This is a genomic window from Dyadobacter frigoris (genome assembly GCF_005280585.1).
GTDB classification, from domain to species: domain Bacteria; phylum Bacteroidota; class Bacteroidia; order Cytophagales; family Spirosomataceae; genus Dyadobacter; species Dyadobacter frigoris.
This window is the reverse complement of record NZ_SZVO01000008.1, coordinates 1-57671: the sequence shown is the minus strand read 5'-3', so window position 1 is coordinate 57671 and position 57671 is coordinate 1. Positions and strand designations below refer to the sequence as shown.

General features: G+C 39.6%; 51 protein-coding genes (1 of these 51 running past the window's edge). 32 read left to right on the top strand and 19 right to left on the bottom strand.

The features are described from left to right. Positions 1-82, bottom strand: the beginning of a protein-coding gene (locus tag FDK13_RS17460; RefSeq protein WP_137341300.1) for a hypothetical protein. 242 nt of this gene lie to the left of the window's left edge; 82 of the gene's 324 nt are visible here — the first part of the coding sequence; the start codon lies at positions 80-82; its stop codon lies beyond the left edge, outside the window. 336 nt (positions 83-418) lie between these two features. After that, positions 419-970, bottom strand: coding sequence for a 2'-5' RNA ligase family protein (locus FDK13_RS17455; RefSeq protein ID WP_137341299.1), 552 nt, complete (start codon positions 968-970; stop codon positions 419-421). A 167-nt stretch (positions 971-1137) separates the two neighbouring features. Between FDK13_RS17455 and FDK13_RS17450 the strand changes: the two genes are divergently transcribed. Both FDK13_RS17450 and FDK13_RS17445 read left to right on the top strand, forming a co-directional pair. After that, positions 1138-1839 (top strand): hypothetical protein, encoded by a 702-nt coding sequence (locus FDK13_RS17450; RefSeq protein ID WP_137341298.1) that lies wholly within the window; start codon positions 1138-1140, stop codon positions 1837-1839. Between the two features lie 21 nt (positions 1840-1860). Then, the gene (locus FDK13_RS17445; protein WP_137341297.1) at positions 1861-2583 is read left to right on the top strand and encodes a hypothetical protein; all 723 of its coding nucleotides are present in this window, start codon (positions 1861-1863) and stop codon (positions 2581-2583) included. Between the two features lie 113 nt (positions 2584-2696). On the opposite strand, the gene FDK13_RS17440 is transcribed toward FDK13_RS17445, so the two are convergent. Continuing rightward, on the bottom strand, positions 2697-3014 hold the full coding sequence (locus FDK13_RS17440; protein WP_137341296.1) for a hypothetical protein: 318 nt from the start codon (positions 3012-3014) through the stop codon (positions 2697-2699). Between the two features lie 214 nt (positions 3015-3228). Beyond that, positions 3229-7374, bottom strand: coding sequence for a hybrid sensor histidine kinase/response regulator (locus FDK13_RS17435; protein ID WP_137341295.1), 4146 nt, complete (start codon positions 7372-7374; stop codon positions 3229-3231). Positions 7375-7750: 376 nt separating this feature from the next. Between FDK13_RS17435 and FDK13_RS17430 the strand changes: the two genes are divergently transcribed. The 5 genes from FDK13_RS17430 to FDK13_RS17410 all read left to right on the top strand — a co-directional run bounded on the left by FDK13_RS17430 (position 7751) and on the right by FDK13_RS17410 (position 13700). Continuing rightward, the gene (locus FDK13_RS17430; protein ID WP_137341294.1) at positions 7751-10339 is read left to right on the top strand and encodes a TonB-dependent receptor; all 2589 of its coding nucleotides are present in this window, start codon (positions 7751-7753) and stop codon (positions 10337-10339) included. Between the two features lie 39 nt (positions 10340-10378). After that, positions 10379-10693, top strand: a complete 315-nt coding sequence (locus tag FDK13_RS17425; RefSeq protein WP_137341293.1) for a cysteine hydrolase family protein — start codon at positions 10379-10381, stop codon at positions 10691-10693. A 219-nt stretch (positions 10694-10912) separates the two neighbouring features. Further along, the gene (locus FDK13_RS17420) at positions 10913-12334 is read left to right on the top strand and encodes a Gfo/Idh/MocA family protein (RefSeq protein WP_137341292.1); all 1422 of its coding nucleotides are present in this window, start codon (positions 10913-10915) and stop codon (positions 12332-12334) included. A gap of 44 nt (positions 12335-12378) precedes the next feature. Continuing rightward, on the top strand, positions 12379-13125 hold the full coding sequence (locus tag FDK13_RS17415; protein ID WP_137341291.1) for a glucosamine-6-phosphate deaminase: 747 nt from the start codon (positions 12379-12381) through the stop codon (positions 13123-13125). Between the two features lie 62 nt (positions 13126-13187). After that, positions 13188-13700, top strand: coding sequence for a hypothetical protein (locus tag FDK13_RS17410; protein WP_137341290.1), 513 nt, complete (start codon positions 13188-13190; stop codon positions 13698-13700). 62 nt (positions 13701-13762) lie between these two features. On the opposite strand, the gene FDK13_RS35455 is transcribed toward FDK13_RS17410, so the two are convergent. Further along, positions 13763-13936 carry a hypothetical protein gene (locus FDK13_RS35455; RefSeq protein WP_170982830.1) on the bottom strand — a complete coding sequence of 58 codons (174 nt, stop codon included), beginning with the start codon at positions 13934-13936 and terminating at the stop codon, positions 13763-13765. 86 nt (positions 13937-14022) lie between these two features. Here FDK13_RS35455 and FDK13_RS17405 point away from each other — a divergent pair, with 86 nt between their 5' ends. Next, complete coding sequence (locus tag FDK13_RS17405) at positions 14023-15465, top strand: M20 family peptidase (RefSeq protein WP_137341289.1); 1443 nt, start codon at positions 14023-14025, stop codon at positions 15463-15465. Positions 15466-15504: 39 nt separating this feature from the next. Here FDK13_RS17405 and FDK13_RS17400 read toward each other — a convergent pair whose 3' ends face one another. Then, positions 15505-16482 (bottom strand): DUF3078 domain-containing protein, encoded by a 978-nt coding sequence (locus tag FDK13_RS17400; RefSeq protein ID WP_137341288.1) that lies wholly within the window; start codon positions 16480-16482, stop codon positions 15505-15507. 257 nt (positions 16483-16739) lie between these two features. Here FDK13_RS17400 and FDK13_RS17395 point away from each other — a divergent pair, with 257 nt between their 5' ends. The 4 genes from FDK13_RS17395 to FDK13_RS17380 all read left to right on the top strand — a co-directional run bounded on the left by FDK13_RS17395 (position 16740) and on the right by FDK13_RS17380 (position 19549). Next, positions 16740-17573 carry an ATP-binding cassette domain-containing protein gene (locus tag FDK13_RS17395; RefSeq protein WP_137341287.1) on the top strand — a complete coding sequence of 278 codons (834 nt, stop codon included), beginning with the start codon at positions 16740-16742 and terminating at the stop codon, positions 17571-17573. Positions 17574-17679: 106 nt separating this feature from the next. Beyond that, complete coding sequence (locus tag FDK13_RS17390) at positions 17680-18468, top strand: hypothetical protein (RefSeq protein ID WP_137341286.1); 789 nt, start codon at positions 17680-17682, stop codon at positions 18466-18468. 11 nt (positions 18469-18479) lie between these two features. Then, positions 18480-18860 (top strand): GntR family transcriptional regulator, encoded by a 381-nt coding sequence (locus FDK13_RS17385; protein ID WP_137341285.1) that lies wholly within the window; start codon positions 18480-18482, stop codon positions 18858-18860. Between the two features lie 11 nt (positions 18861-18871). Continuing rightward, complete coding sequence (locus FDK13_RS17380) at positions 18872-19549, top strand: hypothetical protein (protein WP_137341284.1); 678 nt, start codon at positions 18872-18874, stop codon at positions 19547-19549. Positions 19550-19726: 177 nt separating this feature from the next. Here the strand turns inward: FDK13_RS17380 and FDK13_RS17375 are convergent, their stop codons facing one another. Further along, the gene (locus tag FDK13_RS17375) at positions 19727-20056 is read right to left on the bottom strand and encodes a hypothetical protein (protein WP_229216085.1); all 330 of its coding nucleotides are present in this window, start codon (positions 20054-20056) and stop codon (positions 19727-19729) included. Positions 20057-20565: 509 nt separating this feature from the next. On the opposite strand from FDK13_RS17375, the gene FDK13_RS17370 reads away from it, so the two are divergent. Further along, the gene (locus FDK13_RS17370) at positions 20566-21261 is read left to right on the top strand and encodes a carbohydrate-binding family 9-like protein (protein ID WP_229216084.1); all 696 of its coding nucleotides are present in this window, start codon (positions 20566-20568) and stop codon (positions 21259-21261) included. 63 nt (positions 21262-21324) lie between these two features. After that, positions 21325-23175 (top strand): hypothetical protein, encoded by a 1851-nt coding sequence (locus FDK13_RS17365; RefSeq protein ID WP_229216083.1) that lies wholly within the window; start codon positions 21325-21327, stop codon positions 23173-23175. A gap of 84 nt (positions 23176-23259) precedes the next feature. Here FDK13_RS17365 and FDK13_RS17360 read toward each other — a convergent pair whose 3' ends face one another. From FDK13_RS17360 to FDK13_RS17340, 5 genes are all read right to left on the bottom strand, one after another. Further along, a complete protein-coding gene (locus FDK13_RS17360) occupies positions 23260-25725 on the bottom strand; it encodes a bifunctional glycoside hydrolase family 9 protein/polysaccharide deacetylase (RefSeq protein WP_137341282.1) in 2466 nt (821 codons plus the stop codon). A 267-nt stretch (positions 25726-25992) separates the two neighbouring features. After that, positions 25993-26229, bottom strand: coding sequence for a hypothetical protein (locus tag FDK13_RS17355; protein ID WP_137341281.1), 237 nt, complete (start codon positions 26227-26229; stop codon positions 25993-25995). Between the two features lie 264 nt (positions 26230-26493). Next, positions 26494-27168 (bottom strand): ribose-5-phosphate isomerase RpiA, encoded by a 675-nt coding sequence (rpiA, locus tag FDK13_RS17350; protein ID WP_137341280.1) that lies wholly within the window; start codon positions 27166-27168, stop codon positions 26494-26496. 89 nt (positions 27169-27257) lie between these two features. Then, positions 27258-27593 carry a hypothetical protein gene (locus FDK13_RS17345; RefSeq protein ID WP_137341279.1) on the bottom strand — a complete coding sequence of 112 codons (336 nt, stop codon included), beginning with the start codon at positions 27591-27593 and terminating at the stop codon, positions 27258-27260. Between the two features lie 95 nt (positions 27594-27688). Then, positions 27689-31054, bottom strand: coding sequence for a chemotaxis protein CheB (locus tag FDK13_RS17340; RefSeq protein ID WP_170982829.1), 3366 nt, complete (start codon positions 31052-31054; stop codon positions 27689-27691). Between the two features lie 275 nt (positions 31055-31329). On the opposite strand from FDK13_RS17340, the gene FDK13_RS17335 reads away from it, so the two are divergent. The 3 genes from FDK13_RS17335 (at position 31330) to FDK13_RS17325 (ending at position 34691) form a co-directional block, all read left to right on the top strand. Further along, positions 31330-31737, top strand: coding sequence for a response regulator (locus FDK13_RS17335; RefSeq protein ID WP_137341277.1), 408 nt, complete (start codon positions 31330-31332; stop codon positions 31735-31737). Between the two features lie 119 nt (positions 31738-31856). Then, on the top strand, positions 31857-32735 hold the full coding sequence (locus FDK13_RS17330; RefSeq protein WP_170982828.1) for a response regulator: 879 nt from the start codon (positions 31857-31859) through the stop codon (positions 32733-32735). Positions 32736-33605: 870 nt separating this feature from the next. Beyond that, on the top strand, positions 33606-34691 hold the full coding sequence (locus tag FDK13_RS17325; protein ID WP_137341275.1) for an alpha/beta hydrolase family protein: 1086 nt from the start codon (positions 33606-33608) through the stop codon (positions 34689-34691). On the opposite strand, the gene FDK13_RS17320 is transcribed toward FDK13_RS17325, so the two are convergent. Continuing rightward, positions 34686-34886, bottom strand: coding sequence for a VOC family protein (locus FDK13_RS17320; RefSeq protein ID WP_137341274.1), 201 nt, complete (start codon positions 34884-34886; stop codon positions 34686-34688). The two genes, FDK13_RS17325 and FDK13_RS17320, sit on opposite strands and share 6 nt — an antisense overlap. 416 nt (positions 34887-35302) lie before the next feature. Then, the gene (locus FDK13_RS17315; RefSeq protein ID WP_137341273.1) at positions 35303-36871 is read right to left on the bottom strand and encodes a serine hydrolase; all 1569 of its coding nucleotides are present in this window, start codon (positions 36869-36871) and stop codon (positions 35303-35305) included. 255 nt (positions 36872-37126) lie between these two features. Between FDK13_RS17315 and FDK13_RS17310 the strand changes: the two genes are divergently transcribed. From FDK13_RS17310 to FDK13_RS17280, 7 genes are all read left to right on the top strand, one after another. After that, entirely contained in the window at positions 37127-37594 is a 468-nt protein-coding gene (locus FDK13_RS17310) for a hypothetical protein (RefSeq protein WP_137341272.1), read from the top strand. Positions 37595-37882: 288 nt separating this feature from the next. Further along, complete coding sequence (locus FDK13_RS17305; protein WP_137341271.1) at positions 37883-38641, top strand: ThuA domain-containing protein; 759 nt, start codon at positions 37883-37885, stop codon at positions 38639-38641. A 189-nt stretch (positions 38642-38830) separates the two neighbouring features. Further along, entirely contained in the window at positions 38831-39706 is an 876-nt protein-coding gene (locus FDK13_RS17300) for an alpha/beta hydrolase (RefSeq protein WP_137341270.1), read from the top strand. A gap of 319 nt (positions 39707-40025) precedes the next feature. Beyond that, a complete protein-coding gene (katG, locus tag FDK13_RS17295; RefSeq protein WP_137341269.1) occupies positions 40026-42302 on the top strand; it encodes a catalase/peroxidase HPI in 2277 nt (758 codons plus the stop codon). A gap of 506 nt (positions 42303-42808) precedes the next feature. After that, complete coding sequence (locus FDK13_RS17290) at positions 42809-43405, top strand: short chain dehydrogenase (protein WP_137341268.1); 597 nt, start codon at positions 42809-42811, stop codon at positions 43403-43405. A gap of 522 nt (positions 43406-43927) precedes the next feature. Further along, positions 43928-44836: a helix-turn-helix domain-containing protein gene (locus FDK13_RS17285; protein ID WP_137341267.1), complete on the top strand. Its 909-nt coding sequence runs from the start codon at positions 43928-43930 to the stop codon at positions 44834-44836. 90 nt (positions 44837-44926) lie between these two features. Beyond that, on the top strand, positions 44927-45673 hold the full coding sequence (locus FDK13_RS17280; protein ID WP_137341266.1) for an SDR family NAD(P)-dependent oxidoreductase: 747 nt from the start codon (positions 44927-44929) through the stop codon (positions 45671-45673). 469 nt (positions 45674-46142) lie between these two features. Here FDK13_RS17280 and FDK13_RS17275 read toward each other — a convergent pair whose 3' ends face one another. Further along, positions 46143-46439, bottom strand: coding sequence for a hypothetical protein (locus FDK13_RS17275; protein ID WP_137341265.1), 297 nt, complete (start codon positions 46437-46439; stop codon positions 46143-46145). A gap of 337 nt (positions 46440-46776) precedes the next feature. On the opposite strand from FDK13_RS17275, the gene FDK13_RS17270 reads away from it, so the two are divergent. The 3 genes from FDK13_RS17270 (at position 46777) to FDK13_RS35450 (ending at position 49541) form a co-directional block, all read left to right on the top strand. Continuing rightward, positions 46777-47340, top strand: a complete 564-nt coding sequence (locus FDK13_RS17270) for a transposase (protein WP_137341264.1) — start codon at positions 46777-46779, stop codon at positions 47338-47340. A 521-nt stretch (positions 47341-47861) separates the two neighbouring features. Further along, complete coding sequence (locus FDK13_RS17265; RefSeq protein WP_137341263.1) at positions 47862-49253, top strand: hypothetical protein; 1392 nt, start codon at positions 47862-47864, stop codon at positions 49251-49253. Between the two features lie 114 nt (positions 49254-49367). Then, a complete protein-coding gene (locus FDK13_RS35450) occupies positions 49368-49541 on the top strand; it encodes a hypothetical protein (protein WP_170982827.1) in 174 nt (57 codons plus the stop codon). A 467-nt stretch (positions 49542-50008) separates the two neighbouring features. On the opposite strand, the gene FDK13_RS17260 is transcribed toward FDK13_RS35450, so the two are convergent. Beyond that, positions 50009-50755: an NUDIX hydrolase gene (locus FDK13_RS17260; RefSeq protein WP_137341262.1), complete on the bottom strand. Its 747-nt coding sequence runs from the start codon at positions 50753-50755 to the stop codon at positions 50009-50011. 141 nt (positions 50756-50896) lie between these two features. Here FDK13_RS17260 and FDK13_RS17255 point away from each other — a divergent pair, with 141 nt between their 5' ends. Continuing rightward, entirely contained in the window at positions 50897-52537 is a 1641-nt protein-coding gene (locus FDK13_RS17255; protein ID WP_137341261.1) for a carboxylesterase/lipase family protein, read from the top strand. Between the two features lie 216 nt (positions 52538-52753). Here the strand turns inward: FDK13_RS17255 and FDK13_RS36645 are convergent, their stop codons facing one another. Both FDK13_RS36645 and FDK13_RS35440 read right to left on the bottom strand, forming a co-directional pair. Then, positions 52754-53317, bottom strand: coding sequence for a TlpA family protein disulfide reductase (locus tag FDK13_RS36645; protein WP_374756103.1), 564 nt, complete (start codon positions 53315-53317; stop codon positions 52754-52756). Continuing rightward, positions 53235-53522, bottom strand: a complete 288-nt coding sequence (locus FDK13_RS35440; protein WP_170982825.1) for a hypothetical protein — start codon at positions 53520-53522, stop codon at positions 53235-53237. Before FDK13_RS35440 ends, FDK13_RS36645 begins: the two co-directional genes overlap by 83 nt. Before the next feature lie 1414 nt (positions 53523-54936). On the opposite strand from FDK13_RS35440, the gene FDK13_RS17245 reads away from it, so the two are divergent. From FDK13_RS17245 to FDK13_RS17235, 3 genes are all read left to right on the top strand, one after another. Further along, positions 54937-55707 (top strand): alpha/beta hydrolase, encoded by a 771-nt coding sequence (locus FDK13_RS17245; RefSeq protein WP_137341259.1) that lies wholly within the window; start codon positions 54937-54939, stop codon positions 55705-55707. Between the two features lie 166 nt (positions 55708-55873). Then, positions 55874-56092, top strand: coding sequence for a hypothetical protein (locus tag FDK13_RS17240; RefSeq protein WP_137341258.1), 219 nt, complete (start codon positions 55874-55876; stop codon positions 56090-56092). Positions 56093-56159: 67 nt separating this feature from the next. Further along, positions 56160-56354: a hypothetical protein gene (locus tag FDK13_RS17235; RefSeq protein WP_137341257.1), complete on the top strand. Its 195-nt coding sequence runs from the start codon at positions 56160-56162 to the stop codon at positions 56352-56354. Between the two features lie 117 nt (positions 56355-56471). Here FDK13_RS17235 and FDK13_RS17230 read toward each other — a convergent pair whose 3' ends face one another. Then, positions 56472-56918 carry an Arm DNA-binding domain-containing protein gene (locus FDK13_RS17230; protein WP_170982824.1) on the bottom strand — a complete coding sequence of 149 codons (447 nt, stop codon included), beginning with the start codon at positions 56916-56918 and terminating at the stop codon, positions 56472-56474. A 508-nt stretch (positions 56919-57426) separates the two neighbouring features. Between FDK13_RS17230 and FDK13_RS17225 the strand changes: the two genes are divergently transcribed. Next, on the top strand, positions 57427-57671 hold a 245-nt coding region (locus tag FDK13_RS17225; protein ID WP_374756102.1), incomplete at its 3' end, for a transposase.

Genomic DNA, 57671 nt, shown 5'->3' with positions numbered 1-57671 from the left:
CCTGCGGGGATGGATTTTGCGCATAGCCAATAGCAGACACAAGAGAAAGCGCGGCTGCGATTGCGAATTTTATCGTTTTCATTTTGTCGAATTTTGAGTTTGTATTAATAATTTCATACTTCATTATAAAACAGTTATACAAAAGCCATTCCCGAAACATTTTTCCAATCAACTCATTTGGCAAAAAATACTGAACAACAATAACTTACCCCTTAATGAGTACCTGAAAGATATGGTGGGGTGTTTTGAGAAGTATTACGTTATTATTTTCCTTTAAAATTGAGAATATTACTTTTACAAATTCAGCACAAGTACTGATTTACAATAAGTTACCTCATTTTGTCCCGAAAAATCTACAAGAATATTTTGAAATAATTCCCTTCAAAAATGGTGTGCCTGATTTGAAATATTTTCAAACTCATTTTAATATAAATGAGCGGATAATATTCCACTTTTTCCCATCATGCTTCAATAAGTGAAAATTACAAACTTCAAACGTTTCGGGAAATTCCTTTACCTCAAACTCCCGCCATGCTTCCTGAAATGTACCCACTTTCAAATCCCTGTAAGCAACTGTGAGGTGCGGGTGAAAATCAAGTTCAAGATCCATAATGGATTCATCCGGAAACGCATTTCTAAAATCAAGTAAAATCTGCTTTTGCAGTGTCATCAGTGAAAGATCTGGTACAGGTTTCAGGAAAATTACCGGTTTGTTTTTGTTATGAAAAGCACCAAAATCTTTCAATTCCAAATTGAAATGAAATACACTTATATGAAGATTTTCAAACCAGTCCAAAACAATTTCGTGTGCCGAAACCGGAAATTTGAAAGGAGCTTTCAGGGTAATATGGGGCATCACTTTAAGTGAGGCACGGCTTTCAAAACGATCCGCAATATCTTCCTGAATTTTCGTAATTTTTCTGCTTATGTCTTCTGGCGGAATAATTGCCAGGAAATATAAATTTTCCATATCCCGAAAATATGTCTGTGATTAAAGTATATGTACTACTTTATGTCCAATATTAAAACTTTCAGACTTGATTAAATGCAAACAAATATTATTTACATCTTAATTAATTGTATTTATCACTGTTTTGTTGTTAATTATATAAAAAATTCTTCCCGGGGAAATTGATAATGAAAAGCTGGTTACTAACAATCGTTTTTCTTATTTCTGCTGCATTTACTTTTGCGCAAAATACGCCAAAAGTATACAGGACGAAAAACGGTTCTAATATTTCAAAAAACATTCCTTACCAGGAACAATACCAGTTTGAAGAATTCAATCCCGGAAAAGTTTATTTTAGAAACGGTCGGATTGCAAACGCCAGGCTTAATTACAACCTGTTTTACGGAGAAATAGAGTTCATTGACACAAAAAATGATACACTTTTGCTGAATGATCAAGACTTTATGGACAGTATAGCTATTGGCTCTGAAATCTTCTATTATTTGCCCAGGCAGGGACACATCCGGGAAATAAAGAATTATGGCAAAGTCAGGCTTGGCGAAAAGCAAGTTCTGGCTGTGTTGGATAACGAAAGAGAATCTGCTTACAATCACTATTCTGCTACATCGGCGATATCTAATTACAAGACTTTCAGTAATCAAAACGGATCTCAGTGGATGAAACCTAGTGATAACGTCGTCTTTAAAAGAAAATCAATCCATTTTTTCATTGATAAAAACAAGCAATTTTACATTCCTTCGAAAGCAAGTACATTGAAACTATTTCGTGATAACAGCAAAGAAATAAACGATTATATTAAAGAACAAAATATCGATTTTTCAAAACAATCCGACCTGACTAAACTACTTGAATTTTGCAACTCCCTTTGACCTCACCCTAACAGAAAAATCATGAAGTTTTCAAAACAATTGATCAAAGCAAGCCGGATCACTGTTTTTGTCTTTATTCCTATTTCGTTTATTTACGCTCAGCCAACCAAAATTCTCAGGGTAAAAAACGGACAGGACGCCACTAAGTATATTTCAGCAAAAGACAGGTTTGAATATCCTGATTTTCAGTTTGGACGTTTGAATTATACCAATGGAAAGTACGCGGTAACCAAGCTGAATTACTGCTATCTTTTGGGAGAAGTTATGTTTATAAGTGCCAAAGGAGACACGCTGGCCATGGCTGACAACAACCAGATTAATTATGCAGACATTGGAAATAACCGGTTTTATCCTTTTCCCGAAAATGGTTTCGTAGAAGTCATCGAAGACTGCGGTGTAATGCTGCTGACTAAAAAAACTCAGTACCAAAGGGGTGGAATCGAAAAAAAGGGAGCTTATCAAAACAGCAACGAAATTGGCTCCGTATATAATGCTTCTACCTTTACAGATATCAATGGCAGAACAATACTACTTCCGGCCAGCAATACAATATTATTGAAGCCTATGACAACTTTTCTATTCATGGATCTCAATCACAGATTTAATAAGGCTAACAAAGGAAGTTTGTTGAAAATCTTTTCAAAGAACAAAAATATCATCGAAAAATATCTTGACGAGCAAAACATTGACTTTAACAGCGAAGAAGATTTAAAAAAAGTGGTATTGTATTGCAGTGAATTATAGCTCTTTATCCTGGTATGAAGAAAAAATACATTTTAAGTTTTTCCGGAAATGCCCATTAGGTTCTATAAAAACAAGCCTGATTTTGAAGCAGGCTTGTTTCCAGTAGCAGTGAATTAATTATCATCTTTTTTTATTTTCTTTTCGGCTTTTTTTACACCCTTTTTAGTAGCGTCATAGCCTTTTTCAGCGGTTTCACCTACTACTTCGGCGCCTTTTTTAACACCTTTTTTAGTAGCATCATAGCCTTTTTCGGCAGTTTCTCCTACTGCATTAGCGCCTTTCTTGACACCTTTACCAACTGCTTTCGCATCTTTTTTTACTTCTGTTTTCGTTTTATCAGCAGCTCTGCCAACTTTTGATTTAGTTGAATCCTGTGCATATGCCAATGTTGAAGCGGCAACAATGGCCATAAAAATCAATACCTTTTTCATAATACCTTCGTTAATAAAATGATTACTTCGTATAAATTTATTTCTTTCTGATTAAATAAATAATCATACCACATCCAAACTATTAAATAATTTCTCGGATTGAACTTTTAAATCTCAAAACGGGAAAAATGCATCAACAGAATGTCACCGATTTACACAGAAGGACAACCAAAAAGATTCTTCATTGTATAGACAAACTGGCAAATATAATTGATCAGGAAGCTTCGATCGTTTGCAGGTGGGCCGCCCATTTTTCAAGCATCATCATCAGTTCATCCAGACTTACCGGCTTGCTGATATAGTCATCCATACCCGCATGCAAACACATCTCCCTGTCCTCCTGTAAGGCATTTGCTGTCATGGCAATAATAAATGGTTGAGCAGGATAACGTTTTTTTATCAGCTGCGTTGCCTCCAGTCCATCCATCAATGGCATTTGTACATCCATCAGAATAACGTCAAATTTTTTCTGTGTTGCCATTTTCAATGCTTCAAAACCATCTGTTGCCAGATCAGCGGTGTAGCCAAGTTTGTTTAGAATATTCATGATCACAATCTGGTTGATCTTGTTATCCTCGGCAATCAGAATATTCAAAGGATATTTAATTGAAAAATCGGATCTTAATTTTTTCTTAGGTACATCCGGCTCATATTCATGATTGGTAATGGTCTTTTTATATTTGCTCAATTCCGTAAAAATATGCCTTGACAATACATGCTGTTTCGCCGGTTTTGTCAAAATTGAACAAAAAAGACCCGGATTATGCTTCTGGATTTCATTCCCTTTTGAGCTTAAAAGCATAACCGGTAAATGCGGATAGCGCTCCCGGATTAGCGACGCAAGCTGTATTCCATCCATTAATGGCATTTCCATATCCGTAATGACGAGACTGAAATTTATATTTTGCTCCAGTATATTCAGTGCCTGCTTTCCCGAACTTGCCACATATGGGATCAGTTTCCAATCTTCGAGCTGGCCTTTTAAAATCCCCCAATTGGTTTCGTTGTCGTCAACAATCAGGATTTTACTATTTTCCAGGCCTTCCATGTTGTAGGTAACATAGGTTTGCAGAGATTGCGTACTTTTTTTGGTTTTGATGGAAAAATGAAAAGTACTTCCTTCACCCACCACACTGGTTACGGAAATAGAACCGCCCATCAGAGCGACTAATTTTTCGCAGATCACAAGGCCAAGACCCGTTCCGCCGTAGCGCCGGGTAGTGGAAGAATCGACCTGTGAAAAAGATTTAAAAAGCCGGTCCATTTTATCCTCAGCAATACCAATGCCCGTATCCCTGACATCGAAACCCAGTTCCAGACTGTCATCGTTAAAAATATTGATCAGCCTGACCCTTAGAAAAATTTCGCCTTCTTTCGTAAATTTTATCGCATTGTTAACCAGGTTGATCAGGATTTGTCTAAGTCTGAGGCTGTCTCCGATTATTTGAGAGGGAACGTCAGGATCAATCTGGTAAATAAGGTCGAGATGCATCTCGGCCGCTTTTGCAGAAAACAAATCCATAACCTCTTCAATACAGGTACGAAGGCTGAAATCCCCTTCTTCCAACTCCATATTACCTGACTCAATTTTTGAAAAATCAAGAATATCATTAATTACCGTCAGCAGATTTTCTCCGCAGGCTTGTATAGATCTCGTAAAATTTTGCTGCTCTTCATCCAAAGAAGTTTCAGCCAGCAAGGAAGCCAGGCCTATCACGCCGTTCATAGGCGTTCTGATTTCGTGGCTCATCGTTGCCAAAAAAGCACTTTTCGCCCGACTGGCCAATTCTGCCTTTTGCACTGCTTTTCTCTCTTCCTCGATAGCATGTTCAAGCTGAATTGTACGCTCTTTAATCTGGCATTCAAGTGCTTTCTTTTGTTTTAAAATACGGTAAGTCCTTACTCTGTAAAAAGCAATCGCCAAACCGATAAACAGTAAAATACTTCCGGCTCTAAACCACCATGTAAGCCAAAAGGGTGGTTCAATGATTATTTTCAAAGAAGTCCCGGTGTTGTTCCAGACACCGTCATTGTTTGATCCCCTTACCCTGAAAACGTAAGTACCCGGATCCAGATTGGTATAAGTAGCCGTCCTTTTCGTACCAACATAATTCCAGTCCGCATCAAAACCTTCAAGTTTATACGCATACTGATTTTTCCGCGCCAATGTGTAATTGAGCGCGGCAAATTCCAGCGTAAAAACGGATTGCTTGTAAGACATCGTAATTACCTTCGTTTCGCTTATGTGTTTTGAAAGTATTTCGCTGCTGTCTCCGGGAATTACCTCCTTGTTAAAAATCAGTAAATCCGTGATGTAAACAGGTTGAACAAACTTATTATCCCTTAGTTGTTCAGGATAAAAGCTACTGAAACCGTTTACACCTCCAAAAAACATTTGTCCGTCCAAAGTCTGAAAACGTGAGTTAAATCTAAATTCATTTCCCTGAAGACCGTCAGAAATATCATAATTCCTGAATTTTTCCGTTTGCAGACTGAAACGTGAAATTCCCTTATTTGTGCTAAGCCATAAATTATTTTTCCGGTCTTTCAGAATAGCAAATACCACATTACTTGCCAAGCCGTCCTTCTCCGTGTAAGACTTGAAAGTTTGCTTCTGCTTATCGAAGTAATTCAAACCACCACCTCTTGTTCCGATCCAGAGATCACCATTTGCGACTTCAAAAATTGTTTGAATTTTATTATTTGATAAGCTGGAACTGTCGTTTGCCTTGTGTTGATACCTTTTAAAATGTTTTCTTTCAGCATCCAGATAATTCAAACCCATTTGCGTTCCAACCCATATCCCTCCTTTGCTATCTTGGAAAACAGTAGTAACAATATCACCGCTCAGGCTCGTTTTTTGAGCAGGATCCGTACGATAATGTGTGAATTTTTTATTTTTGACATCATAGAAATCAAGTCCTCCCTTCCATGTCCCGATCCAGATATTTCCATCTTTGTCACAGAGCAAATTATTTACATCTGATATTGACAAGCTGTTAGGATTACCGTGAATTGGCAAATGGTGTGTAAAAACACCAGTGGTGGTGTTGAACAAATCAAAACCTCCATTGTGATAACCCAATCCGAGCACATTTTTGGAAACCTGGATAACAGATATCACATAATCCGTACTGATAGAATTTTTACTATTATTATGTGTAAAATGTGTAAATGAATTAGTCCTGCGATCCAGTAAATCCAAACCGCCACCGTCCGTTCCTATCCAGATTTTATTTCCGGTACTGTCTACAAAGATGGATAATACATTGTTGTTGCTCAGACTGTTTTTATTGGTTACAATTTGTCTGTAACTAAAAAATTTGTCTTCATATTTTGATAGAAAATTGACTCCTCCGGCGTAAGTACCGATCCAGATATTTTCGGCATTGTCACGATATATGCAGTAAACAGAGTTATTGCTAAGTGTCGTATTATCCGCGGCCTCATTTTCGTAAGTGACAAATTTATTCGTTGCAATATCATAAACACTTATTCCGCCATTCTCAGTACCAATCCACATTTTACCATCATTCGCCTCCATGAGCGAAAGAATATCGTTGTGGGCGATACTGTTTTTTGTTTCATTATGTAAAAATGAAACAAAGTTATCGCTGCCATGATTGTATAATGATAAACCACCGGCATGTGTACCTATCCAAATATCACCTTTACGGTCTTTACAAAGTGCCATGATCCAGTCAGAAGCCAGACCGTTCTTTTGTTTTGAATCCTTAAAATAGCCATTAGATTTCCCGGAATCCGGGTTAAACCGGAACAGGCCATGTTCTGTTCCCAGCCAAAGAGTACCATCATTATCCTCGATTACCTGTGTTACAAATGCACTACCACCGCTTTTTAACTTTTGATCACTCAGATGCCAGAATTTAAAGATACCAGTTGCGGCATTAAACAGAAACAATCCCTGACTTGTCCCCAACCATATCCTGCCTTTACTATCCTGAAAAATATCGTTGATATCATAACTGGTATCTCCGTCCTTGTAATGAACAAAAATATTTTTCTCCCTGTCATATTTGTCAAGGCCGCCAGACGTCGCCACCCATAAATTACCATCCTTATCTTCCAGCAGATCCTGAATATAACTGTCTGTTATCGTGTTTTTATTGTTGGAATCATGTTTATAATGTGTAAACTTATAGCCATCAAATTTATTGAGGCCATCTTCACTGCCCAGCCACATAAATCCTCTTTTGTCTTTAAGAATTGCACTGATATGGCTTTGTGAAAGTCCCTGGTTGGTTGTTAGACGTCGGAATCTGGGTATTTGAGCCTGTGAAAAACAGGGCTGATTAATAACACAAAGCCAGATAATTGCCAGAGAGAGGAGTTCTTTCATTTAGTAATCAAATAGTCACTATTTATAACGTTGATTCGTGAGAATGTAAATTGAAAATAACAGATTTCAATTTCATTAGTCTGAATTCCGTCCAGGTTATACTACAAGTAATACTGAAAGCAAATACAGCTATAAAATAACCTCCGTACTAAATCCACCTACCTGATGTCAGGATAGCAAGATTTCACTTTTCCAATAAAATACCTAATTAAGAATAGAATTAATTTTACAAATTAACCAATTTATTTGCTCAATTTATTTTACGGTAAAATATGTTCAGAATAAACGTTGCTGACGGTAATATTTTGAATTTTATAATTTATTATCCAAAAATTTATCATCTTCGATATGTATTTGAAAATATAACGAAATCGGTATGCAAAAATTTATACTTTACAGTTTTCTTATCTTTTCATCATCAATATACGCACAAAATAAATCCGGGGTTTCAAAAAATGCTATACCGTCGGCCAAAGCCGATACAACCATAGCCGGTGAAAAAGTTTTGGAAGAAATCGTTGTTACCGCCTCCAGGATGAGCGAGAGCATTTTACGCTCGCCAGTCAGTATTGAAAAAGTGGGCAATGCAGCTTTCAGGCTGTCTTCCGCACCTTCGTTTTTCGATGCGCTTGAAAATGTAAAAGGTGTCCAGTTAATTACACCCAGTCTGGGTTTCAGGATTATCAATACCCGCGGTTTTGCCAATACTACAAACGTCCGTTTTACACAGCTAGTCGACGGTGTCGATAACATGGCGCCTCATCTTGGAGCGCCAATCGGAAATGCTATGGGGCCAAGTGATCTTGATATTGAAAGTGTGGAAATTATTCCAGGAACTGCCTCAGCGCTCTACGGTTTGAATGCGCTGAACGGACTTGCGAATTTTATCACCAAAGATCCTTTTAGAAGTCAGGGAATCAGTTTCCAACAAAAAACTGGCATCAATCATGTGAACGATTCTCAAAGTCCGGCCAAATTATTTTCAGAAACCAGTCTTCGGATAGCGCAAGTACTCGCGCCCAAGCTCGCCTTCAAAGTCAATGCGACATTTACCAAAGGTTACGACTGGATCGCAAGTAATCAAACAGACCTGAATGCTTCGGCTAATGCTAAACTGGGCATTCCGGGTGGATCTCAAAATCCGGGATTTGATCCTGTAAATGGTTATGGAAATGAATCATCGGACAGAAAAACAATCACTTTACAGGGAAAACAATATTCCGTTGCCAGAACGGGTTATGCAGAAAAAGATGTGACCAGCTACAACCTTCAAAACATAAAAGCGGACGTTGGAATTGTATACAAAATCAATGAAGGCTCCCGGCTAACTAACACATACCGCTTTGCTGACCTGGATAATATTTACCAGCGCGCTAATCGTTTCAGGCTTAAAGATTATGTGTTGCAGCAACATGCGGTTGAATTCAGAAATTTAAATTTTCAGGTTCGTGCGTATTGGACAAGGGAAAATACCGGGCACTCCTACAACCTGCGCTCAGCCGCAGAAAACCAGGACCGGAATTTCAAAAGTGATGATCTCTGGTATAGTGATTTCACCAAAGGTTTCAACGCGGCAACTGGTTCGGGATCAACCGTAATCCAGGCCTTACAGCAAGCCAGGCAAACGGCGGATGCAGGCCGGTATCAACCGGGAACACCTGCTTTTGAAAATAAATTAAATGAGTTATCAAATATCAATAACTGGGATAAAGGCTCCGCATTAAGGGTAAAGGACGATTTATTTCATATAGAAGGCCAGGCTGATCTTTCCAATTTGCTCCCATCCGGATTTAAAGAAAAAACGGGAATTGAGTTATTGGCCGGGTTTGATCATCGTACTTATCTGATTCATCCGGATGGAAATTATTTTGTCAATTATGTTAAAGATCACGAGTTTGAAAATTTCACTTACAGCAAAACGGGTGGATTTATTCAGGCCGGCAAAATGCTTTTCAATGATAAGATTAAACTTTCCGCGACACTCAGAGCTGATAAAAATGACCACTTTAACCTAAAACTGAATCCTCGTTTTACGATGGTTTATTCTCCGGTTGCTGAACAAAACTTCCGGTTTTCTTACCAGAGTGGTTACCGTTTTCCAAGTATTTTTGAAGCATTTTCCAATGTTAACAGTGGCGGGGTAAAGCGTATCGGCGGCTTACGGGTTATGTCAGACGGAATTTTTGAAAATGCTTATTTGCGAACTTCTATCGATGCTTTTCAGGCGGCTGTTAAAAATGACTTTAACCAGGGAATCCCGACCAATACGGCTATTGAAAAAGAAAAGGGTTTGCTGATCAAAAATCAATATACCTATCTTCTGCCAGAACATATCAACTCTTTTGAAACCGGTTACAAATCACTTTTCTTTAACGGTCAACTGGGCGTGGATCTTGATTTTTATTACAATAAATACGATCACTTTATTGCACAGGTTGAGGCCAACGTTCCCAATATCACAAAACAGGATTCCATACCTTATTATCTGAATGATAAGACGAAACAAAACCGCTACCGGATGTGGACCAATTCTGAAAGTACGGTGTATAATTTTGGGGGAAGCCTGGGTTTATCTTACAGATTTCTTCACAAGTACACTTTTTCAGCCAATGCTTCCTATGCCAAACTGCATCGTAAATCCCATGACGATGCTTTGGAAGATGGTTTTAATACGCCAAAATGGATCACCAATGTGTCTTTTGGCGGTAATCACGTAATCGGCAATTTCGGTTTTAATGCAACTTACAAATGGCAAAATAAATATTACTGGCAATCTTTTCTGGTTAATGGCAATGTTGCCGCATACGTAACAATGGATGCACATGTGAATTATGATTTTGTCAAATCAAGACTTAATCTAAAAATCGGCGCAAGTAATCTTACCAATCATTATTACAATTCTTTTCTGGGCGGGCCTTCAATTGGCGGTTTTTACTATACTTCGGTTACTTATCATTTGATGTAGGATTTTCGAGTAAAATTGAAGCTATTAAATCAAAAAGTGATGATTACGGAAATTGATAAATATACTGCTCTTGTTTTGATAGACCTGCAAAAGTGGATTGCGAAAGATACAGTGCACCCCGTAAAAGATGTACTGGCCAAGGCTGCCATTCTGGTAAATGCCTTCAGGCCGGCAGGGTTACCCGTAGTGATCGTGCATGTTAATCCTGTTGGTGCGGATTGGGCAAAAGCCAGGGTAGAAAAACCTTCGGCACCTCAAAATGCTGTGTTGCAAACCATAGCAAAAGTGGGGATGCCGATTACAGGATTTACAGATATTGTTCCGGAAATCGTAATTAACCAAGCGATATTTTGATTGAGAAAAAAACATGGAATGCCTTCTTTAATATGCCACTTGCCGATTGGGAAATATTTTTTTCGTTTTCTTTTTTATCCGTCCGACGGCGAAAAAAGCCGTCGGACGGGTTGCCTTAATCAAAATTCAGGATAATTTGATCCCTTTGTCTAGTACTTAAATAGTGTTTTTATAGTATTCTTGTATAAACAACTAAACCCACTTTTAACGACCTGGACAATGGACAAACGGAAATTTTTAAAACTGACAGGATTAGGAAGTTTCGGGTTGGTTGGCGCCGGTTTGGAGCCAAGTCATGCGTTGGAGAAAAAAGGATCTGATCATTCTAAGATCCGGCAAACATCTACCAATCCGCACAAGCAGAAATTCAACATGAGTGGTTATGCTGCGCCAAAAATCGATACCGTCCGGATCGGTTATATCGGTCTTGGAAACAGGGGCGGCGGCGCTATTCAGCGTATTGTTTTTTTGGAAAATGTGGAAGTAAAAGCGCTTTGTGATATCCGTCCGGAAAAAGCTGATAATGCCAAAAAGAAATTTGAAGGAACCGGTCACAATCCGACCATTTATTCGGGAAGTGAAGATGCATGGAAAAAGGTATGTGAGCGGGATGATATTGATCTGATTTACATCTGCACGCCATGGAATCTGCACGCCAGCATGGCACTTTACGCGATGGAACATGGAAAACATGTTGCCTGCGAAATTCCAGTTGCCATTACAGTGGATGAATGCTGGAAACTGGTTGAGACTTCCGAGCGTACCAAAAAGCATTGTATGATGCTGGAAAACTGTTGTTACGATTTTTTCGAATTACTGACTTTGAACATGGCCCGTCAGGGATTTTTTGGTGAAATAGTCCATGTCGAAGGTGCATACATTCATGACATTTACGATTCCTTTTTTGATAAAACCACTCGTTATAATTTATGGCGTTTGCGGGAAAATGAGCGAAACGGAAACCTTTATCCAACGCATGGACTTGGACCGGTCGCTCAGGTTTTGGATATAAACCGCGGCGATAAAATGGATTATCTGGTTTCTATGGCCAGTAATGATTTTATGCTTGCCGAAAGAGCATATAAACTGGCTAAGGAGGATCCGGATTTTAAGGAATTTGCAGGAAAATCTTTCCGTGGAAACATGAATACAACAACGATCCGCACGCATAAAGGAAAAACGATCATGATACAGCATGATGTAAGTTCGCCCAGGCCTTATTCCCGCATACACCTAATCAGCGGAACAAAAGGTGCGGCGCAGAAATATCCGCTTCCTGGCCGCATATCGCAAGGGCATGAATGGTTTTCGGAAGAAGAATATAAGGCACTTGAAAAGAAATATGAACCTGAAATTGTTAAAAGAATCGGTGAACTTGCTCAAAAAGTCGGAGGCCATGGAGGCATGGATTTCCTGATGGACTGGCGGTTAATCGATTGTCTGAGAAACGGCCTCGCACTGGATCAGGATGTGTACGATGCAGCTTCATGGAGCGTCATTTCACCACTTACTGAATGGTCGGTGGCTAACCGCTCCGCTCCTATCGATATTCCGGATTTCACATCAGGATCATGGAAAACAAATAAACCTGTTGATATTTCGCTAACTGCGGGCGGCAACACAAAAGTAAAATCCCAATGAAATGATATTAATCTTTGACCTCTCGAATCTCTTTAAAATAACTCATGAAAATCGTCGTCTCCGAAACAAATCCTGAACTTGGATATAAGGCTGGAAAACATGCTGCTGAACTTATTCGTCTGGCCATTGCTGAAAAAGGATTTTCCAACGTTATTTTAGCAACCGGCACAAGTCAGTTTCAGACTTTAAATCAACTCATCACAGAGCAAGGAATTGACTGGTCAAAGGTTACGATGTTTCATCTGGATGAATATATTGGTATGGAAATCACACATCCGGCAAGTTTCAGAAAATATCTGAATGAGCGTTTTCTGGCCAACGTGCCTGCCTTAAAAGATGCTTTTCTAATTAATGGCGAAGAGGATGCAGAGACAGAAACTATAAGACTTGATGGGCTAATTTTTGCACACCCGATTGATGTTGCACTTGTAGGAGTCGGAGAAAACGGCCATCTTGCGTTCAACGATCCGCCGGCAGATTTTGATACTGAAAAACCTTACCTGATCGTAAATCTCGATGAACCTTGCCGCAGGCAGCAAATGAATGAAGGCTGGTTTGCTGCGCTGGATGATGTTCCAAAGCAGGCAATCAGCATGTCGGTCAGACAAATCATGAAATCAAAACATATCATTTGCTCTGTTCCCGATCAGCGAAAAGCTGTTGCAGTAAAAAACAGTCTGGAAAATGAGATCAGTAATTTGTTCCCTGCCAGCATTTTGCAAATTCATCCGGATTGTACTTTTTATCTTGACCAGGCATCGGCAAGTTCACTTTCAAAATCGAAAATTTAATGTTGTCCTAAAAGAAAAATTCCTGTTATTCGTATTATAATTATTCTTATTATAATACCGGGATGAGAAATATTACTTCCAGTGCGTTTAGATATTTGCCTGCTTTAATGCTGGGGCTAATATTTCTTTTAAATGGATGCAAAAAAGATGTTTCTCCACAAGAACCCAATGAAACAGACATAACAGCGCTTGCGAAATTATTTTCTGAAAGAGGATACCAATCCACACTAATTCAGCCGTTCGGAGATACGTTAGTGATAACCTGGACGCCGGAATGGGATAAATCAAAACAACAAGTTAAAAATGATTCAATGGAAACCCTTCTTATTCCATTAATCCCGCAGCTCAAAAATATCAAAACGGGGATCGTCATTACCGACGCACATTTTCTCGGATTTGCCAAATATATCAACATAAAAATAGCCAAAACAACGACCTTTTATCTGGCTGAATACACCACAAATAGTGAAGTAACTGTTGTCAATCCGGATACTTTTTCGGGAATTATGCTATTAAGAAATCTGGAAACGAATAAAACTTTTGTTTACAAATATCTGAATGGAACACAGATTTAGCTTTGTAAGAAGTCTCGTTTTATCGTGCGTATAGCAGGTAAAGTTTTAAAAATTACATTTCTTTATTTTATTAAAACTACATTTTTCATTTCAAAAATTTCATTAAAATCTTCTTTTTTACCAATCTGAAATTCCAAAAATAAATCAGACTTCAAACTTTTTGGACAGACAATAACAACCGTTAAATGACTGATTTTCAATAAATAAAAATAATAAAGAGTAATCTCCTTCAACATTTTAGACCGATTTAGCCAAAAAGCATTAGGTGATTTAAAATAAAAATATCAACTTAAGGTGAAATCAACTATTTTCTGGCGTCATCATGAAGAAAGTACTCCTGTTCCTTGGTATTGCTGTTTTATTATTTATTGCCTTTATTCTTTTCAATACTTTTACATTCAAAAGCAAACAGCTTTCCGCACCGGAAAAGCCGTCTTTTGCAGCCTCTGATTCTTCCGTATCCAGATTACAGCAGGCCATCACTTATCAGACAGTTTCCTTCGAAGATTCAAGCAAACTGGACAGCAGTGCCTTTCTTGGTTTTCATACATTTCTGATGAAATCTTTTCCAACTATTTTTAAAACCGTAACAGTCGAAAAAGTCCTTAAATACAGTCTTTTGTTACATTGGAAAGGAAAATCGTCTGCAGGAAGTCCGTTGGTAATGATGGCGCACCAGGACGTGGTACCGATTGAGGAGGTAACGATAAAAAAATGGGATGCCGCACCTTTCGCCGGCACGCTAAAAAATGGCTTTGTATATGGCAGAGGAACTATTGATGACAAAGGAAGTTTAATGGCACTTTTGGAAGGCGTTGAAGCATTGATGCGTGAAGGATTTGTACCCGAAAATGACATTTATATCGCCATGGGTCACGACGAGGAAGTTGGTGGAAAAGGAGCCCGAGCGATTGCCGATCTTTTTAAAGCACGAAATATAAAGCCGGGTGTTGTGGTTGACGAAGGCGGAATTATAACGAAAACTAAAATACCCGGACTAACCAGACCAGCTGCCATAGTAGGTATTGCTGAAAAAGGTTATGTTACGCTGGATTTGCAGATCAATATTCCAGGCGGCCATTCGTCGATGCCTGAAAAAGAAACGGCCATAGATGAGTTGGCAAAAGCGGTGGTTAAACTGAAAGATAATCCATTCCCTGAGGAAATGGGTTATGTGCTCAATTCCTTTCTTGATTACGTTGGCCCTGAAATGTCCTTTGTCAACAAAATGGCCATGGCGAACAGGTCTATTTTCAAGCCTTTGATATTCAATGCTTATAAAAATTCTGCGGCTGGAAATGCGATGATCAGAACGACTACGGCTACAACTATTTTAAAAGCTGGAATCAAGGATAATGTGGTTCCCGGCCAGGCCAATGCTACTGTGAATTTCCGGACTCAGCCAGGCACGACCCGGGAAGACGTGATTGCCTATGTGAAAAAAGTAATTGGAAATGACAAAGTGGAAATAACGGCAAGACCTGTTGGCTCAAATCCAAAACAAGTTGCAGACGTAAATCACGCTAGTTTTACGCACATGCAGAACACCATAAACGGCTGGGACAGCAAACTGATTGTTACACCTTATCTCGTTTTAGGTGCTACGGACAGCAAGTCTTTCAGTGAATTAACACAACAAATTTTCAGGTTCATCCCATTCACAGATCCGGAAGGTTTTCATGGTGTTAATGAGCGGATCAATGCTGAGGATTATAAAAAAGGAATCGGGTTTTATTATCAGTATCTGAAATATTATAAGTTTTAAATACCGACAAATTCTAAGAATTCCCAAAAGAACCGCCTTTCAAAACGAATATAAAAAACCGATATTCAATCCCTGTGCCAACTGAATGTTGGCGCTTTGGTCTTCATTATAAACCAGAATAGCACTTAAATTGACATTCATGTATTTGTTCAGTTTTGCTGTCAGCGAAGCATCCAGGCGACTGTCTATTTTGGACGGGTCAGCAAGGCTGGAATATAGCTGATAGCGAAATTTCAGATTCATCTGTTTGGCGATATCCTTGTTATAGTTCGCTACAATCTGCATCAGGGCTAACTCATAGTGAATGCGTCTTCCGATCGCTACACCATAGTTGTTCTGGTTCGGAGTGTTTACATACAAATTTTTATCCCAGACAAAAGTCTGCCGGAATGCTCCCGGCGCGAAATCCAGGAAAAAATAATCCACCGGTTTGTATTCCATTCCAATCGACTGCGTGAAATAAGCCGGTGCAGCAAATCTGGAAACTTTTCGTTTGATCATAACAGAATCCGCATTCAAGGAATAGTCAAATCCGCCGGCAAACTGTGACTGGAAATTAATATTGGCAAATAGCGCACACTTAGAACTTACGTCCCGGTTATATTTTGTATCAAAAAAGATCCGGTCCATATTTTTCCGGCTCCCCTGCCCTTCGTTTTTGGCAAAACCATATTGCGTTTGAAGATCATTCCGCCAGGAATTTTTTCCTTTTTTCTTCTCAAAAAGTGCATTGAAAAGTACACCAATTCCTATGGAACTTACCCCGCCACCAGTCCATTGCGGACTAAAACTTCCCTGATTAAAGTTGGCTCCCAGCTCCATTTTATGCCAGCTGGTATCCTTCTCAACTTTTAATCTTGCAGCATTCAGGCCATTAGACAAATCAATCAGTTTGCTGAAATCATATGGAGCCTGACCCTTAACAGGATTAAAGCACAGCGGGAACAGGAAAAAAATGATACCAACTTTAAAATTTCTCTTACTTGAATTCAAAAATAACGCTGAAAAATAATTCATTTCGAAAGGGTAACCTGGAAAACTAAAAAAGATAGTGGTTTTATCAAAAAAGCATCAGGAAACATCCTGTGGCTTATTTTTCACAAAAGTACACGCGTTAATAACTCATCCAAATCAATTTTATTCTAACCGAAAGAAAAATTTGTTGAACAATTAATTTTTTTAACAAAAAATAACGTCGCTCATATTGACAATACAAATTTAACACATTATCTTCGTTAGTGTATTACTTAACTATAACACTAAATAATCAAGCCATGATTAATCTCGACCACGTTTCCTTTGGATACAGTAAACAAAAAAAGTTATTTACAGATCTTTCACTAAAACTCCATCCGGGACATATTTATGGGTTACTCGGAAAAAACGGTGCCGGGAAATCAAGTTTACTCCGTAATATGGCGGGACTGCTTTTTCCTTTGGAAGGAACCATCGAAGTTTCGGGGCGAGAACCAAGAAAACGTGAACCGGCATTTTTACAGGATATTTTTTTCCTTCCGGAAGAAATTTATCTTCCGTCAGTGACAATGGAGAAATATCTGGAAACGTTATCGCCATTTTATCCAAAATTCGATAAAAATCAGTTTATGGGTTACATCGCCGAGTTTGATATTCCGGAAGGGAATAAACTTACGGGTATGTCATATGGACAGAAGAAAAAAGTATTGATCGCCTTTGCACTTGCTACCAATACAAAAGTGCTGATCATGGACGAGCCCACGAACGGACTCGATATTCCATCAAAAAGCCAGTTCAGAAAAGTAGTTTCCAATGTGCTCGATGCTGAACGGCTTATCCTGATATCCACACATCAGGTAAGAGATCTTGACAACCTGATCGATTCAATCATCATTATAGAAGATAGTAAAATTTTGATACAGCATAGTCTGGATGTGGTGGCCGAACGACTTTGTTTTGGAACCTTATCAAATGTTGATTACGATCAGCGAGTTATATATTCAGAGCCTTCATTAAGAGGATACAACGCCGTTTTTGAAAATTCAGAACAAATGGATAGCCGTGTTGACCTGGAACAATTGTTCAATGCTGTCATGGAAAATCCTGCCCGTATCAAATCAATTTTTAATTAAAGGCTATGAAACTAGTATTCATCTTCCTTATAACTTTCTTGCTTTTCCTTATCAGATACACATTTCCGGCCATTCTTCCGATCCACTTATTATCATACTTTATACTATGAATCAGACATTTGACTTTCACCGTTTCGGCTTAATGCTTAAACTGGATTTAGCCGAAAAAGGGAAAAACAATCTTGGTATGGCTGCTTTGCTTGTTGTAGTACTTTTACTTTTGATGCTCCCGGTAGCAACTTCCAGTACGTACAACGGCATTTTTGAAGCACTGCATTACATTGCACTTTTCATGATTTTACTTCTGGGAAGCAGCCTTTATACCAGCAGCGTATTTACTTCATACGCCTCGCCGTCAACCGGAATGGCAGCACTTATGATACCAGCCTCAACAATAGAAAAATTTCTAAGTGCATTATTTCTTAATCTACTTTTTATAATACCGTTTCTACTGTTTTTTCTGGAACTGCATTTCTTGACTTTGAATTATGCAAATGAGAATTTCCCTCCCAATAGTCATAAATACGATCCTTTGCCTAATGATTTGATCCAATATATCTGCTATTCATATGCACTCATACAGGGCTCCATTTTTCTTGGTTCCATATATTTTACGAAAGCCTCTTATATTAAATCAGCCGCAGCTGATATCGCAATTTATTTTATACTTGTGATGTTCCAGGTGACTCTGGCTACAAACATGACGGGTGATTTTGACAAAGTTGTTACATTTCCTTTCGCGGGATGGAAACTCTGGGATTTTGGTAAAGACTCCAAATTTTTCTTCGTGAATTATCCCGACAACTTTCAGCTTTTAATATACATTTTTCCTGCGCTGATTCTTTTAAGCCTTTGGTTTATAACGTATCTGCGTCTGAAAGAGAAAGAAATTTAACAATTCGACACATGGAATTTAAAGATAAACAATCCATTTACCTCCAAATTGCGGACTATATCTGCGAGCAGATATTGCTTGGAAAATGGCCAGCCGGGCAGCGTATTGCGTCTGTAAGGGATTTGGCGGGCATGATGGAAGTAAATCCGAATACGGTCATGCGGGCCTATGAATTTTTGCAAAATAAGGAAATCATTTTTACAAAAAGAGGCATTGGATACTCGGCAGAAGAACAGGCAAATGAACGGATACGTGCCTACCGGAAAGAGAGATTTCTGGAAAGTGAGCTTCCTGATTTTTTCCGGACACTTTACATGCTTAACATCAGTATGGATGAAGTTTCGGAACGTTATACCAAATTTATTGCAGACACCTATCCTGTCATCAAATAACTCTTAAAATCATGAAACATAGTAATATTTTAATTATCGGTTTACTTGCGATAATACTTCTTTTTGTGGCAGGTTCAAATCTGGTGCTGAAAGCTGAATTTGAGAAAATTGATCAGAAAGATCCGTTTTCCGGATATAAAAGAGAAATACTCAAACCATTTAGTTATGTAAAAATCAATGGCAAACAAGTTGGTGTAACGCAAATTCAGCCTGGCGCTGCTTTTCAAATCCATTATATCACTGACAGAAAAATGCTGGATTGGAAAATAAATGGTGATACCCTGGAACTAACGCATAAGGCAATATCTGATGAAGCCGCGGATCGCTATTTCGATTTCGACTCGAAACCGGCCATATATATTAGCGCACCGAAGTTATCCGGAGTTGATGTGTCTAATACAGTTAACATTATAAAAGGCTGGAAAACAACGGATTTTATTTTAAATCAAAAAGGAAAATCCACGCTTCTGACTGAGAATTCAATCAGTAATTTGTCAGCGAGACTTAATTCCGGCGGATATCTGTTGATCAATGGAAAGAATAAAATCGGGAAATCAAATATCCTGGTAAAAGACAGCAGTGAGTTGAGTTCGGATAAAGACGTTTTCAATTCCTTTGAGGTCAGTGTGGATAGCTTGGCGAAGATTAAGTTGCCTGGGAGTTTGTATAAAAAGATCACTAAACTGTAAATCCGGTTCAACGTCCAGGCAGAAGTTATTTTGCCTGGACAGCTGGCAATTCAGTAGCTCGTTGTAAAGCCTGATTTCAAATTAATTAAATTCCAAAACACAAATAAATATCCCCGGCAGACGTCAGGGATATTTAGGACACTACTATCCACAAAATATGATTTGAATATTCAAAAATTATTCAAATTCCAGTTTTACTTTTTCGTTTAATTTCATAATCCGCGTTGCCAGCGCGACACATTCCTGAGCTGACATCTGATCTATGGTATTCGTCACTGCGTTCACAACCACTTTACCATCCTGATCAAGTTTCGGACCTTTTTGTTTGATCTGCTCAGTAATATTCTCCCATTCCTGGCCCAAGGCCTCAGAAAAATATTTAGGTGGGATAATATTGAAATAACCTGCCTGGGATTTTAGCGATTGCTTCAAATGGCTGGCATTTGTTGTCAGACCGGCTACAAGCTTCGAAAGCTCAATATGCACGAAGATATTTGACTTATTCATGATCATTAACGTGAGGGTAATTGTATACATAAAGTTACTTGAAAAACTCCAAATACCTAAATCTGAGTAAAAATAAATTAAAATTCGATTCTTTTATCCAACTTAATGTAAAATTAATTCTAGCAACTAATTTTACACGTTAATCAGGCCAAATATTCTCTTCCCGGCACCTGTGTTGAAATTATCACCTTCTTTATAATTCTTAAACCTTTTAATGTAATATATAAAATGAGGAAGGTAAAAAGTTGAAATTCCATTCACAATTTTGGTTTGATGGCGGTATATTGCCAGCCTTAAATCACTCTTTTTTACTGATCTTGAAAAATTTTAATTTAGTCACCGAAAAAAACAGGTTTCATTTTTTTAACCACCTTAAATTAGAAATTACTTCTGTTGTTATACTTACGGGAAGTTTATTTATTCCTGATTGTTCTTTTTCCCAAACAGCTAATCCTCCCAAAACTTATGTTTGCTACCAAACCAGCCATGAGATTATCATTGATGGTAAAATGGATGAACAGTCTTGGAAAAAGGCAGACTGGACTTCTTCATTTGTAGATATTGAGGGAGAAAAGAAACCCTTGCCTCTCCAAAATACGCAGGTAAAAATGCTTTGGGACAATAAGTATCTTTATATAGCGGCCGTGATTGATGAAGAACACATCTGGGCTTATCAGAATAAAAAAGATCAGATCGTTTATCTGGAAAATGATTTTGAAGTATTTATTGATCCTGACAATGACACCGACAATTATTACGAACTGGAAATAAATGCTTTGAATAATTCTTTTGACCTTTTTCTTCCAAAACCTTACAAACACGGCGGCCAACCTGTGCTCACCTGGGACATCAAAAATTTAAGATCCGCAGTATCGATTGAGGGTACTGTTAACAACGGAACGGATAAGGATAAACGCTGGACGCTGGAAATCGCAATTCCTTTTAAATCTTTAAGTACTGAAAATGTTGCATTTGTGAAGCCTGAACCTGAAAAGATATGGCGTATCAATTTTTCCCGCGTTAACTGGCAACACAAAATTGACGAAAACGGGAAATATGCCCGCAAGAAAAACCCTGAAACCGGAAAAACTTTGCCGGAATACAATTGGGTCTGGTCTCCACAGGGCGTTATTAATATGCACGTTCCGGAATATTGGGGATTTCTCCAGTTTAACAGACAAAAAATTGGAAAAAGAAAACGTTGATAGTCCAAATAAAACGCAAAGCTGTACTTATAACAACATCATTCAATCCTAAATCTGAACCTCTTGAAATATTTATTCCCAACGCTGATGTTACTTGTTTCGACCCATTTTTCCATATTTGGTCAAACGGGAAGTGTGCATGAACCTGTTCGTTATGTCGGCGGACAAACGGTTGACCCAAGCCTTCATGAAGGACGGCTCCGCTATGCCGTCGGAACTGAAAACCGGCAAACCATGCGAGCAAACCGGACGCACCCCGAATATGCCGACGGACAAGGCTGGACTTATAATCACGCTTCCAATATTTGTTACTGGAACGGTACTTTTTTCCAGCATTATCTCAGCAATCCCGTTGATGAACACGTAGCGCCAGGACAAACCCTGGTTTTAACTTCGAAAGACGGGAGAAACTGGAACAAACCGCAGGTTGTATTTCCACCCTATCAGGCTCCTGCGGGTGTTAAAATCCCAGATGGTTATAAGGGTTATATGATGCATCAGCGCATGGGATTTTATGTTGCTCCAAACGGACGTTTACTGGTTTTAGGTTTTTATGGACATACGGAAGACCCGTTTAAAAAAGGCGGAATTGGCAGGGTTGCCAGAGAAGTTTATAAAGATGGCACTTTTGGCCCGATTTACTTTATCCGTTACACAAGTGATGCAAACTGGAATGAATCCAATACCAGTTATCCGTTTTATAAGAAATCTTCGGATGCCGGGTTTGTGGCTTCCTGTGATGCACTTTTAAGGGATCAGCTTATGACTTTTCAATGGCACGATGAAGACAGTGGAGCCGACGGATTTTATAATAACAAGAAAGCCGGGAGCGCTCTATCCTATTATCACCGGAAAGATGGAAAAGTAGTAGCGCTTTGGAAAAAATCATTAACAGCGATTTCGTCCGATGAAGGAAAAACGTTTTCTGATCCCGTAAAAGTACCTACTTTTTTGATGTCCGGGGGAAAACAATGGGGACAAAAAACAGAAGACGGCCGCTACGCGATCAGCTACAATCCTATTGAACAAACCCAATACCGCTTTCCGCTGGTGGTAGTGACGGGCGAGGATGGAATTGTTTATGACAACATGCTTCTGGTACAGGGAGAATTACCGCCACGCCGTTTCAGCGGGAGGTGGAAAGATTTCGGGCCATGTTACATGCGAGGTATTGAAGAAGGAAATGGAAATCCGCCTGGTAATGACATGTGGTTAAGTTATAGTATGAATAAAGAGGACATCTGGATCGGTCGGATTCCGGTTCCTGTTAAATATGCTGTTAAAGGAGCTGTCACAGACAATTTCGACCAGCTGGTAATTGGTGGAATTATACCTGACTGGAATATTTATGCACCCGTGTGGGCTACTCCTTCTATTACAATAAGTCCGGAAAAAACGGGAAATGCCATTCAGCTTCTGGACAAAGATTTATATGATTACGCCAGGGCTATCCGTGTTTTTGAAGAAGGAACAAATGTGAGTACATCTCTTAAAATTTATGCCGGTCCAGCCAACACCGGAAAACTGGAAATTGACTTAACCGACCAGTTCGGAAATCGTCCAGTACGTATTTGCTTTGATGAAAAGGGAAATATTGCAGCAACGGACGGAAGTACTGAAAAAATTGTTCAGCCGTATCAAAAAGCTAAATGGTACAGTTTGGAAATTAGGACGGAAGCAAATTTGAAAGGGCAATATTCTTTATATATAGATGGGAAAAAAGTGCTTGAAAAAGCGCAGCTTGCCGAAGCTGTCAAATCTATCGAACGACTATCATTACGTACCGGCACTTATCGGAATCTTCCAAACCGCCTGACGCCAAATGAAACAAATGATCCGCCTTTGGCCGGAGCAGATGAAACAGTTGATCCTACTATTTTTTATGTTGATGATGTGGTGATAAAATCTTTGTAAAATCGAAAATAAGTTTTTTCAGATTTATTATTGGCAGTCAATTTTCTGTATAATTATTATCCGGAGAAAACTGACTGCCAAACGCTATAAAAGCATTTCATCGATTTTCACAAACTGATATCCGCGGTGTTTTAAATCTATAATCAGCTTCGGTAAATAATTATAAAATTTGTCCTTACGCCTGGGATCCGTCCCGATATGAATGAGCAGCAAAAAGCCATTGAGACCTGTTGCAGATTGTTGTTCAAAATCAAAAACGGATTTGTAAATAGTTTCGCTATCAACATAACGTTTTCCCATTTCCGGATAAGTATAATCTGCACTGCTGCGTGTGCCGGGCGAAAAGTTAACGAGTTTCAAACCAAGCTCCCGGCTCCATTCCGCAATAGAATCATTGTACCATTCATAAGGCGGCAAAAAGTATCCGGCTTCTGATTTAGTAATATTGAGTTTTTTCAACTCGTTCAATGAATTTGACAAATCGGTTTCAAATTCCTTTTTCGTTACCAAAAGGCTATCCCGTTTTTGCCAGTCGCAGTAAAGCAAATGTTTATCAGAATGCGATCCGAGATAATTTCCGTTTTTTTGAAGTTTTGCTATTATTGGTTGAAATCCCTTCGTACGATAAAAATTTCCGGTCAGGAAAAACGATCCCTTAATATTTTGCTTCTTTAAAGTTTCAGAAATAAACTCACCACCCTCGCCATATTCATCGCCGGTAAAAACCAAAGCAATTTTTTTCTTCGTCTGATCTCCACGAATAATTGCTCCATGCGATTTTTCAGGTAATTTTCGGGAATTTCCTGATTTCGATTCGTGCTGTTTCGCAGCGAGTAAATAAATAAGAGAAGCTGTACCATCCATCGTGGGTTCATTGGTACTGTAATCTCCAAAATCGTCATGATACACTACATAATCCGATTGAAAATCAGCATATTGATCTTCTTTTTCCAATTTTAATCCTTTCAGATTTCTAAAAATACTTCCATAAACCGGTCCGTCAACTAAACCTCCGTCCAGCGGATATTGGTTTAACAAAGCAAGTGAAGAATGAGGAAACCTGGGCGTATCACCATGGGCCGGCAGACCGTAAACCATACTTTTCCCCCATGGATTACAGCCAAACAACCAGTCAAAGCAGGCTTGTTCAAGCTCTTCATATTTTTTATCGCCACTTATTTCCCGATACAGATAACACTGAATAGCAAAAGAAGTTGTCAGGTTATTGGAACACCAGATAAAGGGTATTCCTCTGAAAAAACCATTTTCAGAAGCTTTCTTCCATACTTTTTCAATTCCTTCCCGATAGTATGCAATTAATTCGGTTTTGCTTTTTCCAACCGTTTTTTTTGCCAGTTCGTAATGACCAAAATTATGGAACGGATACCACTGGTAGTGCCTCGCCGTATCCGCACCCATCCAGGGCGTAATTTTTTCCTCGGTGCTATAAGTCAATGATTGGTCAAGATACTTTTTCTCGCCCGTCAGTTGGTACAACGCAGCCGAACCCAATTCCATGTCATCGGTCCAGTTATCTTCTTCATAAAAATACGGGCTCCGGTTTGGAGCCGTCTGCGCTACTCCCGGCTTATCCAGACCTAGCTGGTAAGCTGATAGCGATTTATCCTGCAACGTATGCGCCAATGACGAATCTGTTTTTTGATAAATGGACGAACCTAATGCAAAAGCACTGGCAAACTTACCGGCAATGGAAGCCACTCCTGTCGATTTGTTTTTATATTTTCCCAAGCCCTGCGGTTGTCCCGTTGCAAAATAAACAGGGCGTCCTTTCCCGGGCCCTACACCATAATTTGCAGAATCTTTTGTAGGCAATCTGAAACCCACATGATCGCGGTCATCAGCCAGTTGGTTGAAGAGCCAGTCTTTACGCGGATGCATCTTTAAAAGCCAGTCGAGCCCCCAGCGCGCTTCGTCCAGTACATCGGCCGTTCCGTTTTTCCCGGCCAACCCGTTTGTCAGATGCCGATCAGAAAATGCTTCTGGAAAATCACGATACGCGGCCAGCAAATGATAAGTTGCATTGGCAGAAGTAGTGGCATATTGCAGGTAATCCGTAGCATCGTGCCAGCCTCCCGACACGTCGATTCTGGTAGTATCCGGCATTGGACCATACATGGTATAACCATCGGTGGTATGGCAGGAATCTTTCAGGAAAGGATTAAAGCCACTTCTTTGCTGCCGCATATAACGAAGCCCAAAATCAGCTGCACCGGCATAAACATCATTTCCGATTTCAAAAACCGGAGAAATAGCCTCTCCGCATTTTAGATAATAACTTCCCGCAGTTTTTACGCCGCTAAAATTAAGGCGTAAGAGCCGACTAAAAGGTCCATACTTGCCAAAACTTTTTCCAACCTTACCCGAAAAAATAACTTTTGAAGTTTTAGAATTTACGAGTTGAAATATTGCTGGCAACATTTCAGTTTTAGTAGCCCAAACCGCCACTTTACTTCCTATTGGTAAATATCCAAGCTGATTAATACGGATCCAGGAAGTAACCGGATCATTTGTCTTGAATGAACTTGCCATCAGCAAAACACCGAATAACAAAAAAAAACTGCACCTAAATCTTACCACTTCATATCTTCGGTTAAAATCTAACAGAATTTTCCAGAAGTCCTGTTGGCAAGATTTCTGGAAAATGTTATAAAATCGAAGATACTTAAAATTTCAAATATTTGAGGTCGTGCCGACTTTTGAAATAATATAATAGTTACTGATATACATACAAAAACAATAACTATATACTATATACGCATAGATATAATTGCTTTCACCAAGAAATTTGCGCAATCACTAAACTAAAACAATACTGCTGGGAATTGCTTCTTCACCGCCGTGATCGTTGGAATATTCCAATGCCAGCTTTTTGCCGGATTCGTCAGCTTCTTCCAGTAATTCAAAAACTTTTCTTTCTCCCACCATCAAAAGTGCCTGAAAAAGTACATTGGCGTATTGACAATCTTCACTTCCTACGCCATTTTCTCTGGCCAGGTCGTTGTACTTACCGAATAGATCTTTACCTTTTCCCATAACTTTAAAAGATTCGCAGTATCTTGTTTTTTTTACAATTTAATGATAATCTATAATTAATCAATTAGTTCGTACTTTTCTTACTGACATTTTTTTTAGATTTAACAATATCTAAAATGAGAAAAATAACGGTCGGGAATGAGTGAAAAATATACAAAAAAAATTCTGATAGCTATTAAACAGGTTTCATTAAATTCAGACCTTACCGTCAACAGAAATTTGTCTGTTGACGGCAAGGATATATTAGATTCGCCTTACTGAATTTCAGGAAAAAGTCACAGTAGAATCCCCATTTCCCATAATTACTACGCTCGCCAGATTTATAAATAAACCATGTTCGACAACGCCTGTGATCGCATGAAGTTTGTCTGATAATGTCGCAGGATCCGCGATCAGGCCAAAATCTGTATCAATGATGTAATTGCCTTCTTCGGTAATCAGCGGTTTGTCGCCAGTCATCCGGATTTTACCAATGCCATTTAGCAATTCCAGTTGTTTGGTTACATAACCGGAAGCGTAAGGAATCACTTCAACAGGAACTGTAAATTTCCCTAACAATTCTACCTTTTTGGAAGAATCTGCGATGATAATTTCCTGTTTTGTTAAAGAAGCAACTACTTTTTCCTTTAACAGAAAACTTCCTCCGCCTTTTATAAGGTTAAGATCGGCCGTAAATTCATCAGCTCCGTCGATGGTAATGTCTATGGAGTCAACATCGCTGATATCTATCAACGGAATATTAAGCGATATGGCAAGTTCTTTTGATTTATCCGAGGTTGGAACTCCTTGTATTTTCAAACCATTTTTGACTCTTTCTCCAATTTCCATTATGGCGAAAGTAGCCGATGAGCCCGATCCCAAACCTACAATCTGATTATCGGAAAGAAGTTTTACCGCTTCTTTGGCTGCAAGTTTTTTCTCATTTACAAAATCTCTCATGGTCGTGCTTAAAATCTGTCTATCCGGAATTACGGTAAAAAAACCGTTCACTTTTCTGGACTACAAGTATAGACTTTTTTATTGAAAATTCAGGGGAATTCGAATTCAAGCCTCACTTTTTCCCCCAAATTGATAATACGCATCGCCACCGCTACACATTCCTGGGACGACATTTGGTTAATGGTATTGATTACAGAATTGATAACAACTTTACCATTTTCATCAAGTTTCGGACCTTTCTGCTTAATAAGCGCAATAATTTTTTCCCATTCGGGACATAATGCATCTGAAAAATATTTTGCCGGAATGATATTAAAATAACCCGCCTGAGATTTCAGATAATCTTTGGATAAAAGAACGTTGGTAGTCAGGCAGGCTACAAGTTTTGAAAGTTCAATGTGAACGAAAATATTTGATTTATTCACGATGTTGATATTAGAGGGTATTTATGAAATAAAGTTACGACAAAATCAGAAACATAAGTTTCCGGTCAGATTAACTTTTCATAAAAACCCTGCAATTAAGATTTATCCAACTGAACGGTGTTGAATTGCTGTGTCGGTAAAATAATATGAAACGCGGCTCCGACATGCTCCTTCGCTTCCACGTAAATTTCGCCGTGATGATTCTCGATAATCTTTTTAGTCAGAGCAAGGCCAATTCCTGTTCCCTGATATTTGGCTGGCTGATTGAGGCGCTGAAAAATCGTAAAAATCTGCTCACCATATTTCTGGTCAAAACCGATGCCGTTATCCTTAAAAATAATTTCACAATATTTCATTTTGCTATTAAGTCCCGGGTGCTTTCTGGTTTCTTTTTCAGAAAGTGAATGAATGGAAATGTGGATCACCGGAGGTACGTCATCCAAAGAAAATTTCAGTGCATTACTGATCAGGTTATAAAACAACTGGTTCATCTGCAAAGGAATAGCTTCAATAATTGGCAGTGTATCACTTGTTATCTTTGCTTTTTTCTGATCAATCAGTAACTCAAAATCATTCAGGATATCTTTTAAAGTTTCATCCAGATCCGTTGGTGCAAAAAGGATATCGTGGTTGATTAAATAAGAATAATTCAATAAATCCTGGATAAGCCTGCTCATGCGCGTGGATGCGCCTTCGATTTTCTCAAGGTAAGAACTCACTTCCTCCGAAAATTCATTTTTATGCTTGGCCTGCAAACGATTTGAAAAAGTCACGATTTTACGCAGCGGCTCCTGCAAATCATGGCTGGCTGCATGAGCAAATTGTTCCAGCTGCATATTGGTTTGTACAAGATCGGCAGTCCGTTCCTTCACCTTGGTTTCCAGTTCGTCCGAGAAGTTTTTGAGATTCAGCTCCGTCGTTTTCCTTTCGGTAATATCCTCAATAGCAAGCAATATCAGTTTCTCAGCCGTATTTTCATTCACAATCTGTCTGGCGTTCAGCAGCATTGTCCTTTCCCCAAGCGAAGGAAAGTTCAGGATTATTTCAAAATCTTCCAGCCTGGTTTTCTCAGGAAGAATTTTTTCAAGCAATGCGCGAAGCACCTGGTCGTCCCATTGGTTGTCCTGCAATTCATAGAAAAGCTTATTCTCCGTATCTTTTTCACTAAAATTGAATTTTTTGTAAAAGGAAGTATTCGCCGTTTTGACACGGAGGTTCTTATCCAGAATAATAAGCGGCTCCCGGATGGTAGTAACAATGGCCTCAGAATATAAGCGGGCCGTACTCAGCTGTTCCTGCTTGTCCAGTAATTCCTGATTCAAAATTACAAGTTCTTCGTTGCTCGACTGCAACTCTTCTCTTGATGTTTCCAGCTCTTCGTTCAGGCTTTGCATTTCTTCACTGCTGCTTTGGAGTTCTTCACTTGCCGTTTGAAGTTCTTCATTGGCAGCTTCCTGCTCTTCCGTAATACTGCGCATGTCTTCCCGTGTCTGGGCCAGTTCATTTTCGAGGTGTTCAATCTTCAACTGAGAAGCCGTGCCTTCCGAACCGGGCACCTGCCCTGCCGGAAATAATTCCGGCAGCGGGGTTTTCTCAAAAACGACAAGAAAATGAGGTTCAACCGTATTGATCAGCGGGATAATGTCAATAGTTACCAGTTGCTGTCTCCCGTTAATTTTGGACGGAATCCCTTCCTTAATGACCTGTGCATTGTTAAATTTAGCTTTGTATAACGCATTTCGCAGTTCAAAGCCCAATCCTTCACGGGCCATTTTAAATATATTATATGTAGGTTTCCCCGGCGACGGTTCCAGAAAAGGTGTAATGATCCCGTGAATGTGGACAATGTCCATCTGATCATTTACAATTACACTTGCCGGCGTATATTTGGATAGTAAAATTGCTTCGGCAGTTTTCCTGAATCCTGTAAGCGGAATGTCTGCTTTTGCTGCTTTTAAATCTTTTTTCACAACCTGCTCATCTTTTCGTTCGGTTGCAACGTGCATAAAGCGGCCTGGTACTGACTTACGCGTATAAATCTTCAGGTTTCTGATAAATACGCTGAAAGATTCAGAAACTACACCCGGGGTTTCTGATTTGCCCAGCATCAAAAATCCGTTTTTCTGGAGAGAATAATGAAACGTATTCAGTGCCTTTTTCTGTAAAAAGCCGTTCATATAAATCAGCACATTCCGGCAGCTTATCAAATCGATTTTGGCAAAGGGAGGGTCTTTCAAAAAATTCTGAATGGCAAATACACACATATCCCTTATGCTTTTGTTGATCAGATATCCTCCATTACTTTCTATAAAATATTTTCTCAGCCTTTCTTCCGAAAGCATATGTACTTCTGATTTGCTATATTTCCCTTCCCTGGCCTTACGAATGGCAATTTCAGAAATATCAGAAGCAAATATCTGAATGCGCTGATCCCTGATCTTATCCCCTAAAAATTCACAAAGACAAATGGCCATCGTAAAAGCTTCCTGTCCCGTGGAACATCCAGCCACCCATATACGAATTGCTTCTCCTGCTGCTTTGTTTTTAAATAAAACCGGTAAAACCTTTTCTGATAAGGCATCAAAAGTGAGCGGATCACGAAAGAAAGAGGTAACAGGAATTAATAAATCCTGAAACAGAGCCTGCTGCTCTGTTTTGTCGGCACGCAAAATCTTTAAATATTCCGTTATATTTTCAGCTTTGGCATTTAACATTCTTCTTGCGATGCGCCTCCGAATGGTTGTCTGCTTATAATAGGTAAAGTCTACATTACTTTGCTGCTGGAGCAACGCTAAAACCTGCCTGTAAACAGTATCATCTTTCCAGGTTTCTTCATCGATATCGGCCTCTTCTTTTCTTACCACTGCAATCTGTAAGAGTTTGTCGGGCATTTCTCCGGGAGCCATTACAAAATCCACAACACCTGCATTAACAGCACTTTCCGGCATTTCACCATAAGCAGCGGATTTCTGATCCTGCGCAAAAGTCATTCCGCCGTGTTCCTTTATGGCTTCCAGGCCCATACTTCCATCCGAGCCGGTTCCCGACAATACGATCCCTACTGCCAGCTCTTTATGCACAGCCGCCAGTGACGAAAAGAAAACATCAATCGCCTGATTCTTTTTTATTTTTTCACGCGGTTCAAGTTTGAGCACACCGTCGAAAGTCGTAAGAATTTTATTGGCCGGAATAACATAAATATTATCCGGAGCCAAATGAATGTCATCCGTAATTTCATTAACAGGTATGTCTGTCACCTTATCCAGGATTTCCGGAAGTAAACTCTCGTGTGACGGGCTCAGATGCTGCACGAGCACATAGGCCATTCCGGACTTTTCAGGTATAGCCTTCAGGAATTGTTTGAAAGCATCAAGCCCTCCCGCAGACGCTCCAATGCCTATTACCGGGAAATTTTGTATAGTGGCTGATGGCTGGATATTATTTTTTTTGGTTGGTACCATGGCTGTAGGAAACATAAAGATAGGAAAATGTATGTCAAAGAAGCCCATTTTTGTTTTTTACAGCTGGTTTTATAAAGTCAGTCCCAGGTTTATTCCCATATTTACCAATATGAGACAGAATAAATTTCAGGAAAAAGTAGGTATATTAATCAATTATCAACCGCAAAAAGGTGCCCTGACAGAACTCTTCCATTCATTAAGCAGGTCAAACAAAAACTGATATTTACCAATAGTTGTAGAATAAGTTGCTTAACTTGCCATAAACCCGATCAAAAATGACGAATGCACTAACATTTATGATTGTGGATGATGATGCAGATGATTGTGAATTTTTTTGTGAGGCAATCAGCGAAATCAATCCATTATCTAAGTGCCTGACAGCCAGCAACGGCGAAGATGCTCTAATGAAATTGCGAGGCCTGATAGAGCCTTTGCCGGATTTTATCTTTCTCGATTTGAATATGCAGCGTATGGACGGGCGCAAATGCCTGGCCGAATTGAAAAAAGATTCAACACTGAAAAATATTCCGGTGATTATCCTCTCCACTTCTTCTTCGCAAAAAGATATTGATGATACAAAAATGCTCGGGGCGTCCTATTACATGACCAAACCATCCGAATATCAAAAACTGCGTAAAGAAATTGCTTTTGTAATGACACAGAACTGGTCAGGGCATTCCTGAATTGACAGCTGATTCATTTATAGAAATCTCACCTCACAAGTTCTCTGTAGTTGGAAATATTGCCGAAATTCTTTTATCTGAACAAAGGCATTTACTAAGCGCTTCAAATGATTACCGGAATGAAAAATACCAAGACTATTTATCTCGTAGATGATGACGATGACGACCGGATGCTGATTCGCGAAGCCATTGAAAGTATTGTAAAGGACGTCGAGATTGTAGAGGTAATGGATGGGCAGGAATTACTTGAACTTATTGCGCAAACTGATATAGAAAAAGATCTTTCATTGATTTTGATGGATATGAATATGCCCCGTATGAGTGGTATAGAATCTCTTTCCATTCTAAAATCCGACCTTTCACTTCGTCATATTCCGGTGGTGATGATTTCCACTACTTCCAACAATGAATTAATCAGACAGGCTTACAACAAGGGAATTAACGCCTACATTACCAAACCAGTATCGATTCAGGAGTATAATCACCTGGCAGAAGCGATCAACGTTTGTTTTCTCAGCAACTATCCAACACTCCATCCGGTTCCGCTTAGCAAGAATTTTACTACACAACAGATTTTGATTGTTGAGGATAATCATGATCATTGGGAGCTGATGAAATTTGTTTTAAACAACAGTATGCCCAATATTAAATTAACAAGAACCGAAGACGAGGAAAATACGCTATTTTTTTTATCAACATTACTAAAAAATTCACAGCCTCTGCCTGAATTAGTTTTACTGGACTTATACATGCCCAACCGTGATAACGGATTACAAATACTGACAGCCATCAGAAATTTCTTTGCAGCAAACCGATTGATGACGATTCCCATTATTGTGGTCAGTGCTTCTGATCATATTGATGATATCAAAGATTCCTATCGTAACAATGCCAATGGCTACATGGTAAAATCTCCTGATCTGGAAAATTCATTGGCCTATTTTCATGAATTGGCTTATTTCTGGAAATCGGCGATTACTTTGCCAAAAAAAGTTTAAGCGAAGATTTAAAAAAATGTAAAAATGTCAATTTTTTACCACAAAATGACATTTTACTTAGAAAAGTATCTGTTGTTTTACATCTCAATTCTTTTTACCTTTTCAAGATCGTTTAATCTATAAAAATTTTTCTACAAAAAAATCGAAGTATCGCTACGAAATCATATATATTTTTGCCTTACTTTTGAATTAATATACTCATTACCTGTTTCCGAAGCTGACAAAGCTCTATACACATATCTAATACCCCTCCAATACAATGTGTAGCCGGTGACGCTATTTCTTACAAAATACAGATTTCCAACACACAGCAAACGATACGATCGCGCTATATATTTTAGATATTTATCAGCGTATGGGAAGGTTTTAAAAAGACCTGTTTACCCTTCTTCTTTCAGATTATACCCTCCTGATTACCGGGAGGGTATTTTTGAATACGAATTTCTTGTTTTCCAATCAGTTGGCTCACTGTCAACTGATTGGAACTTCCAAAACTCGTTAACTATTCATTTCTGATTAAATACAAACGATAATTGAATCACCTAATAATAAAATAAATCTGTTGGGTCAAAAACTGAGAACGAAACAGAAAATAATACCCGGTATTAAGTACGTAATAGTGCATGTGTGAAATGTACAGAGGGTGGCTTACTTAATAAGTTAAATAAGTGTGTGTACAGCCCCCGGAAAAATTTGACACGCATAAACTGTCATTCTTCTTATTGTCAAAACTAATAGTCGGGGAAGAAACTGTTTGTAGAGTCAGAGATTAGATTTTGTAGAAATATTTCCATTTTACTTTTATTCCAAATTAGATTATAATAGAGTTCATACTATATGTATTGGTTCGATAAAAACTGGTTCAAAATCATGTCCGTAAAATCCTGGTTTCAGATAAAACACCTACTTTGGTTAGTAATCCTGCTTCTGACATTTCAGTTAAAAACTGTAAATGGACAATCTCCTGTATATTTTCCGGAGTCAAAGGTTGAGCAGGATTTCAGAAATTTGTTAGCAAGGCCTGCTGCAACTCCACAACCCTATTCCGTCACTTCCATTACTGATTCTGTATTCATTGAAAAAGGATATTTTCATTCAGAAGCCAAAGAAAAAGTACCGTTTTTGATTAATAAACCCGTTTTTTCAAAACTTAAAAAATTACCCGTGATTATTGTCCTGCATGGTACCGGAGGAAGTAAAGACGATAAGGATATTAAAGATTTACTATACCATTTTTCAAAACTGGGTTTTATGGCCATTGCCATTGACGCCAGGTTTCATGGAGAAAGAGCCGGAACAGATAACAAAAACAACCGGCGTTACACAGAAGCGATTATTGAAGCCTGGGAGAATAAAGATCCAAAAAAGCAAACGCACCCGTTTTTCTTTGATACCGTGTATGATCTGTGGAAACTTACTGATTATCTGCTGACAAGAAGTGATGTTGAGCCCTCACGGATTGGTATGACCGGGATTTCCATGGGTGGTATTGAAACCTGGATGGCGGCTTCTGTCGACAAGAGAATCAAAGTGGCGGTTCCAATAATTGCTGCACAAAGTTTTAAATGGTCACTGGAAAATAATCGCTGGCAGGGACGCGCCGGAACGATCCGGGCTGTACACGAAAAAGCAGCGAAAGATCTGGGGGATACAGCTGTGAATACTGAAAATGTAAAAGCGCTCTGGAATAAAATACTTCCGGGCATTCTGGATGAATTTGACTGTCCTTCAATGATCAGGCTTTTTGCTCCAAGGCCACTACTCCTGCTCAGTAATGCTGAGGACCAGAACTGTCCGCTACCGGGTGCCGAAATTGCTTTTAATGCTGCAAAGGATGCTTATCGATCAAAAAATGCATCTGCAAAATTAAAAATCAATATTACTCCCAATGAACCCCACCGGTTCCTTCCTCAACATTTAAAACTGACTTCTGAATGGTTTGTTCAATGGCTATAAATAATTGCTGATTTCAATAAGATTGCCGTCGGGATCACGAATATAAACGGATAACAATTTCCCTAATGCACCTGTCCGCCCGATAGGCCTTCCAAATTGTTCTGTTTCCATCCCCAGTACATTTTCATAAAATTCACAAGTAACCGCAAGATTAGCTGCTGTTAAAACCAAATGGTCAAGTCTGTCTGTTTTCATGGGTTGTTGAAATATATGTTTTGGTTGAACCTTATATTTCATTAACTATCGTGATAGCTTTTATACATATTGATGTTACAGTATCTTACCTTCCTTTTGAAAAAAATCAGGCCTGATTTGTCTAATCGCTTTTCGCAGAGGTTTCTCTCAGCATGAAAATTGATCGTCTGACGTACCTGATGACTTTTTATTAGTGTTACTTGCGCTAGCCGGGGTTTTCCCAGTTCCTTGCTTCCTACTTTTCCCACTACTGTCGGCGACCAAACCTCGTTTTAGATTATTGGAAAGCGTCGCACTCTAGCCACAAGCCGCGCCAGACAAAATCAAAAGAAACAGTCCGGCACGCATGATTAAATTTTTCATGGGCTCGTTGATAAAATACGTTTTGGTAAGGATTAATATTGATAAGATTTGGTTTACTTGTCTACCCGCTTCAGGTCCAGATCCTGAAAGTCAAAACTAAAATCAGTAAGCGGTGAAATCGGCTCCATTTTTATAGATGCCGGCTTACCATCCTTATCCGTTTGAAAATACAAATAGGCATCTGCATCAAAACTACGCCTGTCCCATTTGACGATGAATGTATTATTCTTGAAAAACAAAACCTCACCGCTAAGCTTAGGTGCACGTTTGGCATCAAACCTGAACTTGCCGTTTCTTTCACTTAAAACTACATCCCCAAACCAATTGTCGCGATAGGTCCCGGCAAAAGATTTGTAATTTACCTTAACAGTATTTTTCTTTTGCTCAGCAGCAATCTCCGTCCAGATACTATTGGTTATGGAGTCTGCCTCCATAAAACCAGCCTTCACTCTTTCAGAATAAATCCTGACCCGATCGGTAGCCGGAATATCCAGATAGCTATCCTTGATCGTATTACTGATAGCAGAAAATGCCGCGCCCGATTGCTGATTAGTAAAGACAATAATCCCTAATTGAAGTTCTGGCAACAATGTTACCTGAGTCACCATTCCCGCCAGCCCTCCGGTATGCGTAACCTGTTTATAACCCTTAACGTCACTTAAAAACCAACCCAGACCATACGCACTGAAATGAGTGTTATAAGGCGCTGAGGTATTTGTGGGAATAATTGTCTGCGGAGACCACATTTCCTGATGTGCTTTTTTACTGAAAATTTGTTTTCCAAGGCCCTCTCCATATTTCCCGCCGTTCATTTGCATGATAATCCATTTGCTCATATCTGCCACGCTGGAATTAATTCCACCTGCCGAATTACCAAATCGGAAAACATCCCTGGGAATCACCTGTACTTTTCCGTTAACCGGCGCATGGGTGTCAACGGCGTTGGATTTATCCTTTACCCGAATCCAGGTGCCTGCGCTGTTATTCATTTGTAAAGGTTTCATGATGCGCTCTTCCACAAATTCCTCATAACTTTTACCGCTAACACGCTCAATTACTTCCCCGGCCACCATATACAACAGATTGTCATAGTCGTATTTTGTCCTGAAACCGGAAACGGGTTTCAAATAGCGAAGGTTATAAATAATATCCTTCATGGTGAAATCCGAAGAATCCGGCCAGAACATAAGATCACCCGCGCCAAGCCCGAGTCCGCTCCTGTGTGTGAGCAAATCCCTGATCGTAAATTCCTCGGTAACATAACCGTTGTACATCCGGAATTCAGGAATGTAATCAATCACTTTATCATCCCATTTTAATTTTCCCTCGTCCATTAAAATACCCAACGAAGCAGCCGTGAAAGCTTTGCTATTTGATGCAATACCAAACAATGTATTTTCGTCCACTTTTTCCTTTGTTTTCAAAGAACGGACGCCGTAACCTTTTGAATGGATAACTTTCCCGTCCTTCACAACGGCTACTGCAATGCCTGGAACGTCAAATGCTGTCAATGTTTTTTCAACCAGCTCATCAATTTGTTTTGAAGTGACAGGCTGTGCTGTTGCGTTGAGATAACTGCAAAAAATAAGACTGATTAAAAGGAGTGTAGAATAAATTTTCATGAGATAAGGTTCGATTTTATTGCCATCTTTTTCATTCGCAATATAGATAATCCCGTTGTCAAACTGAATTATACACTATAATTCGGGCCGGTTACCAATCCTGCTCATGTAAAATTGTTAAAATCCTGAAAATATGCCGAATTACCTTTGAAAACTGAACATTAATTTCAGTCGTTATAGTCATAAATAAGTTTTGGAACCTTATATTTGTTACTATCGAAAACCCTGTAAAAATCCCTCAAACATTAGCTTGTTATGTACAATCTTTTGATTTTAGAAAGTGATTCCATTTTTAAGATTGGAATAGCGAACCGGTTAGAAAAAGAGAACAAACACATCACAATTGAGACGGCTGCCAGCATTAGCAAAGTCTTCCAAAAGTCGCTTTTCATGGCAAGTGAACAGAAAGACGGTTATGATTTATTCATTGTTTCTGTAAACAAACAGGAGGATGATGTTATTTCATTTATCCAATATGTGATCCGTAACAAACCGGAACTGCCGATACTGATTTTTTCCTATGAAACTAATGATTCCTTGTTAAAACAAGGGATTAATTGCAAACAAAATCTGGGCAGATATATCAAAAAAGTTTCCTGCTGGCAGGATATTCAGCAGGAAGTTAAAAAGCTGCTGGCCGATCCGGTAATACTTTCTTCGTCTTCAACAAGGGAAATTAATACAGATTTCACCCTGCCGAGCCGCAGAGTTAGTGACATTTGATACTGGAGGATCTCATCCCAAACGACTCTGCATTTAAATTAATGTCAGCAAAATCAGCCTGCAGGGAAAAATGGCAGGAGGGTTTTCAGTATCATTGATTTAATAACATTTTGCCGATCCTTGGAAATTTCAACCACCTCAAAAATAATAATCAGAACATCGAAAGGATTAATAAACGGATATGAAAGTATATTCAGCCTAACCTCTGTCTTTATGTTTACGTGTAAACCGGCAGGTTCAAAATTTCAGGTTCCCGGACATATTAAACTATACTAATTTATATTCACAATGCTAAAAAAATCACTGGTACTCCTGCTTGTCATCGCAAGTGCAGTTTCCTCCCAGGCTCAGCAGTTCAAAGTATTGCTATTTACTAAAACAGCGGGATTCCATCACGAGTCTATTCATGAAGGTGTTGATGGCGTAAGAAAACTTGCGGCAAGACACAATTTTACTGTGGACTGGCAGGAAAATGCTTCTGTATTCAACGAAAAACAACTAAAAGATTACGCCGCCGTTATTTTCCTTAACACAACCGGCGACATTCTGAATGAAGAGCAACAAGCAGCTTTTGAAAAATTCATTCAGTCGGGAAAAGGCTGGGTGGGCATCCACGCTGCTGCCGATACGGAGTATGAGTGGCCATGGTACACTAAAATGGTGGGCATGATGTTCAAAATTCACCCTTCACAACAGACGGCTTATCTGGATGTAGTGGATAGTAATTTTCCTGGACTTGAACGTTTCCCTAAAAGAATGATCTGGACAGATGAATGGTATGAATATCAAAAGCCATACAAATCCAACGATCTGAAATTCCTGATCGGACTTGACGAAAAAACCTACGATCCGAAAACGAAATGGGGTGATAACGAAGGTAAAGGAATGGGAGATTTTCACCCGATGTCATGGTACCACAAATATGACGGAGGTCGTGCATTTTATACCGGACTTGGCCACATTGGACTGGTTTATTCGGATCAGTCTTTCCTTGATCATTTGTATGGCGGGATTTATTGGGCTGCTACCGGGAAAGGGATTAAGTAGTGCTTCCAGCTGAATTGGATTTATATTAATTTTGGAAACTGCCTTGTTCTGATGGACAGGGCAGTTTTGTTATAGGTCAATTTGGTCACAGTTGACTAATTTAAATATTTTCAGCGATTCATAAACCGATAATCACGTATTTTCCCTACTTTCAAAAAACACCTAATTAAATTGCCGAAACAAAAATCAATGAAGCTTCTAACCACAATTTTACTAATCACAATTTCAACTACGCCGACTTTTGCCCAAACAAATAAGCCGACACAAAAAGATGAAAGTAAACCATTTGTATTAGGTGTTATTGATGAAATCCAGTCCACGATCTTATCTGAAAAGAGAATATTAAATATCTATCTTCCTGATGGTTACAGTAAATCCGACACTATAAAATATCCCGTTGTCTATCTTCTTGACGGCTCGGCAGATGAAGATTTTATACATGTCAGCGGACTTTTTCAGTTCAATAATTTCTCCTGGATCAACCGTGTCCCGAAATCGATTATCGTCGGAATTGCCAATATTGACAGAAAAAGAGATTTCACCTACCCTACCACACTTCAATCGGATAAGAAAAAATATCCAACTGCCGGACACTCGGATAAATTCGCTGACTTTTTGGAAAAAGAATTGCAGCCCTTTATCGAAAAAAAATATAAAACCAATTCTTCCAAAATGCTGATCGGACAATCTCTCGCCGGACTTTTTGCAACAGAAATCTTACTAAAAAAACCAACATTGTTTTCGAAATATATCATTATCAGCCCAAGTCTTTGGTGGGACAATGGTTCGCTGCTAAATCAATCCTCTGCTATTTTACAGGATAATTTTTCTCAAAAAACGGACGTCTACATTGGTGTTGGAAAAGAGGGATTAACTCCTGGTGATATTCCTCGGGTGATGGAAGTAGATGCAAATTTATTAACGGAGAAATTGCTTAAAACCAAAAGTAAAAATGTGACCGTTTATTTTGATTATTTACCGCAGGAAGACCACGGAACCATCACACATCAGGCGATTTTTAACGCATTGAGACTACTTTATCCGGTTGTTAAGAAGGTTGAATAAAAATAAAATAACTGTCTTTGATGATTTTCTCGAAAGTTGACTTCGATAACGGGTTAAGTAATCAATTATCCTGACGCTTTTTGCTATACTTAATTTTAGTGATCAACAGATCAGATTATCAGGCATTTGAAACAATTATTTTCAGGCAAAACCGGCACTGGTCTTTATTAGATATTAAGCTCGCATCCGAGTAATAGATTTTAACTATTGAATTATAGAATTAATCGATTGTGATTATTTCTTCTCATATTATAACTTTATTGTTCTGCACAAATACCAGGTGCTCGTAAGTGTTGATTTAATACATGAACTTATCAAAATGGAAAAAGAATCAGACGACATCAGCAAATGCCCGTTTCATAATGGCACTCTGAACCAAAAGGACGACGTGCAAAAGGTTGGCGGTGCCGGAACCAGAAACCGTGACTGGTGGCCAAATCAGTTAAAACTTAGCATCCTGCGTCAGCATTCTTCCTTGTCTAACCCGTTGCAGGAAGATTTCAACTACGCCGAAGCTTTTAAAAGCCTCGACCTCGAAGCTGTAAAACAAGACCTTCACGCCCTCATGACCGATTCTCAGGATTGGTGGCCGGCAGACTTTGGCCATTATGGTCCTTTGTTCATACGTATGGCATGGCATAGTGCCGGAACTTACCGCGTGGGAGACGGTCGCGGCGGCGCAGGTGCAGGGCAACAACGTTTCGCTCCGCTAAATAGCTGGCCGGATAACGTGAGTCTTGATAAAGCACGCAGACTTCTTTGGCCTATCAAACAAAAATATGGTCAGAAAATATCATGGGCCGATTTATTGATCCTTACAGGTAACATTGCTTTGGAATCAATGGGCTTCAAAACATTCGGTTTTGCCGGCGGTCGTCCCGACGTATGGGAGCCGGATGAAGATGTATACTGGGGTTCGGAATCCACTTGGCTAGGCAATGACCACCGTTATGGACAAGGTTCGGCAGGTGTTGCAGGTCATGGTGTGGTATCAGCGGATGAAGATCCGGGACGCAACATTCATTCACGCGACCTGGAAAAACCGCTTGGTGCCGCTCATATGGGCCTTATCTATGTAAATCCGGAAGGTCCTGATGGAAACCCTGATCCGATTGCTTCGGCAAGAGATATTCGTGAAACGTTTGCCCGGATGGCGATGAATGACGAAGAAACGGTAGCTTTGATCGCAGGCGGACACAGTTTTGGAAAAACCCACGGCGCTGCTCCTTCCGACCACGTTGGAAAAGAGCCGGAAGCAGCTGGTTTGGAATCACAAGGGTTTGGCTGGAGCAACAGCTATGGTACTGGCAGTGGTGCTGACGCTATCACGAGCGGGCTTGAAGTGATCTGGACAAAAACGCCGACGCAGTGGAGTAATAACTTCTTTGAAAACCTGTTTGCCTTCGACTGGGAATTGACTAAAAGTCCGGCCGGTGCACACCAATGGGTTGCCAAAAATGCAGACGCGATCATTCCTGATGCCTATGACAGCAGCAAGAAACATGCGCCAACAATGCTTACGAGCGATCTTGCGCTAAGACTTGATCCTGCATACGAAAAAATATCAAGACGTTTCCTTGAAAATCCCAACGAATTTGCTGACGCTTTTGCCCGTGCTTGGTTCAAGTTAACACACCGTGATATGGGTCCTCGCGAAAGATACCTGGGACCGGACGTACCTCAGGAAGAACTGATCTGGCAGGATCCAATTCCAGCGGTTGATCATGCATTGATCGATGAAAGTGACATTTCAGCCTTAAAATCAAATATATTGGCATCCGGACTGAGCGTTTCGGAACTTGTTTCCACGGCTTGGGCTTCGGCGAGTACGTATCGTGGATCAGACAAACGTGGTGGTGCGAATGGCGCCCGTGTTCGTCTGGCTCCTCAAAAAGACTGGAAAGTAAATAATCCGGTTCAGCTGAAAAAAGTATTGGGTACGCTTGAAAGTATTCAGCAGGAATTTAACAGCACACAATCTGGTGGCAAAAAAGTGTCTCTGGCGGATTTGATCATATTGGCTGGTAATGCGGGTGTTGAAAAAGCAGCAGGCAATGGTATTAATGTTCCTTTCACACCGGGCCGTATGGATGCTTCTCAGGAGCAAACTGATGTTGAATCGGTTGGATATCTTGAACCGATTGCTGACGGTTTCCGTAATTATCAAAAAGCGAAATTCTCTGTTTCAACAGAAGAATTGCTAATTGATAAAGCGCAATTACTGACACTTACAGGGCCAGAATTAGCGGTATTAGTTGGTGGTTTGCGTGTGTTGGATATCAATTTCGACGGTTCAAAAAATGGTGTTTTCACGGCACGTCCGGGCCAGCTTACCAACGATTTCTTTGTAAACCTGCTTGATATGCGTACTGCCTGGAAAGCGATTTCGGAAGATAAAGATGTGTATTTAGGAAGTGACCGTACCACAGGTCAGCCGAAATGGACAGCTTCGCGTGCGGATCTTGTATTCGGTTCTAACGCGGAATTGAGAGCGATTTCCGAAGTATACGGAAGCTCTGATGCCCAGGACAAATTTGTAAAAGACTTTGTTGCCGCCTGGGGCAAAGTGACAAATCTTGGCCGGTTTGATTTGTAAAAGTTAACCGAATAATAATTAAATGGCCGTTCCGAAATATTTCCGGACGGCCATTTTCAGTTTCAATCCTGCAATTACAAGTATTTTTTCGGCTCCAATCCGAAAGTAAAACATAATATCTTGCAGCGATTTACCTTTTTCGGTCAGGCTGTATTCCACTCTAAGCTGAACCTGCTATTAAGCCTTTTGAGAGACAATTTCGTCAGCTTCAAGTTATTTTATTTGTATGGACAAAACGTTCACTGCTATATTAGACATGGCTTTATGGAGTCGACCAAATCGGATGGGTTCGTTGAGCAGTAACCAGATAATCGGAGGTTTCCCTTTGCCGACAATCACATGGATCAAGCGATAATTTGACATTATTCGGAATTAAGATATTCTATTTTTTTCTTAGTTAGCGAAGAAAATGAATTCTTCATTTTTTTTCATTTAGTGACAAAAAAGTAAAACTTACCAAAAGGCTGGTACTGGATTAGTTTTGACAAAAAAACAACTATAACAAAATGAAAATCATCATTGTAGGTGCCACAGGCACAATTGGAAAACATGTAGTAAAAGCGCTGGAATCCGCGCATGAAATTGTAAAAGTAGGCTCAAAAAGCGGCGACTTTCAGGTTGATATTTCAAGCCTTGAATCCATTGAATCCCTATTCAAGCAAGTGGGCCCGTTTGATGCCTTAATCTCGGCAGCAGGCGACGCACATTTTGGGCCACTTCCGCAAATGACGGATGCAGATTTCAGAAAAGGTGTTGACAGCAAGCTGATGGGACAGGTCAATCTGGTACTGATTGGCCAGAAATATATCAATGCTAAAGGTTCTTTCACTTTGACATCCGGAAGTCTCGCCCAAGATCCGATCGTTTATGGTGCCGCGGTAAGTACCATCAACGGCGCACTGAATGGCTTCGTGAAAGGTGCAGCGATTGAACTTGAAAATGGCGTCCGTATTAATGCTATCGCGCCTGGCGTTGTAGAAGAATCTCCGGCATACTTCCCTTATTTCCCAGGCGATATTCCTGTGGAAATGCATCGCGTTGCTCAGGCTTATTACAAGAGTGTAATGGGTGGGCAGACCGGGCAGGTTTATTTTGTTGGGTGAGGGTCAGGGTGATTTTATTTTTGTGATTTTGAAGAGCCTTGGACTTTTGTCTGGGGCTTTTGTCGGTTTTTAGGGAGGTATTTAATGGTGGTATTACTTGTCCGTGGTCTGTATCCTCACAGACCGAAATAGCCCAGGCTTTCAATATTGAAATTAAAGCATTTATCTTCAATTGGTTACTAAAATAAATAAGTTTAATTATCATTCTCGGATATAAGGTCTGTGAGGACACAGACCACGGAAGAGGGGGGTTGTTTACTTAGCTGAAAGACGAACCAGAAGCCTATTTTGGGGATACAGCACAATGCGAGCGAGTAGGTCTTGTTTCAGGAATACTTTTTTCTGCTTTGTCATTATTTATTAATTTTTCAATGACCAACAACAAAAATTCTACCTTTAATTGATGATCTTTTAACGATCCGGTCGCATCGAGCGTTATAATATCAGAACGAGATTATCCTGGCGACTGATCCTTTTTTTAATGGTAAAATCCAATACGTAAGATGTAATTTTTGATATAAAATGATAAAAGCAATAATAGAATCGAAAGCAATACCAGAATATGGAATACGAGATATCATCAACTACAGAGCTATTGATTGGTCTGAATCTGAGGACTTCTTTTATCTAACCAACATCCCTTCAAAATTTGAACCTTATTTTGTTCAGCCGAATTATTATTGCGTTGGCATGATTACGACAGGTAGCCTGAAAATCAGTATCAGCGGACAGGTGCACTCCCTTACTACAAATTCGTTGATGATATACCGGCCAGGTCAGACATTTAAAGTGGTATCCATTGCCGAAAAAACGCAAGGCACTTTTATTCTTTTTACCAAAAAGTTTCTGGAATACCTGAATGAAAATATTTTTTCGGTTCGTAACAAATCCTTTCTGAGTAACGGGATTAGTTCGATGATAGAATTAACACAGCAGGACAGCTCCCGGGTCTCTGCACTTTTTCAGGAGATTTTTTATTTATTGCAAAGCTTGTCAAAGACTAACTGGGAGTTGATCGCCCGCAATCTGACTTCTGCACTATTGTATGAAACCGATAACCTTCTCGGCCCCTATACCAGACAAGGTAATGTGACATCAACAGAGGGAGATAACCTGGCTTCAGCGTTTAACAATTTGGTAATGAAATATTTTAAAACCAGCAGATCGCTCACCTTTTACGCAACAAAGCTGGGTATCACTACGAGCACGCTTTACGTGGAGATAAAGAAAAAACTTGGAGAAAGCCCTTCTGCATTGATTGCGCACCGCGTGATCAGTGAGGCCAGTTATCTGATTACACATACTTCCAGAACATTCAGTGAAATTGGCTATTTGCTAAATTTCACTGATCCGTTTACATTTAGCAAGTACTTCAAAAAACATACCGGCTTATCTCCTAAGCAATACAGAAAACAGCTGATTTCGCAATAGACCATGTTTAAAATGACATGTTTTATATGGTTTTTGACATGTTTCGATTTGGTTACGCTCGATAACTTTGAGTAATCAAATAGCTAAAATATGGAACGTCTTAAAGGAAAAATAGCCATAATTACAGGGGCTTCAAGAGGCATGGGTTCATCCCACGCCCGCACATTTATTTCAGAGGGTGCAAAAGTAGTCTTAACAGATCTTTCTGAGAAAACCGGACAGCAACTTGCGGCCGAACTTGGCGAGAATGCCTTATTTGTCAAACATGACGTAACCAATGCTTTGGATTGGGCGAATGTGGTGGAACAGGCAGAACAAAAGTTTGGACCTGTGAGTGTCCTGATTAATAATGCGGGAGTCTTGGGGCCAATAGCCCGGACAGCTGAACTGACCGAGGCTGACTACCTGAAAGTATGCGGCATCAATCAGCATTCCGTTTTTTATGGAATGAAAACAGTTATCCCATCCATGCTGAAAGCTGGCGGCGGTTCGATTGTTAATATATCTTCAATTGCAGGTATCGTGGCCAATTATGGTTTCCCAAGCCTGGCTTATGTTGCCAGTAAGTTTGCAGTAAGGGGCATGACCAAGGCGACAGCGGTCGAATACGGACCCAAGGGTATCCGTGTTAATTCCGTTCATCCAGGTTTTATCAATACCCCGATGATGGTAGAAGCCACCAACGAGGAAGGTGGAGATGCACTCGCTCAAATACCACTGGGCCGGTTAGCTGAGCCTATTGAGGTGTCCAATCTGGTGCTCTTTCTTGCGTCGGACGAGTCCTCATACATCACCGGCACAGAACATATTATTGATGCAGGGATGACGGCACAATAAACCCCTATTGTGGCATCTAAAAAGCAGACTTCAGAGATCAAATAATTAAGCGGTAATGGATAACGTTACAGTCACATTTCTGGTTTGATTTAAAAAATACCAAAGCTGAAATCTCATTTCTTAACCGTGGCCTGTGTCCTCACCAACTGGAATAATCTCTTGTCCGTGGTCTGTGGGGACACAGACCGGAAGAATTTCGGATAGCTCAAAATCTTTGATTGAAAAATTAAGTTATTTATTTTCAATAAATTATGAAGACAAATAAGTTTTTTTTGCATTTTCGAATATAATGTCTACAAGGACACAGAACGCGGAAAAAATTTGTAATGGCATCTGTTAATTGTTAATTGCATTTACGCTTTTATTTATCAAAGTTATCGCTGTGTTAACTAATGGCAGCAAGTCTTTAACTTTTGAAAGGATATCCTTTTTCTCTTTTTTTTCGGGATCCTTCAAAATTTCCGACACTTCAAATATCAGCCGATCCTCCAAAAGACTTTTTAAACTGTAATGTTTTAAAAATCCACCATGTAAATAAAAGGTGTCTATTGCTGATACAGTGTAAGCTGTCGCCCCTCCCATATCCAACTAATCCTCTTATATACCCTAATTGCTCTAATTCCTTGAGAAAGCTAAAAAGCAAGCCTTCGGATATTTCAAAGCTTTCTTCAGCTGATTTATCATCAATAGTGAACATTGCACCATTTCGAGTTTCGATTATGTATTCTAATATTTTGTCCTTAAGCTCAATCGTTACTAATTTCATGAGGAGTTTTTTTGCGATTTGTTTTACCAAGTATAGCATACTAAACAATCCAAAATAAATGATATTAAATCTACTTATTTAATGGTCAAATCTTGTGAACATAAACTCGTTTATATTCCTTACTTACAGACCGGAATATTTGCTCCTGCTCCATGGCCTGTGCCTTCACAGGACTATCGCAAAAAGTAATTTCCACATGCTAAAACTACATTTGATAATTTTCGGCACTCTATGTATCCATTTCTGATTTTGCAAGTCTTAACTGACAAGCCAAATCAATTAAAAAGCTATGTCGACAAATAAACACCAAGAAAGCAAATACCGAAACTCTCGTCGGATGGCCGATCCCAATGGAATTCGATCAAGTTTATTTTTGGACGGGGTAGCCCAGAAGGATACTATAAAAGACTGGAAACATTTACTCAAACCAGACAAATACAAAGAATTTATAATTTCCAGTTGGCAGGAGCTCACAAAACGGAATCAAATCATCATTTACGCCTTTATCATTATGCCTAATCACTTACACATAGTTTGGGAAATGAAGGAGCCAAATGACAAGGAGATCGGTGCGCCGATGCGACCTCATGCAAGCTTTAATAAATTCACAAGCCACATGATATTGAAAGACTTATCAATGAATCATCCTAATGTGTTGCCCTATCTCAAAGTAGATGAAAAGGAACGGCAATATCGATTTTGGCAACGAGATCCGCTTGCTGTATTAATGGATTCAAAACTAAAAGTTGAGCAAAAAATTACTTATATGCATAAAAACCCACTTCATGAACGATGGAATTTAGTGTCTCGCCAAGAGAGCTACCGCTGGTCATCTGCTGAATTTTACGAATCTGGCAAAGATGAATTTGGGATTTTGACGCATTATAGCGAGCGGTTTTAAAAATAATAGTGAGTTTTTACAATCGCCTGGCAATGGTCCTGTGAAGACACAGGCCATGGAACTGATCTGATTCTGACATTTTTACACTCTGGATACTGCTGAAAGCGAAAGTCCCATCATTTCAGCTAAAGAGAATAAAAAAAATACTTGATGTCAACCAAAACTGCTTTTTAAAGGACGGAATTATCCTTAAGGATACTTTTGTGCGGTAATTCATTTTTTAAAAGAGGTTATAACGTTGGTAAAATATAAATATCAGCTTGCAGCGCAATAAAAGTTCGTGTCGAAGCTGTGGATCAAAAATGAGAGTTTTTATTGAAAAATATATTATAATTCTAATAATTTTATATTTAATTAATTAAATTTTGTACAAAATAGTGATTTACCTATAAAATCTAACCTGCCTGATCCATGCCTGCGCTCCACACCGATATTAACTTTTGATCATCTTGTCAGCTTTGATTTGTTACAAAAAAGATTTTCCTCATATTTCGGCTTAAAAAGTAACTATTAGCCGACTTATGAAATCAATCTTACTCACCGTATTTTTATTTATTTCCTCCGTAGCCTTCGGCCAGATCAAATTCATTGACGAGCTCAACTGGCAAAAGCTATCGAAAATGGCCCAGATGGAAAATAAGCTGGTTTTTATCCATTTGGAAAACAATAGGTGTGAACAGTGCAACGAAGTCGCCTCAATAGGTTTTGGTTCTGATTTGCTTAAAGATAAATTTGAGAAGAACTTCATTTCAGTCCGAACTAAAATAGAATCCATTGAAGGGCAAACACTGGCTGAGATCTTCAGAATCCGTTCAACACCAATTTCGTTATACGTTGACAATGACGGCAATATCTTATCCAGCTTCAATGGCTCGACAAGCAATGCGGGTGAATATTTAAAACTGGCCGATCTGGCACTTGAAAGAAAAGACAAAAAGAAACTTTCAGATTATGAAAAAGAATACCGCGCAGGCGAAAAATCTATTTCATTTTTGAAAGCATTTATCATCAGCAGGGCCGAATCCGGCAAAAGCTCAGAAGATCTGTTGGAGCTGTATATTAAAGAGTTGCCACAAGACTCTTTAAAGGATTTAAAAAATCTGGAATTTGTCTATGCCCAAGGTCCCGCTCTTGACAGCCCTGTTTACAAAACATTACAGTCAGTCTCAAAAAACAGTTCGATAGACAGCCTTTATTCTAGTTTGCCTTCTGAAAAAGCACAACAGATCAGCGATGCAATAGTATCGAATTCATTTCGCAAATCAGTTTTCAGAAAAGACGAAAAACTTGCCTGGCAGACAGCTGGTTTTTCAATGAAAATATTCAAAGATGATCCTTTCTCAGCAAATTTGGCATATCACAGAAATATAATCCGTTACTTTCGTAACACTTCAAACAGGAACCGTTATGTGCAGGAGACCGAAAGATTTCTTGATAGTTTACACATGAACATGACCATCGATTCACTAAATACTTTTGACGAGCACGCATTTAACAAACTACTTGCTCAGCAAAAGCCGGGAAAATCAAGTAAACCAGTCTCGATAACGCTCGCATTCTCTGCTCCGTCGCAGTTTATCATTAAGGATCTGAATGACAACGCATTTCACTTTTATGAGGTCATCACGAATAAAAATGACCTGGAAAACGCACTAAAATGGTCGAACAAATCAATTGAATTATTGGATGCTTCCCGTGAGCAAACACTAAAAAAAATGAAAGGAGCGAAAAATTTCCCACCCATGCACAATTCGAACATTTTAGATACCAATGCAAGATTACTTTATAAATTAGGCAAAAAGCAGCAAGCCATTGAAATGCAGGGTAAGGCTATCGAGTCACACAAACTTACAGGTATGCCAACGAACAGTTTTGAAAAAGTATTGACACAAATGATAAACGGCACCTTGTAAATTGTATTTACTTGATTAAGCCGGGAAGGACTGATTGCCTATGTACTACACAGGCAAATTGAGATCGATCCAGCAGCTAACCGTAATAATCCGGCAAAAAACGCTACAAAACCCGTGACTATCGGAGGAAAAGTCTGCCAATTAGGAACATTTGATGAAATAAAAGGAATTACACATTTAACGGGCACTTCCACTTTGGCTACTGCCCAAGTAAGTAAGATCGTTGCTACCAATACTGATCCCGCAATCATGGTCTATGAGCCTGCCAATAAAACTTTTGCTTTATAAATCTAAAAAAGAATTAAAGATATTACTTAGTCCATAGCCACCGGATGTAAATTATAATCCGGTGGCATTTTTGATTATTGAGGATACTTATTTAGCAATCCCGGCATTTCAGCGGCTCCGCCCTTACCGGTGATCCAACCTTGACAGTAATTTAACGTGTCAAAAATGTGTTGCCGCTCATTCTCGTTGATTGTTACCAATTAAAACGCTGAAACGCTTTCGGTGCGGGTTGCATTTCCAGGTATTGGTAATGAATTTGTTTAATTGTCCGCTTACCAGCAACACACTGCGCTCTATTAGATGTTCAAGTTCTCTGACATTACCAGAAAAAAACTCAACAGGGCATATGAAATCTTTAAATATAGTATCTGCATAGGTTCCAGCATCCCGCTCGCAAAGATTTACTTCCTCTATGGGCTTCGACAGAACTTCTTCCGGCTCTTTGTTTCTGTAGTGTAGAAGCGAAGTTATTTTTCCATTATAAACTGATATAAATACGGTGCCTTATGTGCACCGCCGCTGTATTGTTTTTCAAGCCTTTCCAAAATAGCAAGACTGAGCATCTTGCGCTGAAAACTTGACCGCCGCAGCTTTTGTCCAAGGATCGTTTCATATAATTTTTGAAGTTCTCCCATCGTGAAGGCTTTAGCAAGCAAAGGCGCTGCCCAGCTATCGATGCCGCCCAATTTCCTGTCAAGATCTGCTCTTAAAGTCTCCAAAGCTTTTTCTACAATTGTTTTATGGTCGAGCATGAGCTCCGGTAGATTTTCCAGCGTATACCAAACGCAGGTATCCGAAAGGGGATCAGGTGTCGGGGTTGCTTTGATAAAATCAATCAGCGCGTAATAGCCCACAGAAACAAAACGTCGCAGAAGCCAGTGATCATCGGTCGGATTCATTCCTTTTGCCTGCATGATCGTGCGTAGAGGGGCCTGATCATAACGGGCCAGATCTCCAAACGTATAAAATTGATCGAGGTAAATATCCGAAAGTCCGGTGCGCTCACTGAGTACGCGTCGGGCAGCATCATTCATATTTTCGTTCTCTTTGACAAACCCGCCTGGCAGTGCAAACAGACTTGTATTGCGATATTCGAGCAACAGGATTTTCAGTTGGTATTGATCAAATCCAAAAATCACAAAATCCATGGCGAGCCCGGGCAAGTAACCGGCCCCTTCTGAATTTTGCTCTAATCGGGCTTCTTTTTCGTTCATTATATTAAAATTTTATGTGCAAGTTAGAAAAAAGGAAGATTGTCAAAATAATTTTTTATTATTGTTCCATAATGAGACAATATAGATTTTATTCATCAGATTGTCTTTCCTAACTAGTATGTATTTCTATATTAATCTAAAATGAAAACAATTTTTATTACCATGCTGCTCGCACTGCAGATCATGCAGGTTGCGACGGCGCAGTCTAAAAAAGCAACATCGGCTCCGCAGGCCAAAACCGTTAACGGAACCGTAGAAGGTGTTATCGGGTCCACAGGGGTCAGGGCATTTAAAGGGATTCCCTTTGCTGCTCCCCCGGTCGGCGAATTCCGCTGGCGTGAACCTCAACCGGTTAAAGACTGGCAGGGTGTTCGAAAAACAGACAAGTTTGGCCCTCGCGCTATGCAAAATCCCGTTTTTGGAGACATGGGTTTTCGTTCGGACGGCATGAGCGAAGACTGTTTATACCTGAATGTTTGGACGCCGGCAAAGTCTGCGAGCGAAAAACTTCCGGTTCTTGTCTATTTCTACGGTGGAGGTTTTGTGGCCGGTGACGGTTCTGAGGGCCGTTATGATGGAGAAAGTATGGCTACAAAAGGTATCGTGAGCTTAACTGTGAATTATCGTTTAGGTGTGTTCGGCTTTTATGCCTCAGAGGACCTTACCAAAGAATCTCCACACCATGCTTCGGGAAACTACGGATATCTGGATCAGGCTGCGTCGCTGGCCTGGGTTAAGCAAAATATTGCAGCGTTCGGAGGTGATCCTGACAGGGTTACAATTGCGGGAGAATCAGCCGGATCACTTTCAGTAAGCGCATTGATGGCTTCGCCGCTTTCTAAGAATCTTTTCTCTGCTGCTATTGGTGAAAGTGGATCCGTTTTGGGCACACTTCCTCCGGTGCCTTTGGTGCAGGCGGAGCAGGCCGGTGCAAAATTCAACGAACAGGTCGGCAAAAAAACATTGGCAGAAATGCGTGCGATATCTGCTGAGGAGTTGTTAAAGGCGACGGCTAACGCGGGTGTTTCCAGATTTCTTTCAGCGGTGGATGGCTACTTCTTTCCTGAGTCACCTTTGAAAATATTCCAGGCAGGAAAACAATCACAGGTGCCTTTATTGGCTGGATGGAATTCTGAGGAAATGAATTACCGTATGATTTTAGGCAAGGAAACACCGACGCTTGATAATTATACAAAAGCAGTTCAAAAGTTGTATGGAGAACAAGCTGATAAAGTTTTAAAGGAATATCCGGCTTCCTCCGATGCAGAGGTCGAGCAAGTTGCAACGGATCTTGCCGGCGACCGATTCATTGGTTTCGGCACATGGAAATGGATTGATATTCAAAGTAAAACCGGCGGTGGAAAGCCTGTTTACCGATACTTGTATGGCCGTCCACGTCCTGCTATGAATGCTGAAATGGGAAATATATCTGCAAACCTTGCCGGTGGGGTTTCCAAAAATGCGGAGTCTTCGGCCGTGAAAGCGCCATTACCAAAAGGTGCGGTTCACTCTGCTGAAATTGAATATGCGATGGGAAATCTTTCGCTCAATAAAGTGTACGCCTGGACACCGGAAGATCATAAAGTATCAGCTACGATGCAGGAGTATTTTGCCAATTTTGTCAAAAAAGCAAACCCAAATGGCAAAGGTCTCCCGGAATGGTTACCTGTTAAAGGAGAAGGTGACGCCCATTACATGTACCTGGACGTCAACAGCCGTCTGGAGACTGACAAACACAAAGGGCGCTACATTCTGATGGATGCTATGACTACAAAAGATTGACCTGAAAATCGCAAATAAAAATGGCTCTTTCGACATCGTCGGGGGAGTCATTTTTATTTAGCAAGCCTCTTGCTGACTTATAAGATGCTTACATTTTATTTTCACTTTTAAGAAGTGCAGCCAATTGACTATTCAATCTTTGGAATCCGTTAATACCTTCGTCACGAAAAACAATCCTTCCCTGAGGATCAATAAGAACAAATGAGGGAAAGGACGTTATATCAAAAAGTTTGGCAATTGCGGACTCAGACCTCTTATCGAAAATCTGATCCCATTCAATCGCTTTTTTCGAATGAATGTTGCAACTTTTGTAATATTGTCGTCATAGCAAACCCCTATTATTGCCATTTTATTATTGTCAACATTCTGATGTATTTTTTTTATATCATCCTTGATTTGCATACACGGAGCGCACCGGGTTCCCCAAAAATCAAGCAGTACATATTTCCCTTTCATTGCGTTTAATACCAGCTGTTTTCCCGATAAAATATCACTTTTATCAAAATTGCGGGCAATAAATCCGATCTTGGTACCAATAGCTACCAGAACCCTCTTCAATGGGACTGATGACGATTGAATCTCCAAAAGGCGTGATCCTCTCAAACAGGAACATTTTATTGCCCAAAAGTGCGATATCACCAGGAACGAATCTACTCGCCCCTGTGCAAGCAGCGATTTCAAACTATCAATTCCTAAATCAAATGAGGCCCCGATAAGAAAAGTAGATTTCTTGGAATAATCGTACACATTCCTTGTGAAAACGACTACCGGACTGGTCATGTTTAAATGCGGATGGCGTTGGTTTACTCCACTCTTTTTCATTGGCAACATTCAACGTATTGGCAGTCACCAGAATTTTTACACCTTCCAAACTTTTTGCCGAAAATGCCTGTGTTCCCGGTTTTATATTGTAAACGTCCCGGCTCCGCATTTTTGCAAAAGCATCGTAACGCGTTGCAATGGTATGAAAGTTATGACGCTTCATCCACTAACACGATTGCCCCATCTTTCTTCGGGTAAATTGGATTGCTGATTTTAGGATCAAAATCAGCAATCCGGAACCTGCTGTGCATTTGAATTCCCGATACATACTGCGAGCAAAAGGACGCAAATAAAAAATTTCTTCATTTTTTACGAATATTCCGCAATTGTGAAAAGAAATTTTCTATTCTTTTATAAATACCAATGCAAAAACATCTGCCAGTCAATTTTTAGGCCGTCCAGACTATGTTTCTTTGAGAGTTACATATTTTCCGTTATCACTGTAATACAACGCAATAACGAATGCCTTCTTAGTGTATCTATAAAGAGAACCTGGTGATAAAACCGGAGATCTTGTTTGACTCTCACAATCCATTCCGATAGCCTGTCTACCTTTTGCCACTGGTTTGATCAACTGAAAGACCGTTTGGCATTTTACCCGCAACTACGAACATGCCAATGCTACCATTGATGCATTGGAAAGATCCGGAAGCACCAAAGCTGCCTGAGCCAGACAATATTTTTAACCACTGTATTGGACTTAGCGCCGACACATGGAAAATAATGGCGGATAAAACGTAAAAATAACTGTTGATCCCCGTTTGGATGTAATCACCATGCCGGTCATTTCTTGATTTCAGTGGTTATTGGGATTCGAAATTTTTCGCCCAAAAGAAGAAAATGGGAATTATAGACCAGTTTCCCTTCTTTTTTCCAAGAAGATATATGGTTTTGATCTTTTCTTATTATCATTGTAACAGTAATCCTGTAAACGTCTTTTCCGTGAGGCTGTTAGCGTTTATTTTATATTTTCGTGAATCCTGGTTGATTGTTAAATCACAGTGTACTTTTTGAAGATATCGAGCTGTGATAAGTTAATTAAAGTAGATTAATCATTTTCAGCAAAAATTATTCCTACTTCACCAGAGCAATGTTATTTTAATCTGATAAAGTGTTGGCGCCGCTATTTTCTTGTAAAAAAGAAATTACCGCTAAATATTACCATTTCACAAATCCAGAGGTTTTAACCTCTTCAGTGTTCTTGATTTTTTCACATAGTAAAATTGCCCGGATCTCCTTCCAGGAAAATGTTCATGCTTTTAAACAGGATTCTATCAAAAATATGCAGATGGAGTAAGTTGGAATACGGTGATTTCCAGGGTAATGCAGACTTTTTTTTGACAAAGAAAATATTTCATCCTTGGCCTTCTTAATCGAAAGTAGTAAATGTGCTGATAATATGGCCGCAGTCACAAGGGGGTTGTCGGGTCGACAAAAGCTTAACTATAATTTTCAGTTTTGGGACTGTGCCAGGTGAATCACAAGTTCCTTCAGTCACCAAACAAACATCTGCTTGCTATCTGCAATCAACAAAGGAAGGAATTAAAACTGGTTATTAATTTAAAACATAAAATAGCATGGCAAGATCAAAAACCATTGTACTGATTCACGGAAATTTTGTGAATAACACCAGTTGGGCAGAATGGAAAAGTTACTATGAACAAAAAGGTTATAAAGTTTATACACCTGCAAACCCCGGACACGAAGGTAATCCTGCTGAGCTGAGAGCAAAAGTTCATCCTGATCTTGTTAAAACAGGGTTTATCGATGTTGTTACCAATATTATTGAATTGTTAGAAACATTACCTGAAAAGCCATTAATTATTGGCCACTCGATGGCGGGAATGGCCGCACTGAAATTGGTCGAAATGGGAAAGGCCGCTGCCGGCGTGAGCATTGATGGAGCACCACCAAAAAATGTTTTTCCGCCATTTCAAACACTTAAAACGGTTTTACCGGCCTTTGGTTTTTTTTCTTTCAAGAAGTATTTTATGGGTAGCCGTAAATGGTATGACTATGCGTTTTTCAATACGATACCTGAAACTGAAAAAGAACCGACATTCGAAAAATTTGCAGTACCTGAAAGTTATAAGGTCAGTCGACAGTTGGTTTTGAATTCTTTTTCAAATATAGATTTTAAGAAACCCCACGCCCCAATTCTGTTTGTTGGTGGTGGCAGCGACCATATTTTTCCGGCCAACCTTACACAAACAATTGCCCGCAGCTATAAGGATGCCAATAGCCGCGTTGCTGTAAAAATATTTGAAGGTAAAAGCCATTTTATTTGTGGAGAAGCGGGTTGGGAAGAGGTAGCTGATTATATTTTAGATTGGTATGAATCTCAATAAAAACGGCATAAGTAAGCTGTCTCTTTTGAGCTTCTTCCCAAATGTCATAATACTGCACATGAATTTAACTTACTTTCACCGGAAAAATGGATGATAATCAATATTCAGTCATAATGTTTGCCATGGATTGACCAGAAAATACAATTATGTATTGTACCTACGCTCCGTGAAACAATTCCTCTTATTTACAATACCTCTGACGTTGATATCTCTGAATGCAAATGCTCAGTTCGCTGCAGGTGCCAAGGGATTTCACATTGTCAAAGGGACACCGGTTGCTCTGGACGGCCTCACTTTGATTCCCGATCCTGGCGACCTGACGTTAACGAATAAAATTTTATCTGTTACTTCAATTCCGGTGCAGGCCACCCACAGGCAGTATTAAACGGGTTTATTCTTTTGATGCACCGGTTAACTTCTTTGGTACGGTAGAGATATTTTATCTTCCTGACATGCCCGGGAGTGAACTGAATGGGGATAAAGAAGCCAGTCTTCAGATTTCCTATTCCAGTTCTGCTTCGGGAAATTTTCTGGTTACGTCCGGAAGTATTCCAGTCCCTTCCGATAATTCGGAGCCATTGACTATCGCAATCCGGAAAATTACGGCCACATCATTTCGGCCAGAATTGACCAGCTTAAATAATTGATCGACAACATTGTAACTTAATACAATTAAGCACAAGTTACTGGTCAAGCTGTCACGGAATCATGTGGTCAAGCTGTCAGAATTTTCCACCACTGTATCCTTATCAGATTTGTCATACTTAAATGAAATAAATGACCTCGTATGATCTTGTCTTAAATCGCTGGAATGTTCCCGCAGCAAATTCCTTTCCAACAAGTTTCTCCATTTTATCATCATGAAATTGAAAAATATCCAGAACCACCCTCTTTTTTTCATCTCGCCCTAATAATACCTTTTGTACCGTTTCAGATGAAACGTCTTTTCCAGCATCCATCCGCTTACGCCGGGCCTGATGAACGTTCTGCGTGAAAGTATCAAGGAAAACATTCAGTGTTTTGGCATCCTCCTCACTACCTTCTGCAAAGCCTGATCCTGAATTCCAATGGTTGATCGCCCACTTTCTTTTTGTGGAAATCTCGTTAGACCTCCCATCGATTGTGATTCTAAGACAAATGAACCGCTCTTCCCCTCTGTCGCTTTTTGCGGGTTTTAGATAAAATAATAACCCAAGTGTCTTTTCCGTCATTTTCATCTACGTTTAGAATGAAACAAAGCTCAGATTTCACCCTAAAAGAAATAAGATCAAAATCATACTAATACACTTATTTACAAATACTTATAACATTATCTGCGAGTACTTTTTAAAGCTCAAAAGTAATACACGAATAACTCACTTGATTTATGTGAATTTTTATAAGTTTTGATACCCAAACAAAAAGACCTGTTTACATGGCGCAAACAGGCTTTTGAATGATTTGAAAGTGTTTTTTGTGGAGATGAAGGGAACCAAATCGAACACTTAACTAAACTTTTGAAGCTTATTCAGACAATTAAATTGGATGAATGACCAATCATGCGTAATCAGAAAAGCATCGGGCGCTTTTGTCGGTAAGCGATGGATGGTGCTTACATTCAGTTATAAATCAAGTTATTTGTTAAAGACTGTATCGGAAATTTCGGAAGAGCAAGTATGAACAAATTGCTAGCAGCCTGTCGGACTTGAACGTTTAGAAATAGTTTTGTATCTTCAGATTATGAAACATTTTGTAGGAGCTAACCGCGGGCAAACGACATTTATGCCATATGATCTTGAAGAATGGTTGCCACAGGACCATTTGGCCCGATTCACCGTTGAGATCGTCGATAAGCTGGATTTTACCAGGATTTATGCACAGTATCGTGGTACTGGCACTGCTGCCTATGACCCCAAATTACTTCTGGCTCTGATCTTTTACGGCTACTCGACAGGCATTTTTAGTTCAAGGAAAATAGAATCTGC

What these genes read in the sequence shown, in the direction of transcription:
- FDK13_RS17455 (WP_137341299.1), bottom strand. Translation starts at nt 970, where the DNA reads ATGGAAAATTTATATTTCCTGGCAATTATTCCGCCAGAAGACATAAGC.
- FDK13_RS17450 (WP_137341298.1), top strand. Translation starts at nt 1,138, where the DNA reads ATGAAAAGCTGGTTACTAACAATCGTTTTTCTTATTTCTGCTGCATTT.
- FDK13_RS17445 (WP_137341297.1), top strand. Translation starts at nt 1,861, where the DNA reads ATGAAGTTTTCAAAACAATTGATCAAAGCAAGCCGGATCACTGTTTTT.
- FDK13_RS17440 (WP_137341296.1), bottom strand. Translation starts at nt 3,014, where the DNA reads ATGAAAAAGGTATTGATTTTTATGGCCATTGTTGCCGCTTCAACATTG.
- FDK13_RS17435 (WP_137341295.1), bottom strand. Translation starts at nt 7,374, where the DNA reads ATGAAAGAACTCCTCTCTCTGGCAATTATCTGGCTTTGTGTTATTAAT.
- FDK13_RS17430 (WP_137341294.1), top strand. Translation starts at nt 7,751, where the DNA reads ATGCAAAAATTTATACTTTACAGTTTTCTTATCTTTTCATCATCAATA.
- FDK13_RS17425 (WP_137341293.1), top strand. Translation starts at nt 10,379, where the DNA reads ATGATTACGGAAATTGATAAATATACTGCTCTTGTTTTGATAGACCTG.
- FDK13_RS17420 (WP_137341292.1), top strand. Translation starts at nt 10,913, where the DNA reads ATGGACAAACGGAAATTTTTAAAACTGACAGGATTAGGAAGTTTCGGG.
- FDK13_RS17415 (WP_137341291.1), top strand. Translation starts at nt 12,379, where the DNA reads ATGAAAATCGTCGTCTCCGAAACAAATCCTGAACTTGGATATAAGGCT.
- FDK13_RS17410 (WP_137341290.1), top strand. Translation starts at nt 13,188, where the DNA reads ATGAGAAATATTACTTCCAGTGCGTTTAGATATTTGCCTGCTTTAATG.
- FDK13_RS35455 (WP_170982830.1), bottom strand. Translation starts at nt 13,936, where the DNA reads ATGTTGAAGGAGATTACTCTTTATTATTTTTATTTATTGAAAATCAGT.
- FDK13_RS17405 (WP_137341289.1), top strand. Translation starts at nt 14,023, where the DNA reads ATGAAGAAAGTACTCCTGTTCCTTGGTATTGCTGTTTTATTATTTATT.
- FDK13_RS17400 (WP_137341288.1), bottom strand. Translation starts at nt 16,482, where the DNA reads ATGAATTATTTTTCAGCGTTATTTTTGAATTCAAGTAAGAGAAATTTT.
- FDK13_RS17395 (WP_137341287.1), top strand. Translation starts at nt 16,740, where the DNA reads ATGATTAATCTCGACCACGTTTCCTTTGGATACAGTAAACAAAAAAAG.
- FDK13_RS17390 (WP_137341286.1), top strand. Translation starts at nt 17,680, where the DNA reads ATGAATCAGACATTTGACTTTCACCGTTTCGGCTTAATGCTTAAACTG.
- FDK13_RS17385 (WP_137341285.1), top strand. Translation starts at nt 18,480, where the DNA reads ATGGAATTTAAAGATAAACAATCCATTTACCTCCAAATTGCGGACTAT.
- FDK13_RS17380 (WP_137341284.1), top strand. Translation starts at nt 18,872, where the DNA reads ATGAAACATAGTAATATTTTAATTATCGGTTTACTTGCGATAATACTT.
- FDK13_RS17375 (WP_229216085.1), bottom strand. Translation starts at nt 20,056, where the DNA reads ATGAATAAGTCAAATATCTTCGTGCATATTGAGCTTTCGAAGCTTGTA.
- FDK13_RS17370 (WP_229216084.1), top strand. Translation starts at nt 20,566, where the DNA reads ATGGATGAACAGTCTTGGAAAAAGGCAGACTGGACTTCTTCATTTGTA.
- FDK13_RS17360 (WP_137341282.1), bottom strand. Translation starts at nt 25,725, where the DNA reads ATGGCAAGTTCATTCAAGACAAATGATCCGGTTACTTCCTGGATCCGT.
- FDK13_RS17355 (WP_137341281.1), bottom strand. Translation starts at nt 26,229, where the DNA reads ATGGGAAAAGGTAAAGATCTATTCGGTAAGTACAACGACCTGGCCAGA.
- rpiA (WP_137341280.1), bottom strand. Translation starts at nt 27,168, where the DNA reads ATGAGAGATTTTGTAAATGAGAAAAAACTTGCAGCCAAAGAAGCGGTA.
- FDK13_RS17340 (WP_170982829.1), bottom strand. Translation starts at nt 31,054, where the DNA reads ATGGTACCAACCAAAAAAAATAATATCCAGCCATCAGCCACTATACAA.
- FDK13_RS17335 (WP_137341277.1), top strand. Translation starts at nt 31,330, where the DNA reads ATGACGAATGCACTAACATTTATGATTGTGGATGATGATGCAGATGAT.
- FDK13_RS17330 (WP_170982828.1), top strand. Translation starts at nt 31,857, where the DNA reads ATGAAAAATACCAAGACTATTTATCTCGTAGATGATGACGATGACGAC.
- FDK13_RS17325 (WP_137341275.1), top strand. Translation starts at nt 33,606, where the DNA reads ATGTCCGTAAAATCCTGGTTTCAGATAAAACACCTACTTTGGTTAGTA.
- FDK13_RS17320 (WP_137341274.1), bottom strand. Translation starts at nt 34,886, where the DNA reads ATGAAAACAGACAGACTTGACCATTTGGTTTTAACAGCAGCTAATCTT.
- FDK13_RS17315 (WP_137341273.1), bottom strand. Translation starts at nt 36,871, where the DNA reads ATGAAAATTTATTCTACACTCCTTTTAATCAGTCTTATTTTTTGCAGT.
- FDK13_RS17310 (WP_137341272.1), top strand. Translation starts at nt 37,127, where the DNA reads ATGTACAATCTTTTGATTTTAGAAAGTGATTCCATTTTTAAGATTGGA.
- FDK13_RS17305 (WP_137341271.1), top strand. Translation starts at nt 37,883, where the DNA reads ATGCTAAAAAAATCACTGGTACTCCTGCTTGTCATCGCAAGTGCAGTT.
- FDK13_RS17300 (WP_137341270.1), top strand. Translation starts at nt 38,831, where the DNA reads ATGAAGCTTCTAACCACAATTTTACTAATCACAATTTCAACTACGCCG.
- katG (WP_137341269.1), top strand. Translation starts at nt 40,026, where the DNA reads ATGGAAAAAGAATCAGACGACATCAGCAAATGCCCGTTTCATAATGGC.
- FDK13_RS17290 (WP_137341268.1), top strand. Translation starts at nt 42,809, where the DNA reads ATGAAAATCATCATTGTAGGTGCCACAGGCACAATTGGAAAACATGTA.
- FDK13_RS17285 (WP_137341267.1), top strand. Translation starts at nt 43,928, where the DNA reads ATGATAAAAGCAATAATAGAATCGAAAGCAATACCAGAATATGGAATA.
- FDK13_RS17280 (WP_137341266.1), top strand. Translation starts at nt 44,927, where the DNA reads ATGGAACGTCTTAAAGGAAAAATAGCCATAATTACAGGGGCTTCAAGA.
- FDK13_RS17275 (WP_137341265.1), bottom strand. Translation starts at nt 46,439, where the DNA reads ATGAAATTAGTAACGATTGAGCTTAAGGACAAAATATTAGAATACATA.
- FDK13_RS17270 (WP_137341264.1), top strand. Translation starts at nt 46,777, where the DNA reads ATGGCCGATCCCAATGGAATTCGATCAAGTTTATTTTTGGACGGGGTA.
- FDK13_RS17265 (WP_137341263.1), top strand. Translation starts at nt 47,862, where the DNA reads ATGAAATCAATCTTACTCACCGTATTTTTATTTATTTCCTCCGTAGCC.
- FDK13_RS17260 (WP_137341262.1), bottom strand. Translation starts at nt 50,755, where the DNA reads ATGAACGAAAAAGAAGCCCGATTAGAGCAAAATTCAGAAGGGGCCGGT.
- FDK13_RS17255 (WP_137341261.1), top strand. Translation starts at nt 50,897, where the DNA reads ATGAAAACAATTTTTATTACCATGCTGCTCGCACTGCAGATCATGCAG.
- FDK13_RS36645 (WP_374756103.1), bottom strand. Translation starts at nt 53,317, where the DNA reads ATGACCAGTCCGGTAGTCGTTTTCACAAGGAATGTGTACGATTATTCC.
- FDK13_RS35440 (WP_170982825.1), bottom strand. Translation starts at nt 53,522, where the DNA reads ATGAAGCGTCATAACTTTCATACCATTGCAACGCGTTACGATGCTTTT.
- FDK13_RS17245 (WP_137341259.1), top strand. Translation starts at nt 54,937, where the DNA reads ATGGCAAGATCAAAAACCATTGTACTGATTCACGGAAATTTTGTGAAT.
- FDK13_RS17235 (WP_137341257.1), top strand. Translation starts at nt 56,160, where the DNA reads ATGCCCGGGAGTGAACTGAATGGGGATAAAGAAGCCAGTCTTCAGATT.
- FDK13_RS17230 (WP_170982824.1), bottom strand. Translation starts at nt 56,918, where the DNA reads ATGACGGAAAAGACACTTGGGTTATTATTTTATCTAAAACCCGCAAAA.